Source organism: Brevibacillus sp. HD3.3A (genome assembly GCF_013284375.2).
Lineage (GTDB): Bacteria > Bacillota > Bacilli > Brevibacillales > Brevibacillaceae > Brevibacillus > Brevibacillus parabrevis.
In genome coordinates this window covers 830,686-888,356 of the sequence record NZ_CP085874.1, presented here as the reverse complement: position 1 = coordinate 888,356, position 57,671 = coordinate 830,686, and the positions used below count along the sequence as shown (strand labels likewise).

At 51.5% G+C, this 57,671-nt stretch carries 52 protein-coding genes and 1 pseudogene (2 of these 53 only partly in view); 14 read left to right on the top strand and 39 right to left on the bottom strand.

Annotated elements, in window-relative coordinates; genetic code table 11:
• The 6 genes from HP435_RS04500 to HP435_RS04475 form a co-directional block, all read right to left on the bottom strand.
• Positions 1 to 640 carry the 5' portion of a LysR family transcriptional regulator gene (locus tag HP435_RS04500; protein ID WP_122966265.1) on the bottom strand. It extends 245 nt beyond the left edge of the window, so only the first 640 of its 885 coding nucleotides appear in the window; it begins with the start codon at positions 638 to 640; its stop codon lies off the left edge, out of view.
• Between the two features lie 115 nt (positions 641 to 755).
• Positions 756 to 1,892 (bottom strand): Ig-like domain-containing protein, encoded by a 1,137-nt coding sequence (locus HP435_RS04495; protein WP_229049823.1) that lies wholly within the window; start codon positions 1,890 to 1,892, stop codon positions 756 to 758.
• 93 nt (positions 1,893 to 1,985) lie between these two features.
• The gene (locus HP435_RS04490) at positions 1,986 to 3,170 is read right to left on the bottom strand and encodes an ROK family transcriptional regulator (RefSeq protein WP_173598672.1); all 1,185 of its coding nucleotides are present in this window, start codon (positions 3,168 to 3,170) and stop codon (positions 1,986 to 1,988) included.
• Positions 3,171 to 3,304: 134 nt separating this feature from the next.
• Positions 3,305 to 4,219 (bottom strand): homoserine O-acetyltransferase MetA, encoded by a 915-nt coding sequence (metA, locus tag HP435_RS04485; RefSeq protein ID WP_063230562.1) that lies wholly within the window; start codon positions 4,217 to 4,219, stop codon positions 3,305 to 3,307.
• Between the two features lie 302 nt (positions 4,220 to 4,521).
• Complete coding sequence (locus HP435_RS04480; protein WP_173597130.1) at positions 4,522 to 5,781, bottom strand: Glu/Leu/Phe/Val family dehydrogenase; 1,260 nt, start codon at positions 5,779 to 5,781, stop codon at positions 4,522 to 4,524.
• Between the two features lie 180 nt (positions 5,782 to 5,961).
• Positions 5,962 to 7,410, bottom strand: coding sequence for a nicotinate phosphoribosyltransferase (locus HP435_RS04475; RefSeq protein WP_122966268.1), 1,449 nt, complete (start codon positions 7,408 to 7,410; stop codon positions 5,962 to 5,964).
• A 144-nt stretch (positions 7,411 to 7,554) separates the two neighbouring features.
• On the opposite strand from HP435_RS04475, the gene HP435_RS04470 reads away from it, so the two are divergent.
• Both HP435_RS04470 and rluF read left to right on the top strand, forming a co-directional pair.
• Positions 7,555 to 8,226: an MOSC domain-containing protein gene (locus HP435_RS04470; protein WP_122966269.1), complete on the top strand. Its 672-nt coding sequence runs from the start codon at positions 7,555 to 7,557 to the stop codon at positions 8,224 to 8,226.
• Entirely contained in the window at positions 8,216 to 8,905 is a 690-nt protein-coding gene (rluF, locus tag HP435_RS04465; protein ID WP_173598673.1) for a 23S rRNA pseudouridine(2604) synthase RluF, read from the top strand. Before HP435_RS04470 ends, rluF begins: the two co-directional genes overlap by 11 nt.
• A gap of 69 nt (positions 8,906 to 8,974) precedes the next feature.
• Here the strand turns inward: rluF and HP435_RS04460 are convergent, their stop codons facing one another.
• Positions 8,975 to 10,408 carry an aminotransferase-like domain-containing protein gene (locus tag HP435_RS04460; RefSeq protein ID WP_122966271.1) on the bottom strand — a complete coding sequence of 478 codons (1,434 nt, stop codon included), beginning with the start codon at positions 10,406 to 10,408 and terminating at the stop codon, positions 8,975 to 8,977.
• Positions 10,409 to 10,521: 113 nt separating this feature from the next.
• Here HP435_RS04460 and HP435_RS04455 point away from each other — a divergent pair, with 113 nt between their 5' ends.
• Positions 10,522 to 11,451 (top strand): DMT family transporter, encoded by a 930-nt coding sequence (locus tag HP435_RS04455; protein WP_173598674.1) that lies wholly within the window; start codon positions 10,522 to 10,524, stop codon positions 11,449 to 11,451.
• A gap of 26 nt (positions 11,452 to 11,477) precedes the next feature.
• On the opposite strand, the gene HP435_RS04450 is transcribed toward HP435_RS04455, so the two are convergent.
• The 3 genes from HP435_RS04450 to HP435_RS04440 form a co-directional block, all read right to left on the bottom strand.
• Entirely contained in the window at positions 11,478 to 12,467 is a 990-nt protein-coding gene (locus HP435_RS04450) for a DUF4367 domain-containing protein (protein ID WP_229049822.1), read from the bottom strand.
• Positions 12,445 to 13,017, bottom strand: coding sequence for an RNA polymerase sigma factor (locus HP435_RS04445; protein ID WP_122966273.1), 573 nt, complete (start codon positions 13,015 to 13,017; stop codon positions 12,445 to 12,447). Before HP435_RS04445 ends, HP435_RS04450 begins: the two co-directional genes overlap by 23 nt.
• 193 nt (positions 13,018 to 13,210) lie before the next feature.
• Positions 13,211 to 13,537: a DUF1904 family protein gene (locus HP435_RS04440; RefSeq protein ID WP_063230574.1), complete on the bottom strand. Its 327-nt coding sequence runs from the start codon at positions 13,535 to 13,537 to the stop codon at positions 13,211 to 13,213.
• A gap of 283 nt (positions 13,538 to 13,820) precedes the next feature.
• Between HP435_RS04440 and HP435_RS04435 the strand changes: the two genes are divergently transcribed.
• Positions 13,821 to 14,651 (top strand): undecaprenyl-diphosphate phosphatase, encoded by an 831-nt coding sequence (locus tag HP435_RS04435; RefSeq protein WP_122966275.1) that lies wholly within the window; start codon positions 13,821 to 13,823, stop codon positions 14,649 to 14,651.
• Between the two features lie 102 nt (positions 14,652 to 14,753).
• On the opposite strand, the gene HP435_RS04430 is transcribed toward HP435_RS04435, so the two are convergent.
• On the bottom strand, positions 14,754 to 16,808 hold the full coding sequence (locus HP435_RS04430) for an ABC transporter ATP-binding protein (protein WP_173598675.1): 2,055 nt from the start codon (positions 16,806 to 16,808) through the stop codon (positions 14,754 to 14,756).
• 4 nt (positions 16,809 to 16,812) lie between these two features.
• On the bottom strand, positions 16,813 to 18,564 hold the full coding sequence (locus HP435_RS04425) for an ABC transporter ATP-binding protein (RefSeq protein ID WP_173598676.1): 1,752 nt from the start codon (positions 18,562 to 18,564) through the stop codon (positions 16,813 to 16,815).
• Between the two features lie 454 nt (positions 18,565 to 19,018).
• Between HP435_RS04425 and HP435_RS04420 the strand changes: the two genes are divergently transcribed.
• Positions 19,019 to 20,377 carry a TrkH family potassium uptake protein gene (locus HP435_RS04420; protein WP_122966278.1) on the top strand — a complete coding sequence of 453 codons (1,359 nt, stop codon included), beginning with the start codon at positions 19,019 to 19,021 and terminating at the stop codon, positions 20,375 to 20,377.
• A 66-nt stretch (positions 20,378 to 20,443) separates the two neighbouring features.
• Here HP435_RS04420 and HP435_RS04415 read toward each other — a convergent pair whose 3' ends face one another.
• The 4 genes from HP435_RS04415 to HP435_RS04400 all read right to left on the bottom strand — a co-directional run bounded on the left by HP435_RS04415 (position 20,444) and on the right by HP435_RS04400 (position 23,024).
• A complete protein-coding gene (locus tag HP435_RS04415; protein WP_122966279.1) occupies positions 20,444 to 20,767 on the bottom strand; it encodes a YciI family protein in 324 nt (107 codons plus the stop codon).
• Positions 20,768 to 20,771: 4 nt separating this feature from the next.
• Positions 20,772 to 21,230: a DUF6884 domain-containing protein gene (locus HP435_RS04410; protein ID WP_173597132.1), complete on the bottom strand. Its 459-nt coding sequence runs from the start codon at positions 21,228 to 21,230 to the stop codon at positions 20,772 to 20,774.
• Between the two features lie 169 nt (positions 21,231 to 21,399).
• The gene (locus HP435_RS04405; protein WP_122966281.1) at positions 21,400 to 21,906 is read right to left on the bottom strand and encodes a GNAT family N-acetyltransferase; all 507 of its coding nucleotides are present in this window, start codon (positions 21,904 to 21,906) and stop codon (positions 21,400 to 21,402) included.
• A 140-nt stretch (positions 21,907 to 22,046) separates the two neighbouring features.
• A complete protein-coding gene (locus HP435_RS04400; protein ID WP_122966282.1) occupies positions 22,047 to 23,024 on the bottom strand; it encodes a LacI family DNA-binding transcriptional regulator in 978 nt (325 codons plus the stop codon).
• A gap of 196 nt (positions 23,025 to 23,220) precedes the next feature.
• Between HP435_RS04400 and HP435_RS04395 the strand changes: the two genes are divergently transcribed.
• On the top strand, positions 23,221 to 23,865 hold the full coding sequence (locus HP435_RS04395; RefSeq protein WP_122966283.1) for a YczE/YyaS/YitT family protein: 645 nt from the start codon (positions 23,221 to 23,223) through the stop codon (positions 23,863 to 23,865).
• Positions 23,866 to 24,078: 213 nt separating this feature from the next.
• Here the strand turns inward: HP435_RS04395 and HP435_RS04390 are convergent, their stop codons facing one another.
• The 11 genes from HP435_RS04390 to HP435_RS04340 form a co-directional block, all read right to left on the bottom strand.
• The gene (locus tag HP435_RS04390; protein ID WP_229049821.1) at positions 24,079 to 24,252 is read right to left on the bottom strand and encodes a hypothetical protein; all 174 of its coding nucleotides are present in this window, start codon (positions 24,250 to 24,252) and stop codon (positions 24,079 to 24,081) included.
• Positions 24,253 to 24,405: 153 nt separating this feature from the next.
• The gene (locus HP435_RS04385; protein ID WP_122966285.1) at positions 24,406 to 24,816 is read right to left on the bottom strand and encodes a hypothetical protein; all 411 of its coding nucleotides are present in this window, start codon (positions 24,814 to 24,816) and stop codon (positions 24,406 to 24,408) included.
• Between the two features lie 4 nt (positions 24,817 to 24,820).
• On the bottom strand, positions 24,821 to 25,507 hold the full coding sequence (locus tag HP435_RS04380) for an ABC transporter ATP-binding protein (RefSeq protein WP_122966286.1): 687 nt from the start codon (positions 25,505 to 25,507) through the stop codon (positions 24,821 to 24,823).
• Positions 25,508 to 26,791 (bottom strand): ABC transporter permease, encoded by a 1,284-nt coding sequence (locus HP435_RS04375; protein WP_173598677.1) that lies wholly within the window; start codon positions 26,789 to 26,791, stop codon positions 25,508 to 25,510. It abuts the gene before it with no gap.
• 11 nt (positions 26,792 to 26,802) lie between these two features.
• Positions 26,803 to 27,921, bottom strand: a complete 1,119-nt coding sequence (locus HP435_RS04370; protein ID WP_173598678.1) for an ABC transporter permease — start codon at positions 27,919 to 27,921, stop codon at positions 26,803 to 26,805.
• Positions 27,922 to 28,043: 122 nt separating this feature from the next.
• Positions 28,044 to 28,430, bottom strand: a complete 387-nt coding sequence (locus HP435_RS04365; protein ID WP_026558213.1) for a hypothetical protein — start codon at positions 28,428 to 28,430, stop codon at positions 28,044 to 28,046.
• Between the two features lie 291 nt (positions 28,431 to 28,721).
• Entirely contained in the window at positions 28,722 to 30,125 is a 1,404-nt protein-coding gene (locus HP435_RS04360; RefSeq protein WP_122966289.1) for a M20 family metallopeptidase, read from the bottom strand.
• 60 nt (positions 30,126 to 30,185) lie between these two features.
• Positions 30,186 to 31,445 carry an amidohydrolase gene (locus tag HP435_RS04355; RefSeq protein WP_122966290.1) on the bottom strand — a complete coding sequence of 420 codons (1,260 nt, stop codon included), beginning with the start codon at positions 31,443 to 31,445 and terminating at the stop codon, positions 30,186 to 30,188.
• Between the two features lie 32 nt (positions 31,446 to 31,477).
• Complete coding sequence (locus HP435_RS04350) at positions 31,478 to 33,025, bottom strand: AbgT family transporter (protein WP_173597139.1); 1,548 nt, start codon at positions 33,023 to 33,025, stop codon at positions 31,478 to 31,480.
• Between the two features lie 503 nt (positions 33,026 to 33,528).
• A complete protein-coding gene (locus HP435_RS04345) occupies positions 33,529 to 35,115 on the bottom strand; it encodes a M4 family metallopeptidase (protein ID WP_122966292.1) in 1,587 nt (528 codons plus the stop codon).
• A gap of 238 nt (positions 35,116 to 35,353) precedes the next feature.
• Positions 35,354 to 36,658 carry a hypothetical protein gene (locus tag HP435_RS04340; protein ID WP_122966293.1) on the bottom strand — a complete coding sequence of 435 codons (1,305 nt, stop codon included), beginning with the start codon at positions 36,656 to 36,658 and terminating at the stop codon, positions 35,354 to 35,356.
• 289 nt (positions 36,659 to 36,947) lie between these two features.
• Here HP435_RS04340 and HP435_RS04335 point away from each other — a divergent pair, with 289 nt between their 5' ends.
• Positions 36,948 to 38,594, top strand: coding sequence for a peptide ABC transporter substrate-binding protein (locus tag HP435_RS04335; RefSeq protein ID WP_122966294.1), 1,647 nt, complete (start codon positions 36,948 to 36,950; stop codon positions 38,592 to 38,594).
• Between the two features lie 148 nt (positions 38,595 to 38,742).
• On the opposite strand, the pseudogene HP435_RS04330 reads toward HP435_RS04335, so the two are convergent.
• A pseudogene (locus HP435_RS04330) lies at positions 38,743 to 38,877 on the bottom strand (alpha/beta hydrolase); the annotation flags it as partial.
• A 145-nt stretch (positions 38,878 to 39,022) separates the two neighbouring features.
• Between HP435_RS04330 and HP435_RS04325 the strand changes: the two are divergent.
• Positions 39,023 to 39,610: a TetR/AcrR family transcriptional regulator gene (locus tag HP435_RS04325; protein WP_122966295.1), complete on the top strand. Its 588-nt coding sequence runs from the start codon at positions 39,023 to 39,025 to the stop codon at positions 39,608 to 39,610.
• A gap of 66 nt (positions 39,611 to 39,676) precedes the next feature.
• Here HP435_RS04325 and HP435_RS04320 read toward each other — a convergent pair whose 3' ends face one another.
• The 3 genes from HP435_RS04320 to HP435_RS04310 all read right to left on the bottom strand — a co-directional run bounded on the left by HP435_RS04320 (position 39,677) and on the right by HP435_RS04310 (position 42,508).
• Complete coding sequence (locus tag HP435_RS04320; RefSeq protein WP_173597142.1) at positions 39,677 to 41,068, bottom strand: L-cystine transporter; 1,392 nt, start codon at positions 41,066 to 41,068, stop codon at positions 39,677 to 39,679.
• A 201-nt stretch (positions 41,069 to 41,269) separates the two neighbouring features.
• The gene (locus tag HP435_RS04315; protein WP_122966297.1) at positions 41,270 to 41,518 is read right to left on the bottom strand and encodes a hypothetical protein; all 249 of its coding nucleotides are present in this window, start codon (positions 41,516 to 41,518) and stop codon (positions 41,270 to 41,272) included.
• A gap of 192 nt (positions 41,519 to 41,710) precedes the next feature.
• Positions 41,711 to 42,508 carry a carbon-nitrogen hydrolase family protein gene (locus tag HP435_RS04310; protein ID WP_173598679.1) on the bottom strand — a complete coding sequence of 266 codons (798 nt, stop codon included), beginning with the start codon at positions 42,506 to 42,508 and terminating at the stop codon, positions 41,711 to 41,713.
• Between the two features lie 155 nt (positions 42,509 to 42,663).
• On the opposite strand from HP435_RS04310, the gene HP435_RS04305 reads away from it, so the two are divergent.
• The 5 genes from HP435_RS04305 to HP435_RS04285 all read left to right on the top strand — a co-directional run bounded on the left by HP435_RS04305 (position 42,664) and on the right by HP435_RS04285 (position 49,204).
• Positions 42,664 to 44,166 (top strand): sensor histidine kinase, encoded by a 1,503-nt coding sequence (locus tag HP435_RS04305; RefSeq protein ID WP_173597143.1) that lies wholly within the window; start codon positions 42,664 to 42,666, stop codon positions 44,164 to 44,166.
• On the top strand, positions 44,141 to 44,836 hold the full coding sequence (locus HP435_RS04300) for a response regulator transcription factor (protein WP_122966300.1): 696 nt from the start codon (positions 44,141 to 44,143) through the stop codon (positions 44,834 to 44,836). Before HP435_RS04305 ends, HP435_RS04300 begins: the two co-directional genes overlap by 26 nt.
• Before the next feature lie 147 nt (positions 44,837 to 44,983).
• Complete coding sequence (locus HP435_RS04295) at positions 44,984 to 46,465, top strand: S-layer homology domain-containing protein (RefSeq protein ID WP_173598680.1); 1,482 nt, start codon at positions 44,984 to 44,986, stop codon at positions 46,463 to 46,465.
• A gap of 49 nt (positions 46,466 to 46,514) precedes the next feature.
• Positions 46,515 to 47,231: an ankyrin repeat domain-containing protein gene (locus HP435_RS04290; RefSeq protein ID WP_370641102.1), complete on the top strand. Its 717-nt coding sequence runs from the start codon at positions 46,515 to 46,517 to the stop codon at positions 47,229 to 47,231.
• Positions 47,232 to 47,455: 224 nt separating this feature from the next.
• Positions 47,456 to 49,204: a hypothetical protein gene (locus HP435_RS04285; RefSeq protein ID WP_122966302.1), complete on the top strand. Its 1,749-nt coding sequence runs from the start codon at positions 47,456 to 47,458 to the stop codon at positions 49,202 to 49,204.
• Between the two features lie 93 nt (positions 49,205 to 49,297).
• Here the strand turns inward: HP435_RS04285 and HP435_RS04280 are convergent, their stop codons facing one another.
• The 4 genes from HP435_RS04280 to speD all read right to left on the bottom strand — a co-directional run bounded on the left by HP435_RS04280 (position 49,298) and on the right by speD (position 53,791).
• Positions 49,298 to 50,119 carry an alpha/beta hydrolase gene (locus HP435_RS04280; protein ID WP_122966303.1) on the bottom strand — a complete coding sequence of 274 codons (822 nt, stop codon included), beginning with the start codon at positions 50,117 to 50,119 and terminating at the stop codon, positions 49,298 to 49,300.
• Entirely contained in the window at positions 50,116 to 51,063 is a 948-nt protein-coding gene (locus tag HP435_RS04275; RefSeq protein ID WP_173598681.1) for an ABC transporter substrate-binding protein, read from the bottom strand. Before HP435_RS04275 ends, HP435_RS04280 begins: the two co-directional genes overlap by 4 nt.
• 94 nt (positions 51,064 to 51,157) lie before the next feature.
• Positions 51,158 to 52,807 carry an AraC family transcriptional regulator gene (locus HP435_RS04270; protein WP_173598682.1) on the bottom strand — a complete coding sequence of 550 codons (1,650 nt, stop codon included), beginning with the start codon at positions 52,805 to 52,807 and terminating at the stop codon, positions 51,158 to 51,160.
• A gap of 132 nt (positions 52,808 to 52,939) precedes the next feature.
• Complete coding sequence (gene speD / locus HP435_RS04265; protein WP_370641094.1) at positions 52,940 to 53,791, bottom strand: adenosylmethionine decarboxylase; 852 nt, start codon at positions 53,789 to 53,791, stop codon at positions 52,940 to 52,942.
• Positions 53,792 to 54,009: 218 nt separating this feature from the next.
• Between speD and HP435_RS04260 the strand changes: the two genes are divergently transcribed.
• Positions 54,010 to 54,369, top strand: coding sequence for a DUF805 domain-containing protein (locus HP435_RS04260; protein ID WP_122966369.1), 360 nt, complete (start codon positions 54,010 to 54,012; stop codon positions 54,367 to 54,369).
• 54 nt (positions 54,370 to 54,423) lie between these two features.
• Here the strand turns inward: HP435_RS04260 and HP435_RS04255 are convergent, their stop codons facing one another.
• The 4 genes in view from HP435_RS04255 to HP435_RS04240 are tightly spaced (at most 52 nt apart) and all read right to left on the bottom strand, a layout consistent with a single transcriptional unit that may run on beyond the window.
• Positions 54,424 to 55,296 (bottom strand): sugar phosphate isomerase/epimerase family protein, encoded by an 873-nt coding sequence (locus tag HP435_RS04255; RefSeq protein ID WP_173598683.1) that lies wholly within the window; start codon positions 55,294 to 55,296, stop codon positions 54,424 to 54,426.
• 52 nt (positions 55,297 to 55,348) lie between these two features.
• Positions 55,349 to 56,341 carry a Gfo/Idh/MocA family protein gene (locus tag HP435_RS04250; RefSeq protein ID WP_173598684.1) on the bottom strand — a complete coding sequence of 331 codons (993 nt, stop codon included), beginning with the start codon at positions 56,339 to 56,341 and terminating at the stop codon, positions 55,349 to 55,351.
• Positions 56,338 to 57,264 carry a Gfo/Idh/MocA family protein gene (locus HP435_RS04245; protein WP_173598685.1) on the bottom strand — a complete coding sequence of 309 codons (927 nt, stop codon included), beginning with the start codon at positions 57,262 to 57,264 and terminating at the stop codon, positions 56,338 to 56,340. The genes HP435_RS04250 and HP435_RS04245 overlap by 4 nt, the downstream gene beginning before the upstream one ends.
• Before the next feature lie 29 nt (positions 57,265 to 57,293).
• Positions 57,294 to 57,671, bottom strand: the 3' portion of a protein-coding gene (locus HP435_RS04240; RefSeq protein ID WP_173598686.1) for an ROK family transcriptional regulator. 846 nt of this gene lie beyond the right edge of the window; the window shows 378 of its 1,224 coding nt (coding positions 847-1,224); the start codon falls outside the window, past its right edge — the gene reads right to left on this strand; the stop codon is at positions 57,294 to 57,296.

The following is a 57,671-nucleotide window of genomic DNA, read 5'->3' as shown; positions in this document are numbered from 1 at the left end:
CAAAGCCGCTCTTCATGCACGCCTGGCGAACCACATCATGAATGGCGTACTCCTCGGTGAACAAAATAAAGTCCTCGTCTTTCAACTGCGCCAAATTCACCTCATCCATCCCCGCCAGCCAATGCTTTTGATGAGCAATCGCGACGACGTCTTCGGACACTAATGGGACAGCGGCAAATTTCTCCGCATCTGTCGGCAAAACGGTCAGTCCGAGATCGACACTTCCCTGCTCCACCTGAACTTCCAGCAGCTTCGCACTGTACTCCTTCATTTCGATATCGATGCCCGGATATTGTTTTTTGAACAGGGCGATGACATTTGGCAGCAAAAAGGAGCCTACCGTCGGCATCATGCCCATTTTTACCCGCCCACGCTCGACATTGCGAATCTCGGCTATGGACGAGGACATGCCTTCCATCAGTTGAAGCACTTTTGTCGCATAGCCGTACACCAGCTCTCCCGCCTCGGTCAGCTCCATTTTCCGCTCCGAGCGATCCAGCAAAACGACGCCAAGCTCCTCCTCCAGCGCCTTCATCATCTTGCTGATAGATGGCTGAGAGACGTGAAGGGCATTGGCTGCTTTTGTAAAATTTCTTTGTTTGGCTACTTCCACAAAGTATTGCAGTTGTCGAATATCCATCCGCTGCCTCCACGCGATCCGTTCGTTCGATCCTTGTTTATGTACAGCTTACCACAGGTGGCGAATCCATGAAAAAAACCAGGACGCGCTTGGCGCCCTGGCTGCTTTGCCTGCTTTATTTTACAGTGACCTGAACCGTCAGCATCTTGCCGCCGTATGTAGCGACAATCGTCGTGCGGCCTGCTGCAAGAGCTGTAAGCTTGCCTCCTGCCACAGTTACCACGCGCTTGTCTGCGCTCATCCATTCCGCTTCAGCCGTCACATTGGCCTTCGTCTTGTCCGAGTAGATGGCAGCCACTTGCACATCCTTGGATTCGTTGACTTTCAGTTGAAGCTGCTTTGCGCTTAGCTCCAGTCGGGAGATAACCGCAGCCTCGACCGGAATCGCGATAGTCTTCCCGCCGTAAGTAGCGGTAATTTTGGCTTTGCCTGATCCGGTAACAGTGACCACGCCGTTTTCGACCGTTGCTACCTTCACGTTGTCAGACGCCCACTTCGCTTTGCTTGTGACGTCTGTCTTTTCTTTGTTGCTCATTACAGCCGTGAGTTTGACCGCCTGCGAGAAGCCAGGGCGTGTATACAGCTTTTTCTGATCGGCTTCCAGCGTGGAAACGATGTCTACCTCTACCGGAATGACCACGTTTTTGCCGCCGTATACTACTTTGATTTTCGTTTTGCCGGAGGAGATAGCCGTCACCAGTCCGTTGGCCACTGTCGCGATCTGTGGATCGGCGCTCGTCCATTCTGCCCCTGTCGTTATATTCGCTGTCGACTTGTCCGAATACGTAGCGGTTGCCGCGATTTGCTTGGCAGCTCCCGATTTTAACACAAGCTTTTTCTGGTCGGCAACGAGCTTCGTGATCACTTCTACTTCTGTCGTCACAGTTACGAATTTGCCGCCGTAGCTGGCTTTTACTTTTGCCGTTCCGCTGCCTGTCGCTCGCAAAAGTCCCGCTTCTACCGCCACGATGCTGCTATTGGACGTGGACCACTCCGCTTTGTGCGTCACATCTTCCGTCGTCTTGTCCGCATACTGCGCGATCACGCTCAACTGCTGTATACCGTCTTTTTTCAACCGGACCGTCTTGTCCTTGATCGTCAGCTTCGACAGTTTCTTGGTCTGATTGGCTGTTGTCTCTGCTTTTGCCATTTCTGTCGCAGGAGTTACGCCGGAAAGAATCGTTCCGACTGTCAGGGCAAACGTCAGCAAAACCTTTTGCCAGCCGCGCATGTACGTGCTTTTCTTCGCCACGGTTTTCTCTCCTTCTTCTCTATATCTATTTTCCACTATTTACTATATCGGCATATTAGAGAGGGTTGATAAATGTTTTTTGCCAAATGTGCTCTAGTCTTCGCTCCACGTTCCTGCGAGTGGCGCAAAGTGCTGCATCGCCAGAGCACCTACTCCCATGACGATCGCCGTTCCTCTCAGTTCGGATGGAATCACCCGGAATTTCCCGCGAAATGGCTCCCAGATGACTTGGTCGCTATGCTCCTCGACCAGCTCGACAATCTCGCGGTAATTTTCCACCAGGTCGCCGCTGAGAATGACCGTATCGGGATTGTACATGCAGACGATATTGTTGATCGTGATCCCGATGTACAGCGCTGTGCGGGAAACGATCTCCTTCGCCCAGCGCTCCCCGTCTCTCGCAGCGGCAAACACCTCGCGGACGTCTGCCACTTCCTTGACCCGCCGCGCTTCGAGAATCAGCGCATTTTCATCGATATACGTTTGCAGGCAGCCTCGCTTGCCGCACTCGCACAAGTTGCCGTTCGGATCAAGCGTTGTATGCCCCAGTTCGCCCGCACTGTTCGAGCCGCCGCGAAACACTTCGCCGTTGATGATCAAAGAAGAGCCGATGCCTGTCCCGATGCCGATCAGGGCTGTCTTGTTCGAGCCTTTTGCCGAGCCGTACAAATATTCGGCGAGGATTTTGACCTTCAAGTCATTGTCAATTACCGTCTTAATGCCCAGCTCTTTTTCGATCAAGCCAGCAAAAGCTACGTCCTTCCAGCCCAACGTAGAGGAAAGCTCGACGACTCCCCGCTCGTAGTTGATCACGCCTGGCACGCCGATGCCTACTCCGATTACTTTTTCCGCTGGTACGCCTTGCTGCTCAATCATCCCGCGAATTTCCTGGCAAATCAGGGCTGCCGTCTCTTCCGGCGTCCCTGCCAACGCCTTGTGTTCTACGCGGTGATGGGCGATGATCGTCTCGCTGAAGTCCATCATGCCGAAGCTGATCCGCTTTTTCTCGATGTCGACCCCAATCGTATAGATCGCGCCTGGCTCAATGTCGAGCATGATCGCCTTCCTGCCGACGCCGGACGATGTCAGCTCCGTCTCCCGAATTACGCCCTCCTCGCACAGCTCGCTGACAAAACGGCCGATCGAGGTCGCGCTCATTCTCGTAATTTTCGTGATCTCGGCCCGGGAGATCGGCCGCTGCTTTTTGATAATATCGAGAATCATCAGCTTGTTGTGCTGCTTGATAACATCCTGGTCCTGTTTCACGATTTTTTTCATCACAGAAACTCCCACCTTGCTTGTATATGAGATGCCGCTGGCTTTTCCTTGATTATTACCCTCACACTACCTGTCAGTCACTACTACGTCAACTGATAAAAAACCACCCGATTTCTCGGATGGTTGTGCGTGTGTCACTTGTTGTTCAGGTCGTACGGCGTCTCCTGGTAGACGTAATAGTTCAGCCAGTTGGAGAACATCAGATTGGCATGGGCACGCCAGGTGACGATCGGCTCCTGACTCGGATCATCTCCGGGATAGTAATTGCGCGGAACAGTGATGTCCAGCCCCTTGTTCACATCCCGCTGGTACTCGTCCTGCAACGTGGTAGGATCGTACTCGGAATGACCCGTCACGAAAATTTGTTTGCCGTCCTTCGTCGCGACAGCATACACTCCCGCTTCCCTGGACTCGGACAAAATCTCCAGCTCGGCCACCTTCTCGATGTCCTCCCGGCGGTTTTCCGTATGACGCGAATGGGGAATGTAAAAGTAATTGTCAAAGCCGCGGAACAGCTTCACATTTTTCTTGTTCAAGGTATGAGGGAAAATCCCGAACATTTTTTCCGGCAAAGGATGCTTCGGTACGCCAAAGTGGTGATAAAGTCCGGCCTGCGCTCCCCAACAAATATGCAAGGTCGAAGTCACGTTTGTCAGCTTCCAGTCGAGGATAGTCTTCATTTCCTCCCAATACGTCACTTCCGTAAAGTCGAGCTGCTCGACAGGCGCGCCTGTAATCACCATGCCGTCAAAGTATTGGTCCTTGATCTCCTCAAACGTTTTATAAAACATCGACAGATGCTCTTCCGATGTGTTTTTGGATGTATGGCTGGACATGTGCAGCAGAACGATTTCCACCTGTAGGGGAGTATTCCCCAGGAGGCGAAGCAACTGTGTTTCCGTTGTTTCCTTCACGGGCATCAGGTTCAGGATGACGATTCGCAGCGGCCGAATGTCTTGTGTAAACGCACGGCTCTCCTTCATCACAAAAATATTTTCGCGGGCCAGCACTTCCACCGCTGGAAGCTCGTCGGGCAGTTTGATTGGCATAAAGATCCCCCTTTCCATTCTTTGCAAAACAGGTAGAAAAACAATAATCCGACTAATTCGCCAAAAATACTTGGCTTCCTGCTTGAACCAGAAGCGACATGGAAAAATCGCGCGTGGGAAACACAGGAAAGCGGCACATGTAACGAGCTTATATATGTTTTAATATTGTGCAACTTTTTCGTCAAATCATTATACCTTTATTCCAGGAAAAATAGCAGGTCTTTTTCTGCAACGGGATGGAACGAAAAAACCTCCCGCCAAAAAACATGCGAGAGGCTGCTTCGGTTCCGTATGCCCACTTGTCAAATCCAGCCGCGTGCCTCCATCGCTTCCGTAATGCGCAAAAGCGAGATCATGTACGCTCCTGTGCGCAGGTCGACTTTGTACTGGTCCGCCAGCTCCGCCACCGCGCGATAAGCGTTGACCATGGCTGTTTGCAGCTTGTCGTTTACTTCCTGCTCGGACCAGTAGTAATTCATCAAGTTTTGCACCCACTCGAAGTAGGAAACCGTCACACCGCCTGCATTCGCCAAAATATCGGGAATGACCACGACTCCTTTTTCGCGCAAAATCGCATCGGCATCAGGGGTCGTTGGGCCGTTGGCCGCTTCTGCAATCCACTTGGCCCGAATCTGACTCGCATTTGCCGCTGTAATCACATTTTCCAGGGCGGCAGGAATCAAAATGTCCACTTCCAGCTCCAACAGCTGTTCATTGCTGATCACGGTAGCGCCCGGATAATCCAAAATCGTGGACGCATCTTTGCATTGTCCGACTTTCGGGATGTCCAGTCCTTTTTCGCGGTAGATGCCGCCGCGCGAATCGCTCACGGCGACGATCCGGAAGCCAAGCTCAGTCAACAGCCTTGCCGCGATCCGGCCTGCGTTTCCGTACCCTTGAATGGCTACGGTCGTCTCCTGCGGCTTGCGGCCAGAGTCTTTCAACGCCTCCAAAATCGTGAAGACGCAACCGCGAGCCGTCGCTTCGTTTCTGCCTTTTGACCCGCCCACTGCAAGCGGCTTGCCTGTAATGACGCCCGGCGAATAGGCGCCCTTCAATCGGCTGTATGTATCCATCATCCAGCCCATGATTTGCGGTGTCGTATACACATCCGGCGCAGGGATATCTGTATCCGGTCCGACGATGTCTGCGATTGCTTCCATGAAACCGCGGCTCACTCTCTCCAGCTCGCCTCGGCTCAGTTCGTGCGGATCGCAGATAACGCCGCCTTTTCCGCCTCCATAGGGCAGACCGACCACTCCACATTTGAACGACATCCACATGGAGAGCGCTTTTACTTCATCCATCGTGACGTCAGGATGAAAACGGATGCCCCCTTTGGTTGGCCCCACCGCATCGTTGTGCTGGGAACGGTACCCTTCAAAAACACGGACGCTGCCATCGTCCATTTTGACGGGAAAATGGACGGCAAGCACTCGCTTGGGTCTTTTCAAGATTTCGACGGCTTCGCGCGGCAAACGAAGCAACGCCGCGGCTGCATCGATTTGCTTCTGAACAATCTCGTATGGATTCAGACTCTCTTTTTCTACTGTCTTTTGCATGCTTGATCCTCCCCACCTATCGTGCATCACCCTGGCACAGAGCTAAAGGATGAATGGAGTCATTATATACGAAAGGACCAAATTCAGACAATTTATTTTTTGTGTTTTCACATTATTGTGTTATTTTCGTCAAAAATAAAAAAAGCCCGATGCATGTTTTGCTGCACCGGGCGGCTGCTCCTATTTTTTCAAATACGCTTTCATCAACCTCGTTTTTGTTTCCCACATGTCTTCGCTAATATGCAAACGGTAATGCTCCGGGTTGAGCATCCGCAAATATTCCGGCCAGAACAGCTTGAGCTGTTCGCGATGGTACTCGCGGATTTCTGCAAGCGTCGGCAGTTGATACACCAGCTCCCCGGCGACAAACACCGGGATGAGCAAAGCTTCTGCCCGGTAACGGGTCAATTGCTTGTTCAAATACGGATGGCTTGGATTCAACAACTGGACAGGTGCGCCTTGCGCAATCGTCGTTTCCTCCGGGAAGCACACGTAATCGGCAATCGCCTTGCCCGTGTCGGGGTCGATCAGTCTGTACATATCCTTGATGCCAGGGGTCGTCACTTTCTCCGGATTGCCGGAAATCTTGATCGTCGGCTGGAACACGCCATTGGCGTCCTCGCGCGCCACCAGCTTGTACACACCGCCGAGCGTCGGCTGATCTGCCGCCGTGATCAGCTGTGTACCTACGCCCCAGCTGTCGACTTTGGCTCCTTGCACTTTCAGGTTCATGATCGTATGTTCATCCAGATCGTTGGAGGCGACGATTTTTACATCGGTCAGCCCGGCTTTGTCCAGCATTTCCCGCGTCTTGGTGGACAGGTAAGCGAGGTCTCCGCTGTCCAGACGCACGGCTGTCAGCTTTTTGCCTTCCTGCGCCAGCTTTTTCCCGACCGATATCGCGTGCGGGACGCCGCTTTTCAGCGTATCGTATGTATCCACCAACAGCGTCACTTGGTTCGGCAGAGCGTCGGCAAAGCGCTGGAATGCTTCTTCTTCATCCTCGAAGCTTTGCACCCAGGAGTGAGCGTGTGTTCCTTTTGTCGGGATGCCGAACATTTTTCCCGCGAGCATATTGGAGGTAGCGTCAAATCCGGCCAAATACGCCGCTCTCGTTCCCCACAGGGCAGCGTCTGCTTCCTGTGCCCGTCTCGTACCAAATTCCATCAGCACGTCGTCGCCCGCCACGTTTTTGATCCGGGAAGCTTTCGTCGCGATCAGTGTCTGGTAGTTCATGTAGTTCAACAGGGCGGTTTCAACCAGCTGCGCCTCCATGACGCGTCCTTCCACGCGGATCAGCGGCTCGTTCGGGAAAACCATCGTCCCTTCTTTGACGGAGTACAGCGAGCCTTGGAAACGCAAGTTGCGCAATTCCTCCAAAAAGGCCGGGTTGTAGTTTTCTTCCTGTTCACGCAAATAGTCCAGGTCGCTTTCTTCAAAGCGCAAGTTTTTTATATAGTGTACGATTCGCTCCAGACCAGCGGAAACAGCGTAGCCATTTCCAAAAGGCAGCTTGCGGAAAAAAGCTTCAAAGACCACCTTCTGATTGTGCGTTCCGTTTACCCAGTGCGCGTACATCATGTTGATCTGATATTTATCTGTGTGCAATGCCACACCAAATGATTGCATATCGCGTAAGCCTCCTGTCAATTCCTTTCCAACATCATACCAGAACCTTCCCATGGTGCCCATCTGCCTTGGAGCCTAGAAAAAATATGATATAGTATGGAATAATGAAAAGAACCAAACGTGCGACCGGGAGTGGAAAAGAGCATGTCAGACCAAAAAATCGTTTCATTGTGTAAAGGGCTACCGAAAAATTTGAGCTACAACGGCAAGGACTTTCTCTCCGGAATCGGGAAAGACGAAGCCAGCGAGCTGGTTGTCCGCTTTGCAAAAATCGACGAAGACGACGTAGCGAATCACGCCTATCACGGCGGGCCTGATCGCGTCGTGTGCGCGTATCCTTTTGAACATTATGCCCATTGGGAAAAGAAATTCGGCCAACGCTTGACGCAATCGGCCTTCGGCGAGAATTTGACTATGTCCAACATGACAGAAGAACAGGTGTGCATCGGAGATATTTATCAAATCGGAGACACCATCCTGCAAGTGTCGCAGGGCAGATACCCTTGTGCCACCATCAACAAGCGCAACAACAACAATCTTTTGCTCAAGGCAGTCGTGGAGACGGGCTACACGGGCTACTTCTTCCGCGTTTTGCAGGAAGGCACGATCAAACCGGACTCAGCCATCACTCTATTGACTCCCCATCCCAAGCAAGTGACTGTCGCCTCCATTCACCATTTGTACTTCCACAACCAGTCGCTCTCGGAAGAAACGATTTCTACCATGCTGGAAATCGAGGAGCTGTCTTTGCCGTGGAAAAAGAAGCTCATAGAAAAACAACAGCAATTAGCGAAAGGAACTGTCCATGCGAATTAACAAGTTCATCAGTGAAACGGGCATCTGTTCGCGGCGGGAGGCCGACAAGCTGATCGCTGCCAAACGAGTGACAATCAACGGCCTCGTTGCCGAGCTGGGGAGCACCGTCTCGCCTGGCGACGATGTGCGCATCGATGGCAATCCGCTCGGCGCGAAGAAAAAGCACGTCTATATCGCCCTGAACAAGCCTGTCGGCATCACGTGCACTACAGAGCTGCACGTCAAAGGAAACATCGTCGATTTCGTCAACCACCCGGAGCGCATTTTTCCCATTGGCAGACTGGACAAAGACTCGCAGGGACTCATCCTGCTTACCAATGACGGCGACATCGTCAACAAAATTTTGCGTGCGGAAAACAACCACGAAAAAGAATACATCGTCACTGTCGACAAGCCTGTGACCGCCACATTTTTGCAAGGAATGGCAAACGGCGTGCGCATACTCGGCACGGTAACCAAGCCTTGCAAAGTCACCAAAGTAAACGAGCGCGTCTTCAATATCGTTCTCACCCAAGGCTTGAACCGACAAATCAGGCGCATGTGCCAGGCATTCGGCTATCAGGTGCGGCAGCTGCAACGCGTCCGCATCATGAACATCAGGCTGGGCAATTTGAAGATCGGGCAATGGCGCAACTTGACCAGCGAAGAGCTGAAGGAACTGAACAAAAATCTTTCCTGATTGCTGTTTGCCGAACGGCGAAAAAAACCAAAAACAGACTCCGTTGCAGGGGTCTGTTTTTTTCACGCTCTATTCCTCAGCCTGCGCCGTCAGAGAACGAACCTCGCTGACAAACCGCCTGATCCCCTCGCGCAGCTGCTGTTCATTCAGATAGGAAAAGCTGAGGCGAATCCACGAGGCAAGCTCCCTTTGCGGATCGCAAATGATGCCGGGCACAAACGTAATCGATTGCTCGATGCATTGGCCGAGCAGCTTTTCCATCGGCGTGGAATCCGGCAGCCTGATCCACAAGTTGAAGCCGCCTGTCGGACTGCTCCATTCCCAGTCTGTTGCGGCCAGCTCCTCCTCCATAATGTCTTTGCGCACTGCCAATGCCGTGCGCAGCTTCAGCAAATGCTGCTGCATCCGCTCCGAGAAGAAATAGTGCAAAAATATTTTTTGGTTCAAGAGCGGCGTCCCGCTGTCCGACAACGCTTTGGCGCTGAGCAAATACGCCATCAGCGAAGGACGGCAGGCGATCGTCCCGATGCCGAGTCCAGGAGCGACATATTTGCTAAAGCTGCGCAAATAGATGACATACCCGGACGTGTCGTAGGCAAACATCGGCAAAGGCGGCTCTTTCCCAAAGTAAAGATCGCGGCACGGATCATCCTCGATCAAGAGACACTGATACATCTCCGCCAGCTCTACCAGCCGCTTGCGCTGTGCAAGTGGAACCGTAAACCCCGTAGGATTGTGGAAAGTCGGATTGAGATAGAACAGACGCGGCTTGTGCGTCCGCATCAGTTGTTCGACCTGCTCCAGATCGTAGCCGTGCTGAGTGATCTCCACCGCCAGAATGTTCGCTCCCTGGCGCAAAAAGACGTCGATGGCCGGACTGTACGTGGGCCGCTCCAGCAAAACTACGTCTCTTGGCTTGACCAGCACACGCGCAATCAAATCAATCGCTTCCTGCGACCCGGACGTGACCATCAGCTCTTGCGGGGTCAAGTAAAAGCGAAACCGTTCCGTGTAATAGCGGCACAAAGCCTCCCGCAGTTCCTCGTCTCCTTGGGTAGTGGAATACGTGCCGAGCACTTTCGGATACAGGTCGAACACTTTTTTCACGTATTCCGAGAAGTACAGATTGGGCAGGAGATTCGGGTCAATCAGCGCTTTGGAAAACTGATAGGTCGCCTGGACCTGGTGAATTTCCGAAAGGTGGCTCCTCTGCACATAAGCAGACACAATCGGGTCATGCAGCGAGGCCGTCGCCAGCATGCCGCCCGGCTGAACGAAATAGCCGGATTTATCTTTGACGTAGACATAGCCTTTTTGCTTGAGCAGCTGATACGCCTTGAAAACCGTCAGGCGGTGCACATCCAGCTTCAGGGCCAATGCCCGCACAGAAGGGAGCTTTTCGTGTTCCTTCCAGTCTTTGCGTCTGATTCCGTCCAGCACGTAATCGTACACTTGTTCAAACAGCTTGTCGGCGTGCACGCTTGACAAACCTTCTCTTTTCATCCCGGCCAGCCCCCTCCCCTGCAATTGTAACGTCACTTTTCTTCAACTGTTCTATTCGATTTCATCTGTTCTATTCCTCTCCCTTTATGATGGGGAAAAGGAGGAATCACCATATGGTACTCGTCAATTATATCGTGATGTGCTTGATCTTCGGGACGACATTTTTAGCCATCAAAGTAGGGGTAGATGCCGGAGCGCCACCCTTTTTCTCGGCAGGCATCCGCTTTTTTCTCGCGGGACTGATCTTGTTTGCCTTCATGGTCTGGAAAAAGCAGGCCCGCGTCTCCCTTTTGTTGCGAAAAGAAATGCTGCTCACGGGATTGTGCCTGACCTTCGGCACGTTTGCCACCTTATACTGGGCAGAACAGCATATAAGCTCTGGCATCGCGGCAGTCTTGTCCGCTACCGCTCCATTGCTGGTCATGCTTTTGCAAACCCGGCTTTCGCGTCAAAAGCTGTCCGCCATCTCCTGGGCTGGCTGTCTGGCAGGCTTGGCAGGGGTCACGCTGCTGCTGTTGCCCGGTCTGACTTTTTCTTTCAGCGTGCTCTGGATCGCGGGCTGCATCGCCGTCCTGGTTGGACAGCTGTTTTATTCCGCAGGTGCGGTCTACTCCCGGCGCGTCTCCCAACAGTTCAAGGACGTCTCGCCCATTACGTTAAATGCCGCCCAGATGATGTACGGAGGTGTCCTGCTGCTTGTGATCTCCGCTTTTACCGAGCAAGTGCACACAGAGTTTCTGTTTTCGTCCCAGGCTGTGTTCTCGCTGCTTTACCTGATCTTCGTCGGCTCGATGATGGGACATTCGATCTTTTACTGGCTCGTGGCAAAAACCAATCCGCTCTTCCCATCCACTTGGCTGTATATATCGCCGCTGATTGCACTGACGCTTGGTGCCGTTCTTTACCAGGAGCCGCTTCACCTGTCTTCCTTGGCTGGAGGCTTGGCGATCATCGCCGGAATCGTCATGATTAATTTGAACGCGCTAAAGCAGCTTGTCAGCAAAAAAGCGCCGCTGGAACACGCAGAAAGCCCAACAAAGTAGCTTCACGGCCTTTGTTGGGCTTTTTTTTACTTATGCTCGTTCAATTGTTTGGCAAGCTTGATCAGCTCTTCCTTGGAAACCGTCGTGGCCTTGGCGCGAACGCTGTACTCCAGATCGCTCCCGTTTTTTATCCATACGATCCAGTGAAAATCGGGCTGGTTGTCCTCTTTGTACGTCATCAGAGCAGCTTCGTTTTTGCCAAGCATCACTTTTTCTACCCCAGTCGCATTGGAGCCAGTCTTTGCTCCAAGCTCTGCCTGGCGGACTTCGACGGTGATCCCGCCCTTTGCGCCTCTGTAGGCGACATGCACATAGTCAAACTTGTCAGAGGTCGGAATTTCCTTGACGACGTATTCTTTCTTGTTCTTGATCGCTTCTGCCTTCATCGCCGCCACATCGTACTTGTCGCTCGGCTTGTACTCGATTTCCCCTGATTCGAAGCGGAAAGCGCCGTTCAGCTCGGTCGGGAGTGCGAACCGTTTATCCGCGAGTTTTTGTTCCAGCTCCGCAAGCGCTGTGTAGGTGATCGCCTTGTAAAAGACATCTACGTTCGGATCGCGCAAGGAAATCTCTTCTACGCTTTTGTCCTTTTTCTCCTGTTTCGGCAGCCAGTAAATCGCGGCTGATGTTCCCGGCTTGAGCTGGTCAAGAATCTCGTTGATGATGTTGCTCCTGCGCTCGGCATCCGCTTCTGCTTGTGCCAATTCATTTTGCATCTCCACAGGAAGTCCTTCTGTCTTCGATGTAATCTCTGTTCCTTTCCCCGTATCCATTTCCATCACGACTTCGCCTTTTTCGTTCTTCAACTGGATGACTTCCATGCCCGCCCATACAGACGAGGCTCCCGCCAACAAGCCAATCGTCAGCAACACCCCGATTTTTTTCTTCACCTTTTTGTCCTCCTCGATTTTTTTCGCTGCGATGGCAGCCATCACTTTCTGTTTCACATCGACTTTCGGGACTGGCTTGGCGGCTAAAAGCTCGTGCAGTTGTTTATACGGATTGTCGCCCATCATTTGCCACCCCTCCCATCGCCGGAAAATAGCGCTTGCATTTTTTCAGCAGACGTTCGAATTGCTTGCGCAAAGCTGCCGGCTTTTTGTCCAGCAAGACAGCTATTTCCTCGTAATCTTTTTCCTCCAGCACCCGCAAATACAGAAGTGTCCGCTCTTCCGCCGTCAGCTTCGACCAAATACGCTCCAACGGCTCTCCCAAATAGTCGTGGTCGATTTTTTCCTCGACAAAATTTCGCCCCTGCTGCTCGCCGCTGTACAAAAAGGGCAGCACGCGAGCCAGCTTTCTGCGCTTGAGCACATTGGCGCAATGGTTAAATGAGATTTTATAAATCCACGCTGAAAAAGACAGCGAGTAAGTGTATTGCTCCAGCCGCTCATAGGCGCGAAACAAAATTTCTTGTACAGCATCTTCCGCATCCTGCCGATGGCCCAGCATGTGATAGCAGTAGGCAAAGATCGGCTGTTGATAATGATCGATAATGACTTCGAATTGCTCCATCGCACCCGCTTTGATCTCCTGGAGCAAATATTCGATTTGCGCTTTCTCCACACTCCTGCCTCCCTTCCCTATGAATAACAATCGGGATCTCTTGTTTGTGACATGAATTTTTTGAGAGTAGAAAAAAAGGGCGCTTCATCCGTCTCGTACTCTCGGATGAAGCGCCCTTTTGCAACTGTGTTTGCTCTTCTCTTGTCGAATCTGTCATTTCTTTCCCGGGAAATCGACAGCGGCTGTCAGCTTCCTAAAAATGCTCGCCGTTGGCATAGTAGCTTTCTTTTTGATAAGGGACAAAAGCCATCTCGACTTCCGGAATGCCGAGCGAGAGAACATGCCGGGTCACAATCCTAGCAAACTGGTCGCGCGTTTCTTGTCCGCGCTCAAACCAGCCAATTTCGATAAACGGAAAAGACTCTACTACTTTCCCGCCAAAAACGCCTGTCGTCTGCAAGCATTCGATTGTAAAATTGTCGGTACCGCACTGGCATAAAGCGGCAAGCTCCTCTGTCAGCGGCTCGCTGATCGTCGCCATTTGCTCGGCTTGTATGCCGCGAACGATGAGATGTGGCATGCTTGAACCTCCTGTTGGTCAAAAAGCGATTTCTTCTATCATACCGTTCGGCAAGGAAAATGAGTAGTCTGTCCCGAGTTTTTACAAAGCGGCAACAAACCTTTTCAAAAACGAAATGAAACGTTTACGATTTGTCCCAAAATGTTAATCAAGGCTCTTTGCACAAAGAATGTTGCTATTGACATCGCTGTTACATTATCGCCACAATAAGATAGGCATCTTGACCATGTCTATAAGAGCATAAACATAAAGCACGCCAATCAGAAAGGTGAGTACAGTACATATGGATTTTTGGAATATTTTCGTAGCCTTCGTGCTCGGGCTTGTCGAAGGCTTGACTGAATTTGCTCCTGTATCTTCTACCGGGCATATGATTATCGTGGACGATACGTTGCTTCACTCCAAAGAACTGTTTTCTTCGGAAGTAGCGAACACCTTTAAAGTCGTCATCCAGCTCGGCTCGATTTTGGCGGCTGTGATCGTGTTCAAAGACCGTTTTCTCAGTTTGCTCGGATTGAAAAAAATGTCGCCAGATGGCAACGGCCCCGGGCACAAGCTCCGTCTCTCGCAAGTCATTGTGGGGCTGCTGCCGGCAGCTGTACTCGGACTGATTTTTGAAGACTATATCGACGAATACCTCTTTTCGATCAATACCGTGCTGATCGGGCTTGTCGCAGGTGCCCTCTTGATGATCGCAGCCGACTGGTTCAGACCGGGACGTCCGAAAGTAACCACTGTTGACCAAATGACGTACAAGCAAGCGTTCTTCATCGGACTGTTTCAATGCATCGCGCTCTGGCCCGGCTTCTCCCGCTCCGGATCGACGATTTCCGGCGGCGTGCTTCTCGGTCTCAGCCACAGAGCCGCATCCGACTTTACTTTCATCATGGCGGTTCCCGTCATGGCTGGCGCCAGCTTTTTGTCGCTGTTGAAGCACTGGCAATACATCACTGCCGACTCCTTGCCATTTTTCATCGTCGGATTCATCAGCGCCTTCTTGTTTGCCTTGCTTGCGATCCGCTTCTTCCTGAAGCTGATCAACCGGATCAAACTCGTGCCGTTTGCCCTGTATCGCATCGCACTGGCTGCTGTCATCTACTTCTTTATCATGTAGAGGTCGCCATCCAAATAAAAAAGCTGCCTTTGGCCGTTGAAGCGCCCCCTGAAAGCTGGACACAACAGGGGGGGCTTCCGGCAAGGCAGCTTTTTCTTTTCCTCAAGCTGGCGAACTGTCCAAACGCGCAGCGTTGGCAACCAGCGGCTGCGTTTCCTTTTGACCGTGCTGCAATTGATACATCTGATAATACTTGCCGCGTTTCTCCATCAATTCATCGTGCCTGCCCCGCTCGACAATTCTGCCCCGATCCAGCACAAGAATCTGATCGGCGTTTTTGATCGTGGACAATCGGTGCGCGATGATAAAGGTCGTGCGTCCTTTTTTCAGCACTTCCAGGGCGTTTTGAATGATGCCTTCTGTCTCCGTGTCAATGCTCGCCGTCGCTTCATCCAGGACGAGAATCGCCGGGTCGAACGCCAACGCTCTGGCAAAAGAAATCAGCTGACGCTGCCCCAGCGAGAGCGTGCTCCCTTTTTCAATGACTGGCTCATCAAAACCGCGCGGCAATGTGCGCAGCAGTTGATCTGCTCCGACGTCCCGGAGCGCTTTCTCCACTTTTTCCGCAGTAATGTCCGGATCATCGAGACTTACGTTGGAGCGGATTGTCCCGGTAAACAAAAACGGGTCCTGCAACACGATCGCCATATGCTGGCGAATTTGCTGCTTGGGCAAATCGAGGACGTTGCGCCCGTCGATCGAGATCGTTCCGCGGCTGGCGTCATAGAAGCGGAACAGCAAGTTGATGATCGAGCTTTTCCCCGATCCTGTGTGGCCGACCAGTGCCACCGTTTCGCCCGGCCATGCCTCGAACGAGATGTTTTTCAGCACGTACTGGTCATCCTGGTAGGCAAAGGAGACGTCGTCGAACCGGACGCTGCCCTCATAGCACGGGATTGTGCCTGTATCGACCTCGATCCCTTTCTCATCCAGCAGCTCGAAAACCCGCTGTGCCGCAACCAGCGACTGCTCGAAGTTCGCCAGTTGATTCACGATTTGAGTAATCGGCTGGAACAGGCGATTGAGGTAATCGACGAATGCGTAGAGGACGCCGAGCGAAAACAGCGTGCCCACGCCAAGAGACGCTCCGCCGAAGTACCAGATAAACAGCACAAACGCCGCATTGCGCACCAGTTGCACCAGGTTAAAGGAAGCCGTAGCGTTGAGGCGCAACATTTTGTTTTGATACGAAAACAGCTCCTCGTTCAATTCGCCAAATTCTTGCATCGTCTTTTTTTCTCTGCGAAACGCCTGAATGATCGGCATCCCTTGAATCGATTCGTTGATCATGCCGTTAATGTCGCTGATCCTCGCCCGGATCACATGGTTGAAGGCAGAGGCTCGTTTGCGATAATACACAATCCATACGGCCATAATCGGCAAAATCAGCAAACAGACGAGGGCGAGCCTGACATCGAGCAAAAACAGCGCCACGAATATTCCGATCAAGTAAATGCCGCTGGTGAAAAAGGACGCGAGCACGTTGGCAAACAGCTCGCGAATCGCTTCCGTGTCATTCGTCACACGCGCCACGATTTTTCCCGCAGGCAAATTGTCAAAATACGTAATCGGCAGCCGCTGGATATGGGCAAATACATCGACTCGCAGCTTGCGGATGACCAGATTGGCCGATTTTTGCAGCAAGATTTTTTGCCCGTAATGGAACAGACCCGCGACCACCAGCAAACCGAGGTAAGCAGCGGCCAAAACGAGCAGACCGCTCGTCTCCGGTCGAAAGAATCCGAACAGCTCCTGATTGCTGAGCGGCAGCACCGGATAGACCGCTTGCCGGGAACCGCTCTGAATCGTCAGCTTTCCATCCGCTATCGTGCGCTGGCCGTCAAAGGCAAGCGGCTGTTCGAGAAAGTAGTAGTCCCGCCCTACTTGCAACACCCGCACTTCCTGCCCTGTGCGCTCTCCTTCTGCCAGGTGATCTTGCCGTGTATACCATTTCTCCCGGTACAAAACGGAATCGGAGCGCTGCTCTGTCTCATACCAAGGAAACTCGATCCCCAAAATATGCGTGTCGATCATTTTTTTCGCCAAAAACGGCCCTGTCAGCTCTGCGCCTACGGCAACTGACAGCATCAAAAGTGCAAGCAAAATCGTCCTTTTAAACAGCAATGCATAGTGCAACAACCTTTTTCCCGTACTCATCCGTTCACCCGCCTTCTGTCAACTGCGCTTCGATTTGCTGCTTCTCAAACTGCTCTTTATACCAACCGCCCCAGGCCAAAAGCTGCTCATGCGTCCCTTCTTCGACGACTTTTCCCTCATCCATGACGAGAATCCAGTCGGCATGGGCAACAGCGGACAGGCGATGCGTGGCAATCAAGGTGGTCTTGCCTGCCCTCTCGCGGCGAATGTTGGCGATCATCTCGGCTTCTGTCTTGCCGTCTACGGCTGACATCGCATCATCGAGAATCAAAATCTCCGGGTCGGTCATCAACGCCCGCGCGATGGACACCCGCTGCTTTTGACCGCCGGACAGTGCCACGCCTTTTTCGCCTACCAGCGTGTCGAGTCCCTCCGGCAAAAACTGAACGTCTTTCGCGAACGCTGCCAGCTTCAGTGCTTCTTGCAGTTGCTCTTCGGTAGCGTCCTGCTTGCCGAACATCACATTTTCCCGCACGGACCTGGAAAACAAGATCTGCTCCTGCGGCACGTAGCCGATCCAGCTTTTGATATTGTCCAGCTCAATCTGCGCCAGCGGAATTTGGTTGATGGTGATTGCGCCTTGCCCCAGCGGAAATTCCCGGAGCAGCTGCCGGAGCAGCGTCGATTTGCCACTTCCGGTTCGCCCGACAATGCCGAGTGTCTGGGAACGGTTCAGAGTAAACGAAATGTTCTTCAACTGATCTTGCACCGTTCCCGGATAGCGAAAGCTCACTTGCTCAAAACGAATCGCCTCCGGTTTGGCAAGCCTTGCCGGCTGTTCGTGATCGGTCACATCGGCTTCGTACGCCAATGTCTCGTTCACGCGATCCAGCGAGGCGCTCCCCCGCTGCAAGACGTTGATCAGCTCGCCAATCGCAAACATCGGCCAAATCAACATCCCCAGGTACACGTTGAACGAAACCAGCTCTCCCAGTGTCAGCTCCTGCCGGAAAACGAGATAGCCGCCGTAGATCAGCCCGATCATGTAGCTGATGCCAACCAGTATTTTCACAGTCGGCTCAATCAGCGAGTCGACTTTGGCGACCTCCATATTTTTTTGAAACACTTCCCGCGTTTTGTTCGAAAAGCGCTCCTGATCCGCCGTCTCCTGCACATAGGCCCGAACGACCCTGACGCCCGCGACTGATTCCAGCACCCGGTCATTCAGCTCGCCAAAAGAGTCTTGCGCCTTGGAAAAGCGCTCGTGAATTTTTTTGCCGTACTGATTGATCGCATACGCCATGATCGGCAAGGGCAAAATGGCAGCCAGCGTCAGCTTCCAGCTAATAAAAATGCCCATCGTCAAAATAATTACACCCGTGAAGCTGGCCGAATCAACCAAGGTGAGAATGCCGAAGCCCGTCGTCATCGAGACGGCCTTCAGATCGTTCGTCGCCCGTGCCATCAGGTCGCCTGTGCGATTGCGCTGATAAAAAGTCGGGGTCATGCGCAAAAAATGGGTCATCAGCTTGGAACGAAGCGTTCGCTCGGCCAGAAAAGCCCCGCCGAACAGCTTGCAAATCCACACGAAGTTGATGAGGTACGTCACGATAGCAAGAACGATATAAAACAGCAGGATGCTCCACAACCGCTCCCCCGTCAACGTGCCCAGCTGCATTTCGTCGATCGCCACTCCGATAATTTTTGGCGGAATAATTTCCAGGATGCCACCCAAAATCAGCAGCAGAATCGCTGCTGTGTAGCGTTTCCAATGCTCCTTGAAAAACCAGTCCAGCTTTGTTAAAACCGAAAACATCTGCCGCTCTCTCCTCTCGTCTCAACCGGGTTTTCTCCTTTTGGAGGCGAAAAAAGGCATATCGCCACAAGGGGCAACATGCCTTTTTATCCGACCAAAAAGAATCAAATAAAAAAGCGCAGGCTACAAAGACAGTAACCTGCGCCATTTGATGGAGTTAGGGAAAAACTACATAGCTTGCATCAAAGGAGGGGTTACGTCATGTATGCAGTTGTTCATTTCATTCATTACACTGCGTTTCATGACAGACCCACCTTTCTTAACATTTTTCGATTTCCAATTAATACATTCTGAACTTTATCACCGATTTGCCTGAATTGTCAACAAATATTTTTGGATGGATAAAACCGTCTCCTCCGCAAAAATCATGAAAATGTCAACAACGGGCATTTTTGCTCGCAATCTTTTTTTGGTATGATTACCTTCATGAAGTTTATTCAGGAGGCCATTTATTTTGTTATCTTCCAATCAAAAACGCCGTTTGACTTCCGTACAAATCATCGTGTTTTCCTATGTCGCGCTGATTCTGGTCTCGTCGTTGCTGCTCTGCTTGCCGTTTTTCCATAACCCCGGAATCTCGCTCTCGTACATCGATTCGCTGTTTACGGCTGCGAGCGCCATCAGCGTGACCGGGTTGACCGTGATCACGATTCACGAGGTGTTCAACCAGTGGGGCATTTTGTTTTTGACCTTGCTGTTTCAGGTCGGCGGGATCGGGATCATGACGTTGGGCACGTTTTTCTGGATGCTGCTGGGCAAGCAAATCGGTCTGGAGCAGCGTATCTGGATCGCGACGGACCACAACCGCTCCACGTTGTCCGGGCTTGTCGACCTGATGCGCAACATTCTCGTCATGGCACTGATCATCGAGTTGATCGGCACGATCCTTTTGGGGAGCCACTTTATGATCGCCGGTTATTACACCGATTGGTACGACGCGTTTTACCACGGCTACTTTGCCTCCGTCAGCGCTTTTACCAACGCGGGCTTCGATCTGCACGGCAATTCCCTGCTCGGCTTTACGCACGACTACATCGTTCAGACCATCGTCATGCTGCTGATTATTTGCGGGGCGATCGGCTTCCCGGTACTCGTCGAGCTGCGCACGTATTTTTCTTATCGCCGTGCCAAAGCACGCTTCACCTTTTCCTTGTTTACGAAAATTACTACGCTGACCTTCTTTTCCTTGATTGTCATCGGCGCTGTGCTCATCTACGTTTTTGAACGGCAGCATTTTCTCGCCGACAAATCGTGGGATGAATCGTTGTTCTACTCTTTGTTCCACTCGGTTTCCTCGCGAAGCGGCGGCTTGTCTACTACGGAAATCAGCCTGTTTTCCACGCCGACGCTCATCATGCTGTCTGCGATGATGTTCATCGGTGCCTCGCCGAGCAGCGTGGGCGGCGGGATTCGGACGACGACGTTTTTCGTGCTGATCGCAACCGTTTTCGCAAACATGCGCGGCTACAAGGACGTGAAAGTATTCGGACGGGAACTGGTCGATGAAGACATCATGCGGTCGTTCGTCGTCTTTTTCATCGCCATCGTCCTGGTGTTTATGGCCGTCATCATGCTTGTCTGGCTGGAAGACTTGCCGTTCCAGCACATTTTGTTCGAGGTCTGCTCGGCGTTTGGTACGACCGGGCTGTCTACCGGGATCACGACCCAACTGGGAGCGCCGGGCAAGCTGATTCTGATTATCATCATGATGATCGGGCGGGTCGGCATTATCAACCTGCTGCTGTTCTTAAAGCGCGATGACCGCATCGCACGCTATCACCATCCAAAAGAACGGATCATCATCGGGCAGTAAACAAATCTCGTTTCAACCAGCAAGAGCCTGGCGCGTTTTTTGGCGCACAGGCTCTTCGGCTTTTTTCTACTTTTCCCACTGGCTGTTGTACAGGGCAACCCGATACGGATACAGCTCGGCTGTCATCACTTCCTGTTTGACAGCGGGATCGTTTGCCATGACAGAAGCAGCCGCTTCCTCCGATTCAGCCAGAAAAATCGCGATGCCAAATGTCGTCTCGTCCATGTTTTGCGTGCGCCCGGCGAGGATCAGCCGATTTTCTGCGAGCAACTGTTGCAAATAGCGGAAATGCTCTCCGACAATTTCATGCTCTCTGTCCGTCCAGTTCGCAGGCTCCAGCAGCCGGGGCACGAGCTTTAGCTTGTACAAAAACTGTTGCAGTGAATCCATCCTCTCATCCCTTTCCTATTTCTTCTTTGTCAGCCACTGCCTTGTTCAGCTTTTGCAGCATGAAGCCGATGCCTTTGCAATCCGCAAGCGGAAAATGGCTCCGCTCTTCGCCAAACACGGCATGCATAATCCCGGTGAACTTTTTCCCGCCGAGCATGACGACCTCGTCCACATCGTCTAGCTGCTTGTCCTGCGCTTGCCGGATCAGCTCGTCAATCGTCACGATCTCCTCGCTCTTCGTTCCGAAAGCCACGTCGTAGTTTTCCGGGACGATATCGCTCGGCAATAAAAAACCGTGCTTGGCCGACAGGATGGCCCATTCCTGAAAAAACGTCCGGGCGTATGCCTGGCTTGCTTTGTGAAACGCGCTTTGGTAGACGTGCTGCGCCTCTGTCGCTTTCGCCTCGGGCAGCACATCCCAGATTTTTTTCGCTCCGCAGGCGATGATGCACAACCGTCTCACTGTTGATGTTCTGTCCTTTCCTCCCGCCTGGCGCTCATCCGCCGTGCAGCGTGCTTTCTTTACTTAGTATAGCAAGAAACCGCCCATGCTGCGGCTGTTGGCTATTGTATCCAAATAAAAAAAGGCTTTGCCAAAACATGCTGGCGAAGCCGTCTGTCTATGAACTTTTTTAAATGGCTTGAACGTCATCTTCCCAGCGCGGGCTTTCCGTTGCCGGATGCGCCATGGGCCAAACAGGCAGTTCCAGTACGTGACGATGCTTGCCCGGACCATAGTAATCTTGTTCGGCGCGCGCCAGGCGAAAACCGTGGGCAGACAAAGCGCGAACGGAAGAATGGTTCGTCTCGCTCACCGTAACCAGCACCGTCCGCAGCGTCGGGAAGCGCCGCAATGCTTGCAATCTGGCTTCAATCAGACGTTTGCCGATGCCTTGTCCTTGAAAATCTTTGCGAACATTGCTGAACAACAGCCAGCCTGTCGTCTGGTACATGTCGATGCCTGCACAGCTGAAACCGATCAGCTCGCCACCGCTTGTCGCTTTGAAGATCAGCTCGGGAAACAGCTCCATATATTTTTTCAGCTCATGCAAATTCATGCGATCTGGCAATGTCAGGTCGGCCAGCGTAATCATCTCGGCAAAATCTTCTTTTTTGGCGCATTCAATCCGTACTTCCATCCATTCTTCGCCCCCTGTCCAGTTGCCTTCGTCTATTCCACTCTAGCAAACGGATATAAAGCAGGGATGGATAGCGTGTGAATGAAATGTAAATTCGTGTAAGTTGATCGTCTGTGCTGTTTTTTTAAAAGGAGAGGGCATTAGGTCGTTCTTCTCTCCACGAGAATCGGGGCCAGCTCTCTTGACTCTTTTTTGCTCGACGGATGCAAAATTCTTTCGTACAGCATTTCAAAAGCGTAGTTTCCCATCAAGGTACTCGGACTGGAAACCGTCGTGATTTCCAACAGCTCGCCGACAGGCTGGTCGTCGCAGCCTACGATGGCGAGGTCAGACGGGATGCTGATCCCAAGACTGCCAGCCTCTTTCACAATCCCTGCGGCAATATGGTTGCAAGACACCAGCAGGGCAGACGGCGGCTCTTTCATTTGCTGGATATGGCGAGCGACGTCTTTTCCGTCCTGCACGATCAGACAATCTTCAAAAGCCCAGTCAGCCGATGGCTTCACATCTACTGAGCGAAGCATGTCGTGGTAAGCGCGCTTGCGATGAGCGCTGTTGAAGCTGTTTTTTCTGCCGATGCAGTAGCCGATTTTCCGATGTCCTTTGCTGATCAAATACTCCATGCCGATTTGGAAGGTCAAATAGTGGTCGATGTGGACGCTGGACACGCTGGCTGTCTGGTTGGCTTCACACGTGATGATCGGCCCGTATTCGGCGTACTCGTCAAGCAGCTCGCAAGAAGTGGACCGCGAGCACATGATCAGCCCGTCCATTTTCTTGTTTTTCAACAGGCGTAAAATGTTGTGCTCCTGTTCAGGTACATTGTTTGTTTGGCAAACCATCAGATTGTACTGATGACGGGCTGCCTCTGCGGCAATGCCTTCGATGATCGAGCTGTAGTATTGATTGTTGACGAGCGGCAGCGTGACGCCGATCACTTTCGTTTTTCCGGTCGACAAATGGACGGCATTGCTGTTTTGCACATAATTCAATTCCGCGATAATCCGCATGATTTCCGCGCGTTTTTGTTCATTGACGTACGGATGATTGTTCAGGACGCGCGACACCGTGGAGACCGATACTCCCGCCAGCCTTGCTATTTCTCGAATGTTAGCCACTCCCAATTACCCCTCTGTTCATTCGAACCGTTCTTCTCTCCATCATAACGAGAATCCCCTCCTTTGCACCAGTTGAAAAGCTTGCCGGATCGCTGTGAAAGTGCAGCCAACTTTTCCGGGCAAATTTTTTGCTTGCTCTGAAAAGCGTTCCACACCGTATTCTACTTCCAACGATCTTGAAAGGAGCCATGCCCTCGTGTTTCGCTTCAAATTTGAGTATCTGCTGTTTGTCGCAGGCTTGCTGATTCTTGCCCTCGGCATCAATATGATGACGACCATTACTTCGTTCGGTCTCAGCCCTTATGATTCCCTGTTTATTGCCCTGTTCCAAAACTTCGGAGTGTCGATTGGCTTCTGGATGTTTGTGATCAACTTTACGTTTGTATGCATCGTCTTTTTTATGGATCGGCGTTATATTACGATCGGGGCCGTCGTCGTCATGGTTTTGATTTCTGTCTTCGTAGACATGATCGGCTCGATCGATGCGCTGATGGACGGCATCCGCTCGCTCCCGCCGCTTCTGACCTTGATCCTGGGCAACCTGTGCATCGGCAGCGGCATCGGACTGTATGTGTGCACACAAGTATGCACCGCACCGCAAGAGGCTTTCGTGCTCGTCGTCTCGCAGCGAATGAAGTGGACGTTCAGACGGACAGAAATCTCGCTCGCCTGCCTGTTTTTGACGCTCAGCTTTTTGCTGGATGGACCGATTTATTACGGAACGATCGTGCTGTCGTTTACCACCGGCTACATCATCCAGGCAGCGATCAATGCCGGAAACAAGCTTCTGTCCTTCGTCAATCGCGGGAAAGAAGGGCAAGTGCAGCAAGGAATGGAGTGAGTGAACAAGTGAATGATAGAAAGACATCCAAAAAAGCCGTCAGCCAAATGACGGCTTTCTCGCGCCTGCGCAAAACTATCAATCGCGCCGGCGTGATTTTTTATTTGTGCCGCTCGCTACCTACTTGCACTGCTCAGGCAACGACCTCGTACTATCAGGCTTGTCATCAATCTATCCCTGCCCACCGAACGCTTTTTTCTTCAAAAACATGCCCTACCATGCAAATAAAAACACGTAGCTAGCGAGTACGAAAACAGCCCAGAGGGAGCCTTGCAGCAGTTCCATGACAAAATGCTCGAACTCGTCCATTTCTTCTGCCCTGCCGATGCTTTTCCACAGACTGACGACCGGAAGCAACAACGCCAAGAGCATCGCGGCAACGGACATCCGCTTGTTTTTCTTGCGCGCGAGGCAAAAGACGGCTGTCCCTGCTGGTATGAGGAAAAATAGGTAATAGATCGCCCAAAACCATCCGGGCAGGCTCTCCCAGTCATGTTGTCCCTCCTGTCTCCGTGTTTGTACACGCTTATTCTGAAAAAGCTACTCTGCACTTTCCAATGATATTATATATTTTCCATTTGTATCCTTGTTGGTATGATATTGCACTCGCCATTTTCCCTTTATAGGCGTTACCTCGAGTTTTTCAGCATAAATCTGGTCTTTGGTCACCTCTCCAGACTGAACCAATCTGTTGTTTGGATCGAACAGTTCAAAAGTAAGGCTTCCACCATCCAAATTAATCTCATGTTTGACAAGCAGTGTATCGTATTTAGTTTTGTTAACGGTAATTTCCCTAATCACCTGTTTATATTTTTCCTCATATTCATTGGACAAAAAGACACCTTCTGCTGACCGCATAAAATGTTCTTGATAAAAAAAGGAGTAGTAGCTGATTCCCACCGCCAAAGCGATAAAGACGGCAATTAAAACGATCCTCCATTTCCTTTTCATACCGTTATCTCTCCTTCTTTCGATCTTCTGTAATGACTCCATCTACAATGTTGATGATTCGTTTTGTATATCCGGCGATTTTTTCATCATGGGTAATGACAACAATACTTTTGCCTTCTTCATTCATTTGACAAAGAAGCTCCATTAACTGCGCTCCATTTTTTTGGTCCAACGCACCTGTTGGTTCATCAGCCAGGATCAGCTCTGCTTCAGCAGTCATAGCACGTGCAATGGCAACTCTTTGTTTTTGGCCTCCCGACAGCTTGGATACATTTTTATCGCTCAAGTCAGCAATCCCGAGTTTGTGCAAATAATAGTCTACTTTTTCCTTCTTTTCCTTGAGGCTCATTTTTCGTTTAAACAAGGGCAGTGCCACATTTTCATATACGCTAAAATTGTGCATTAAGGCGAAGTTTTGAAAGACAAAGCTGACCGTTTTGTTTCTGATCTGGCTTAATTCTCTATCGTTTAATTTTTGGATCAAAGTGCCATTTAGCCTGTATTCTCCTTCACTCGGTATATCCATGCAACCCATAATGTTCAAAAGGGTCGATTTACCTGAGCCAGATGGACCCATGATAGAGACAAATTCGCCTTTATCCATGCGAATAGTCACTTGTTTTAAGGCTACAGTTGCATACTCTGCTTGCCCGAATACTTTCGAAACATTATCAAGTTCGATGAATGCCATTCAGTCTCTCCCCCCTACTAACTCTCGAAGTTGGAGTTTTTTTATCCGAAGCAACGGGATGAACACGGAAGAAAGAATAACCAGGATGGATACAAGCATGACTTTACCGTATAAAGGGAAAGCAAACATCTCCAGCTTTATATTCGCTACCGATGAATCTTCGAAAGCTTCCATCACGTAATTCAGCATAACCCCGGAAACTGCTGAAACCGTTACTATCCATACAAGTTCCATGAGAATAATCATGGAAATATCCCTTTTGGTTGCACCTGCCACCATCCTGACTCCCAGTTCATGCTTTCGGGCGTGAATCGACGAAAGCGTCACCGAAACGATTCCAATGATGGAGATCACTAAAAAGAACATCCCCATGAACAGGGAGAAATTGCTGACTTGCTTCCTGTTTTCCCTGTAAGCCTGCAACTCGTCACCAACTGTTGCCAGCGTTGGATTTATGCCTAATTCTCTCCCCTTTTCTAAAATGGCCGCCGAGACTTGATTGAACATTTCTGCGGAATCCAGTTGGATGAAGGTGTTATGCATTCTCACCGCTACATCCATCGGCTCGCTTTCCCTGACAATCGGAAAAAACGGAGCAAGAAAAAAGTTGTCCAGGTTATCGACCGGATCAGCAATGTAATCATTTCCAGATAACCATTCACTCCTCTGCTCAAGAACTCCAACAACTTCGTACACGATTTTCTTTTCATGGATGATGGTCTCAAACCGATCACCAAGATTGATGACATCCCGGTAGTTATATCCGATCAAAACCGGGATAACGTCACCGTCCTTTTTGGTGAAATCCGCTTCACCCAGTGGCCTTCCGTTAATGATCTTGAATTTTGCATATGAATAGATGCCTTTATCTAAAAAAACGATCTTGCTATTTTCAATCGCATTCTCCAACCTTGTTCCGGCATACTGTTTTTTGTTTTGTTCAAGAAAAGCACGTTGGTTCGGCAAATTTTCCGGTGTGATGGAGGTCGTATCAAAGGAGCCGTACCTCTGCACTCCAGGCGTTTGTTTGATAAAATTCTCCAAGTGACTAAATCGTTCTGCAAACCATTCTGTGTCATCCACATCCGCAAAAGACAACCGCAACGTTGTATCTTTATCCATCTGCATTACCGCAAATAGCTTTTTCTCTTGATAGTGCACGACGTCCATGGAAATAAACGCATGGTTCATCACCCAAAAGGAAAGCACAAGCTGTGTCATCATCAGAAAAACAGACAGCTTTCTTTTCCACATGGATGAAATAGCAATGGAAAGGTGCTCCATTTCTCTTCTCCTTATCCCCTGATAGCCTCAACTGGCTGTATTTTTACCGCCTTGCCGGAAGGGATGGCAGTAGTGAAAAATGCTGTTGCAAAAACAAACAAAATCGCGGCAAAGATAGTGGTGGAGGTAATCTCAACCGGATAATCGAGCCATTTGGAGAGCAAGCTTCTTATCATCCATTGAATAGAAAAACCTATGACAACCGCTATCAGGTTGATGACGCACATCTCCCCAAAAAGCATGGAGACGATATCCGCATTGCTGTAGCCAAAAGCTTTCCTGATACCAATTTCGTACTTTCTTTCATGAATCCAAAAGGCTGTAAGGTTAATCGCGTTGATGATCGCCAGAGCGTAGACCATTATGGATATGTAGATTTCGCCTCCCCTGTTGGGTGCAATAATCCCCTCTGTTTCTCCGTACGGGGAGGCTGTACATGTCACTTCCGGAAATAGACGCTTGGCATTTTGTTTAATCTGTTTTTCGTCTGCGTATGTATTTGTATAAATATTGTGGATCAAGAAAGGAATCGTTTTCGTGCTTTGCAATTTGCTCAAAAGCGTTGAGGAAAGCGACGTGGCCGGAATAACAATTTTGTAATCAATCGCTTTTGTTGTTTTTCCTTTCACGCCGATTATTCCGATCACTTCGTATTCTTCGTTATCCAACAAAATGTACGGTTTTCCGTTCTTGGTGCGTACACCTTTCCCTCTCGCTTTGCCAACTAGGGCTACTTTTTCTCCATTGATGATATCCGTTATATTCAGATATCTTCCTGTTTCTAATGGAAATCTCTGAACAACCTGTTTTGTCCAATATTCAGGCGTTACTGGAGCCATGAGACCATTGTGAAACATTTTTGCTCGGTCCAGAATAACTCCAGTTTGATCTGATATCCCGTCAAAAACCTTGAACAAAGCGTGTACATCTTGTTTGTCCGGAAGCTCCAATTCTATTTTAGTAGCATTCTGGGGTGCGTAATGAACCTGTTGCTGGATGAGTAAATGCGTATTCCTCACACTCGATATACCTATTGAAATGAGTACAATGGATATGGTCAGACCCAAGATAATCAAAGCGGTTGTGACAGGATGGGCTTTAAACTGATTTTTTATCGAGCTTATCGTCATGTATAACCGTCTCCTGAGTTTTTCAGCATTGAATATGGTTTGCGGCAAGCTACCGTCGTAGCCAAACAGAAAATAAACCGGCTATTCAACCGGTTTATTTTCTGTTTGAATGTTACGGAATCCTAGTCATCGGAGAAAGTATCAACGACAAGTTCTTTTTTCCGATCAGAGCTGTCAATCGAGTGTCTACTTTTGAAATACTCAGCTCCCGCATAAGTATAGCGGCATTCAGCAAGGCTTTTATCTCGATCATATTTGCTGCCGGAAACTCCAGAGTCGTCTTTCCACATTTCAAGTCTGACTGCAACATAGTTACTATTGTTTGGATTAATGAAGTCTGTTTCGGCTTCTGCCTTATCTTCATCTAAAAGATTCCAATCGACATCCAGTTTGATATCAGCCCGCAAATCTTTATATTGAAGAGTGTCGGTTTGTGTCTCCGCATAAGCAGAATTAGCTGCCGTCAACAAAGCGAGTGTTGCAGCAATACCAAGAAATTTTTTTCCCAAGTTCCTTTCCTCCCAAACTTACTTTGTCTATATACCTTGGCCAAGGGTAATAAGGAGAAAACAACAACAAATTTAGTGGTTTTTCCTTATCGACTTTTATTATACTTATCATTTTTGTCATTTTTTTGCAGAAATATGTAAAATATAGAAATTTATATTTTATTAATTTTTTGTATTTTTTTGTAAATCGCATGCATGAGGCACGCTTCCATCTTCTTGCCTTGTTCCATGAAAAAAACCGACGACAGCCGCATTCAAGCGGTCTATCGTCGGTCTTGTCACGTAAAACCTTTACTTTTTCACCGAAGGCATAACCCCGTCAGGAATCGGGCACACATACTCTTTGCCGCCCAGACGCTCCTTCAGCTCCGCTTTTGCCTTCGCGATCAGCTCAGGGTTTTGCAGCATGTCCACCGCCGTAGCAGCCATGACCTTTCCGGCGTGCAGCATGCCTTTGTGCGCCATCGAAGTAGCTCCCAGCGCCACCCATTGCCACGAGTGCAAAGTCGAACCATTGATAAAGCAAGCAGTCGTACACTGGGCGGTCGGAGTGATCCAGCTTACATCGCCAACGTCTGTCGAGCCGTTCAGCGGAATCGTCCCGCCGTTGTACGGGTTCAGCCATGTCACCATGTCCGGGTCAGGCGTACCCGGCGACTGTCTCTCCGCTGTTGCCTTTTCCTGTTCAGACAGCGTGGCACGCATCGCTTTGGCCAGTTGCAACTCCGCCTCGTCATGCACGGGAACACCCAGCTCCTGGTAGTTTTTGTACATGACCTCTTCCAGCGTCCGGTTTTGCACCAGATTGGAGCAAGCCTTGTCAAACACGATCTCGACTTCCGTTTCGGTCATCATCGCCGCGCCTTTGGCGATTTTGCACACGCGCTCGTAAATTTCTTGCACCTGATCGACTTTTGGCGCACGAACGAGGTAGAGCACCTCTGCGTATGGCTGCACGACGTTTGGCGACAACCCGCCAGAATTGGTGATCGCATAGTGCACACGCGCATCCGTGATGATGTGTTCGCGCAAGTAGTTTACGCCGACGTTCATCAGCTCGACTGCGTCCAGCGCGCTGCGGCCCAGATGCGGACTCGCTGCCGCGTGAGCGCTTTTGCCTTTGAACTTGAAATACACCTGGTAGTTCGCCAGCGACTCGACTGCCATGATGCTGTTGTAGCCCATCGGATGCCAGCAAAGGGCGAAGTCCACGTCGTCAAACAGCCCGGCTCTCGCCATGAACGACTTCCCTGAGCCGCCCTCTTCCCCTGGGCACCCGTAGTAACGAACCGTACCTGGCAAATTGTTTTCTTCCATATACTGCTTCACGGCTACTGCGGCCGCAAGCGAAGCGGTTCCCAGCAGATTGTGTCCGCAGCCGTGTCCGTTTGCCCCCGGCACCTCCGGCTCTTCCTTGGCCTGGCCTTTTTTCTGGCTCATTCCCGACAGCGCGTCAAACTCGCCCAGGATCGCCACAACCGGAGTTCCGCTGCCGAAGCTGCCGATGAAGGCCGTCTGAATCCCGCCCACTCCGCGCTCCACCTGGAAGCCTTCTGACTCAAGCGTCTGCGCCAACAGCTCAGCCGATTGGTACTCCTGAAAGCGCGTCTCCGCGAACTCCCAGATGCGGTCGCTCACTTTGATAAAAGAATCCCGTTTACTTTCGATCATTTCTGCAATTCGTTTGGTATCCATCAAGAAACATCCTCTCCAGGTCGTAGTTGATCAAAGCATGAGAGCGATAGAGGGTTTCTTTTACGTAAGAAGCCGTCTTGCAATCCGATTCAGCAGCTCGACGCTGCGCGGCAAAATTTCTTCCTGAATATCGAATTTCGGATGATGGTGCGGAGCCGGAATGTCGGTTCCGATCGCCATGTACGTTCCTTTTCCGCCGCGATCCTGAACGCGCTTGATCATGAAGCTCGCGTCCTCGCTGCCCATCGAGTTGTACTCGCCCATTTTAAAAGAAGTAAAGCCCTCGACTTGCTTGGCTTCCTCCAAAGCCAACACAGCCATTTCCTCGTCGTAGTTGATCGGGATCGCTCCCCCCACTACTTCGATTTTGTGCTCCAGCTCATGCATGGCTGCACTGTGCGCGATAATCGTGCGAACGCGCTGTTCCACCTCGGCGTTGACCTCCTCAGACACCGAACGGGTTTCGACAATCATCTTCGCATAAGCCGGAATGATATTTGCCGCTGTTCCCCCTTCCAGCACGCCCACATTCACGCGAGTCGCCCCTGTGCTAAAACGCGGAATCGCATGAATGTTGAGCAAAGCTGTAGCCGCGCCGAGCAGCGCATTTTTCCCCTGCTCCGGCGATGCGCCCGCATGGGAAGAAACGCCGTAAAAATGAGCGAGCATTTTGGTCGTAGCCAAAAACCCGTAAGAGCCGCCGTGCACTTCGCCAAGCGGGACGTTAACCCCCAGATGGTGGCAGAAAATGTAGTCCACGTCGTCCAGCATCCCTTTTTGCACGATGGAGTACGCGCCACGGACGCCTTCCTCCGCAGGTTGGAAAATCAGCTTCAACGTCCCGGCGAAATCCCCTGCTGCCAGCGCGGATGCTACGCCAAGCCCAATCGTCGTATGCCCGTCATGGGCACATGCGTGCATGTTGCCTTCATAGCGGGAGCGGAAATCGTGCGCTTGCGGAAAATGGTCTGCATCGGTGCTCTCCAAAACTGGCAAAGCATCCATGTCGAAGCGAAAAGCCACCGTCGGCCCGGGCTTGCTGCCCTTTTTGACGCCGATCACCGCCGTGTAGCCGCCGCGCATTTTCGCAACGATCTCCGGGTTGGCGCCGTCCCGCAACGCTCTTTCGTATGCGGCTTCCAGCACTTCCTCGGACGGCAATCCCCTGCGGGAATCGCCATCCATCGCGTCTTGTCCGTAAATGACGTCATAACCCATGGAAGTCAACAACTCTACCACTTTGGAAGCGGTGCGAAACTCTGTGAAGCCCACTTCCGGATGCATATGAAAATCTCTTCGAAGGGAAACCAGATCCAACATATCAATTCCTCCTGTTCATTCTGGAGTCATCTCTACTTCATGATCGGATAAACTCCAGGGCCGATTGGCAGACCCAAGAAATACCAAACAACTAAGAGCAATGTCCACAAAATAAAGATCGCGATCGGATACGGCATGATCAAGGCGTAATAGGTGCCCAGCTTCGCATCCTTTTTATATTCCTGCAAAAAGCCGAGGAACAGCGGGATAAACGGTGAGACGATCGCAAACGGAATGACCGAAGAGTCGGCAACCCGGAACGCCACCTGCGCGAATGCCGGATGGAAGCCAAGCGCCATGAACATCGGTACAAACACCGGGGCAAGCAACGACCAGATGGCGGAACCGCTGGCGATAAACATGCAGAGAAACGCGGACAAAAACATCAAGCCGATAAACACAGGTGCTCCGCTCATGTTCATTTGCTCCAGCAAATCGGTAATCGAGAGCGCCAGGAAGCTGCCCATGTTGCTCCAGTTGAACATCGCCACGAATTGGGACAGCGGGAAAATCATGATGATGAATCCTGCCATGCCTTTGATCGGGTCAGTCAAGAGAGCCGGGATGTCATTTTGCTTTTTGATCACTCCGACTTTGATTCCGTACGTAATCGCTACGGTGAAGAAAAAGAGCAAGATGATCGGAACAATCCCTGAAATGAATGGAGAAGGTACGACTGTTCCCAGCTTCGGATCACGCAAGAGCGCATTTTCCGGCACGACCAGCACAGCCATGACGGCAATGAACGCCAGCGCTGCGATACCAGCGGCACGCAAGCCTTTCTTTTGGATATCGGACAAATCTTCCAGTTTTCTTTCGTTTTTGCCTTCGCTTTTGTAAACACCCAGACGCGGCTCCACAAATTTGTCCGTGATAAAACCAATCGCCGCGGAAAGCAGCAGGACGGACGCGGACATGAAGAACCAGTTGTCGAGCACGCTCACAGTGATGTTCGGATCGACCGACTTGGAAATTTCCGAGCTGATCCCGGACAGCAACACATCTGTCGTCACGATCAGGATATTGGCGGAAAAGCCTGATCCAACACCTGCAATCGCGGCGAGCAACCCTGCCACCGGATGACGTCCGACAGCCAAAAAGATCAACGCGCCAAGCGGCGGCATAATCACGAACGCAGCGTCAGAAGACACGTGGCTGAAAAACGCGATGAAAGCAACGAGATAGCTGGCATAGCGCGCACTGACGCGCAGCGACATTTTGCGAATGACTGCTTCCAGCAGACCGACCTTCTCTGCCAGCCCTACGCCAAGCATCAGCGTCAAGATCGAACCGAGCGGCAAGAACCCGGAGAAGTTTTTAATGATGTTGGGCAAAAGCCACTGCAAGCCTTCCTGGCTGAGCAGATTTTTTACCTGGACTTGCTCATTTTTGATCGGGTCGATTGCTGTGACGTGGAAAATAGACAAAACAGCAGTGATGATCATCAAAGCAGCAATCAAATAAAGGAACAGCATGAACGGGTTCGGCAGCTTGTTTCCCACTCGCTCTACCCATTTCACCAGGCCGATTCCTTGCGAATATTGCTCATTCCGATCGATTTGTACGTTGTTTGCACTCATTGAGCATTCCCCCTAGGCCGTTTCTTTCTGTTGGTAACCATCATTCTCGTTTGTTTCGTTGGCGAAACAACGACGTTCTGAATGAGTGATCAGTCTGGATGCTGGCATTAAAGTGAAAGCCCTTTCATTTTAATCTCAACGCAATCCATTCATTCAAAAACGCAGTAAAGCTTGTCGTCGTGCCGATACTCCTTTCCTGGTCTTTGTTTCAGTCACCATTCACAATATGCGAATACAAAAAGACAATTTCGTTTAATTGAATTATATAACCTGAGTAACTTTTTTTCAATAGAGTTGTTTGACTTCTTGAAAAATAGAAAAGCTTCCATGATTTATCCGGGACTCCAGACCTGACTACATCAGTGCTTTAGACCTAAGTTATTTTCCCTTCCAACGGCACTTCCCACTGGTTTTTTGCCATAAGAAAATGATTTCGTCTGCTTTTTTACATACAAAAAAGCAACCACCCGTTGAGTGGTTGCCTCTTTGCCATGCCTTATTGTTTAGTTCACGCCTACCGCGCTATACGCTGCATTCACAGCAGCTACTTGCGGAGAATTTGCACCGAACAAGTCAGTGGCCGAATGAACAGCAGCTTGGCGCATCGCAGAGAAGTTGGAGTACGGCGTCAGGTAATGAGTCAGCGCGTGGTAGTAGATTTTCGCTGTGTCTTGGCGACCGATCCCGTTCACGGTTACCCCGTGATGCGTGCCCCCTTCTGCCAGCAAATACGCAGCTTTGTTGTTGATTCCGCTGTTGATATGAACGCCGCCGTTATCCTGGGAGCCGGTATAGCGGTTGCTGTAGTGATCCGGGTCGCCATACTCTGTTGGGTCTTCCAGGGAACGCAGCGCATCTCCATTTGTTCCTGGGGTGTAGATGTCTTCTCCCATCAGCCAATCGTCGTCGTCGATCATCGCACCGAAAATATCGGAGAGGGACTCGTTCAAAGCTCCCGATTCGTATTGGTACACCAGCCCCGCTGTCTTTTCGGTTACAGCGTGGGTCAATTCGTGAGCGACTACATCCAGACCTCCGGACAACGATATGAATGTGCTGCCGTCGCCATCTCCATACACCATTTGCGAGCCATTCCAGAATGCATTGTTGTAATTGTTGCCGTAGTGGACAGTAGAGCGGATCAAGGCGCCTTTGTTGTCATAGCTGTTGCGATTGTGGACGTCTTTGTAGTAGTCGTACACTTGCTGCGCATAGGCGTGCGCATCGACTGCCGCTCCGTCCGTCCAATTGTTGTCGCTGTCTGACATAAGCGTGCCAGGAAGCGTGGAGCGGTTTTTGGCAGTATACGTCTCGATACCTTTTCCGCGCGTCGTGTCTTTCATCACATATTTGCCGCTTTGCAGCGAAGTCTCGAACTGCTTGCTGTCGCCGAGCACGCCTGTTCCGATTCCTGTTGCGTGGTCGATCGTATTGTACTTGTTGATCACGTCTCCGCTATGCGCATCGATGAAATACATCCAACGACCTGGTTCCGGGTCCAGGAAGCTCAGCTCAACCGCATACGCCAGGTAAGCTTCGTTTTCATGTACGTAAATATACAGCTCTGCCTCCGGATCATTTACGAAGTCCGGCTTTTCGCCCACTTCGTCTTCCACATCACTGATCGCTTTCTTCAACGCTTTTTGTGCGTTAAGCTTCGGTTTCTTTGTCAGATCATCATTGTTATCGAGATTGGGAATGAACTGCCCCAGGTAAGACGTGACAGAGCCATCAGCGTCTATGTGAACGGTTTGCTGGAAACCGTAAATCGGAATCCCGTTATAGACCTCCTGCAAACGGTAGTGCTTTGTGTCCGTTTCCTTGTTGCGAACCTCATTCACAATTTGAAAATGATCGGCGACATCTCCTTGAATCTGGAATTGATCTTTGTAATTTTCGAGGTAGGACCAGACGATATCGTCGCCTTTTTCTCCATCCGGTTCCCACTTCTCCCCGATGTACTGCGGTGTTTCCCACTCCTTGCTGTAGTCGATGTCTTTGGATTTGGCCAGCGCCGGAACCGATGCGAAGCCAGACACGCCCACGGCAATACTAAGAGTCAAGCTGGTTGCAACATAAGACTTTTTCATTCTAAAAAACTCCCCCAATCAAAATATTATGAATGTATGAAACATTTTATCTTATTTGCTTTTTCTGGAAAAAATCCCTTTTTTTCTCTTTTCTTTTTTCTCGACAACTTCTTACTTGCTTCTACATGATTTGACGAAACCTCGCAGCCAAAAACGCTGCCCTCCGAACTCTCGCCACGAAATGACACTAAAGTCGCTTCCCATCGACAAAAAAAACACCCGAAATGTCGGGTGTTGTCTACTTTTTCAGCGTATATATTTTCTTCGGCCTGCCGCGCATAGCCTGTTGCTCCTCGCCTTTGTATTCCGCGAGATCCACTTCGCACAGACTGCCCATGATTCGCTGGGCATTTCGCACCGTCATGGACAAATACGCCGCGATGTCTGTTGTCGTGAATGATTTCCAGCCCATGCGCTGGACAAGCGCCCTCAGCTTGTAATACGTTTTGACGCTGACGTTGGCCTTGTTCAGTTTTTCCAAAAGCTCGCGGTCGTTCGAACGGTAGGCGTACTCCAGCTCCTCCGCTTCGCCCACCGATTCCATCATCACGCCGTTATCCTGCACGACCACAATCCCAAACTGCGGCCGTTCTTTGGCATGCTGGACCGCTTTTCGCGCATTGTTCTCCGCTGAAAAGGCCGTGTCTCCGAAGCCTACGCCGACTGCCACGGGCACATCCGCTTCCAGCGAAAGCTGCTCTACCGTATGCCGAAGCATCTCAATTTCCCGCTGGATCGCGCCGCGCGAACTGAAAATTTGATAGCGCCCGTTGCCGTTTGCCATCAGGGAGCCATCGAGCCGTTCGCAAAGCAGCAGCAAGATTTCCCTGATTTTCAGCTCCAGATGCTGGAGATGGAACCGCGTCTTCGCCCGCTCGGCAATTTTGTCAAACTGCTCCAGCTCAATGATTTCCACGCCGATTTGGGTATGCTTGAAATACGAACTTTTCGCTTTTTCGATGACGATCTTCATCGCCTGGCGAATTTCCATCTTCGTCATCAACACGCGATAGACCGGGATGCCTGCATCGCGCAAAGCCCGTTCGACGGAAAACAAGGTCGTGAAAGCTCCCTGCGTCTTCCCTTCCCGCCACAGCGAGAGGTGGAACTGCGTAATGGCCTCCGGGTCGTAATGCTCGTCGTAGGTCATGACGTGCATTTCTTCCGCGGGAATATCCAGCTCCGACATGGCCTCGCGCAAATACGTCCCTTCCGAATCGATCATATCGACGGAGACACGCTTCACAACCTCGTCATGGTCGATCGACATCTGAATGAAGCAACGGTACAGATTGGAGCCGGTTGGCGGGCAGTAGACGATATTCGCATCCGGGCTCAGCACATTTTTGGCGATCGTAAAAGGAATCGGGCCAGAGAAAAACCATCCGTTAAACTCCGGATTATGCTCCTGCACAATCTGGCTAACTTCTCTCGCATCTTCATAGGTAAAAGGAACAAACTCGATTTCGTGCTCAAACTCATTGGCAACAGCCAGTATCCGCTCTACTGAAGGGGGCGGACCCACCACACCGATTTTATACATAAGGGCGTTTACTCCTACCTGGTTTGATAGCTGCTAAAATGATTAATTACCTCATTCTTATCATTTGCCGTGTGCTTTGTCTACTGCTGTCATCATTCTGCCCGCTAAATTAGTTAACTGCCTCATTGCTTGCACGAACATGAGTGTCTTCTACTATTAGCAGCAAATACTTTGTTAATCAGCTAAACGAAAAAATTTTTTACCGGGAAATATAAAAATTACCTTTGCTAAAAAAAACGCCAACAAATATTCTGAATATATGTTTCTATCATTTTCAAGGGGGATTTACATGAAAAAGGGCATTGCGCTTGCAACCTGTCTTACCTTGCTTTTCGGGGTAATCACAGGCTGTTCCAACTCTTCGACGCCTTCCCAGCCTGCGGGCCAAACCTCGCAACCCTCCGCCACACCGACTGAGGCTACAAAGACAGAGCCGATGGTGCTGCGGTGGAGCATCAACAGCGAGCCGCCTTCCATGGACCCTGGCATCGCCGTCGACGCCGACTCTTTCGACATGATTTACGCCGCTTTTGAAGGCTTGACCAGCTACGACCTGAACGGACAGCTGACCAATGCTACGGCGGAGAGCTTTACCAATACACCGGACTATATGAACTACACCTTCAAGATTCGCAAGGACGCCAAATGGAGCAACGGCGATCCGGTCACTGCCCACGATTTCGTGTACGCGATCAAACGCAATCTCGATCCCAAGACGGCATCCGAGTACGCCTATCAGCTTTACTACATTAAAGGAGGAGAGGAATACAATACGGGTAAAGGAAAAGCCGACGACGTAGGTGTAAAAGCGATCGACGATTACACCGTTGAGTTCAACCTGAAATCGCCTACTCCATTTTTCCGTGAGTTGACCTTCTTCCCGACGCTCTTCCCGCTCCATCAAAAAACAGTCGAGAGCAGCCCGAACTGGGCGGCAGAAGCGAAGACGATCGTGGGCAACGGCCCATTCATCATGGATACATGGGAACACAAAAGCAAAATCGTCTTCACCAAAAACCCGAACTACTGGGACAAATCAAACGTGAAGCTGGATCGCCTGGAAATCTCCATGATCGAAGACAACAATACAGCTTTCTCCATGTTTGAAAATGGCGATATCGACTGGGGCGGCTATCCTGCTTCCACGCTGCCGACAGACGCGATCCCTTCCCTGAAGGACGCGGGCAAGCTGATGGTCGCTGACAACCCTGGCACACAGTCTGTCGTCTTCAATACGACCAAGCCGCCTTTCAACAACAAAAAAATCAGACAAGCCTTCGCTTACGCCATCAACCGTCAGGAAATCATCGACAACATCCTGCAAACCGGCGTTCCTGCCGCCTACGGATGGGTGCCGACCTCGATGGGCCTGAAACCGGACGGCTACTTCAAAGAAGACAACGAAAAAGCGAAGCAGCTTCTGGCCGAAGGAATGAAAGAGCTTGGCCTGACAGCCTTCCCGACCGTGACTTACACGTACGACACTACCGACACGAACAAGAAAGTGGCAGAAGCTTTGCAAGACCAGTGGAAAAAAGTGCTCGGCGTAAACGTCAAGCTGTACAACGCAGAGTTGAAAGTATACCGGGACATGCGCTCGCAAGCCAACTTCGACCTGATCCGCTTCCAATGGGGCGCCGATTTCAACGATCCGATCAACTTCCTGGAGATGTTCCGCGACAAAACAGGCGGCAACAACCATCCAGACTGGGAAAACGCCAAGTTCAAGGAGCTGATCGACAAGAGCTACAACGAGCCTGACCTCGACAAGCGCAAGCGAATTTTGCTGGACGCCGAAACGATTTTGATGGACGAAATGCCGCTCGCTCCGCTCAACTTCCGGGGAAGCCCGTATGTGAAGAACGACAAGGTGAAAGATTTCATCATCTTCCCGCTCGGCGGGGCGTACTTCAAGTACACATCCGTCATTAAGTAAGCATGACGCAACATGAGCAACAGGCTGTATCAGTCCTTCGCAGACGGTACAGCCTGTTGCTTTTTTTCGGCACTCTTCCTTACAAAAACTTTTTCATTTCATCAAATGCCAGGTGACAAGCACCAGCCTGACAATGCTGCTCGCCGCCCGTTTCTGCATCTGTCAGTCTTGGCACGATCGTTTGCAAATCGCTGCTGGCCCGTTCATCTTCCTCATAGTAGTCCTGGATAAAACGATTGATTTGCAAATTGAACTGTTCGTTGTCCAAGTACATGTTAAACATGGTATCCCTCCTCTGATCGGTTACAAAGCCCAGCGTATCGGGATTGCCTTGAACGAACCATAAGCAACAATACTTCATTCGTACGAAATCGGACGATCTGCCCCCTGATGGTTCAAAAAGCGACTTTTGAAAGGAGATTGACTGGATGAAGGAAGATGTTCGCGTCTATAAAACCAAAAAAAGCATGGCAAGAGCGCTCGTCAGTCTGCTGCAGGAAAAAGATTTCAGTCAAATTACGATCAAGGATATTTGTACCCGCTCCCTCAGCAGCCAGTCCACTTTTTACAGCCACTACACGGATAAGTACGACCTGCTGGAAAAAATGGTCAAGCACCAGGCCGACTTTTTTCAAAAAGAAATGGCGCAGCGCTTCGTGTCCATCCAGCATGGCAACATGGCAAAAGTGATTGAACTGATCATCGATCTGACCGCGGCGAATAAAACGGAAATGGCCACGCTGTTAAACGTGCATGTTCCCTCCGCTGATTTGAGCAAAGAAGTTGAGCTGATCTTGTACAACGCCTGCTATGCTTACTTGGACAAGGCACTGTCTTCACCAACTGTCTCGGTTGACTATCTGGCCAAGCTCTACGTGGCAAATGCCATGGTGCTTTTAAACTGGACGCTGCAAAATGAAAAAGACATGGGCGCGATTCAATTGGCCAGTACCATGCAACAGTACATTTTTGAATGGGTGCAAAACGGTCATCCGAGTGTCGGGACACATTCATGAGACATTGTGCATTCAGAAAAACCCGGATGCAATCTGCCGCAGAGGCAGTGCAACCGGGTTTCTTTTTTATACAGTCACAGACGATTGTTGCTCTGTGCCGTTGTATACTTTTGTATCCAGCTCTTTGGTCGCCCTGCTCGTCAAAAGACCTGCTGTCATGCTTCCGCTCACGTTGAGCGCTGTGCGTCCCATGTCGATCAAAGGCTCGACAGAAATGAGCAAGCCCACAATCGCTACAGGCAGGTTCAGCGTAGACAGAACAAGCAGTGCGGCAAAAGTAGCTCCGCCCCCTACTCCGGCAACCCCGAAGGAGCTGAGAGCCACGACCACGATCAAGGTCAGGATGAAAGAAGGCGTCAGCGGATCGATACCCGCGATAGGCGCAACCATGATCGCCAGCATGGCTGGGTATGTTCCTGCGCAGCCGTTTTGCCCGATCGACAGACCGAACGAGCCGGCAAAGTTGGCGATTCCTTCAGGTACGCCCAGGTCTTGCGTTTGCGTTTTCACGTTCAGCGGCAATGCCCCTGCACTCGTGCGGGACGTAAAGGCAAAGGTCAGGACAGGGAACGCTTTTTTCACGTAAGTGACCGGATTCAGCCCGGCGAACGCCAGCATCAGCAAGTGCACGATAAACATGAGAATCAGCGCCGCGTACGAAGCGATGACGAATTTTCCAAGCTGCCAGATGGCATTGTAGTCGCTCGTCGCAGTCACCCGCGTCATGATCGCCAGCACACCGTATGGGGTCAGGCGCAAAATCAGCGTCACGACGCGCATGATGATCGCGTGAATCGCATCGACGATTTTGGAGAACAGTTCGGCCTGCTCCGGATTTTTCTTTTTCACACCCAAATAGGCGATGCCGATAATCGCGGCGAAAATAACGACGGCAATCGTCGAAGTCGCTCTGTCACCTGTCAAGTCCAGAAACGGATTGGCCGGGAGCAGCTCCAAAATTTTCGCGGGCAACGTCATGTTCTGGATGTCGCCAAGGCGTTGCTCTACTTGCTCGATGCGGGCGGATTCTGCATCTCCTTGCTGGAACTGCGCTCCGTCCAGATTGAAGGCAAAAGTGGAGGCAATCCCGATCGCTGCGGCAATCGCGGTCGTTCCCACCAGCAGCCCGATGATCAGCGAGCTGATTTTGCCGATGTTGTTGGACAATTTCATTTTCGTAAACGCAGCCAGGATCGAGATGAACACCAGCGGCATGACGATCATTTGCAGCAGCTTCACGTAGCCTTTTCCTACGATATTGAACCAGTCAATCGAGTCTTTCAAAATGTCCGATTTGACTCCGTAAACAAATTGCAGCACAAGACCGAAGACAATCCCGAGTCCCAGACCGACAAATACCCTTTTGGAAAAAGAAATATGTTTCTTTTGCAAAGCGTACAAACCGCCAATGAATAAAAGCATAAGGACAATGTTGACAATCGTAAGTATCGTTGACATGTTTTCCCCTCCTGTTGCATCAAATACTCTCTCTGTCATAAGTATCGGCCTAGATATAGTTATATTACCAACAATTCCTACTGGTCAAGTGAGATTTTTGCGAAAATAGCCCAAATGTACACTTTCGTTCGTGCCGCTGATTTTGATTGTACCCACGAAAAAAAGGAACCGCCACAGGGACGATTCCTTCCTGCTTTTATGCTACTTCGCCTGTTTGCTGAGCAAGTTCCACAGCCAGGTGAGGACGACCGCCCCGATGACCCCGGCAATGACGTTGAAGCCAGCCCACAGCCACAGCCAATCTCCCAACACCAAATCCCCAAGCCAGCTGCCCAGAAGCGCAGCGATGAGCGAAGCCCACCAGCTTGTTCCTGCCGCTTTACCTGTCATGATACTGTTCATTGCCCACCAGACAACGACACCGACGACAGCCCATACGAACCAGAACATTCGCACACACTTCCTTTCGCATGATGGTAACGCTTGCATAAGGGCTCTAAAAATGAAGAATATCTACTATAATCCTATGAAGGAAAAACGAAAATGTGCCTGACCACTTTTCTTTTCCCAAACAAAAAAACAATCAGCCCCCACGTTGCCCTGTGGTGCGACTGACTGTTCTTTTACAGAAATCCCATGTATTTAATTGGTGTACAGCTCTGCGCGGCGGTTTGCTACACTCGGCAGCTTTCCTCGCACGCGTTGAATCCGATCCATATCCAATTCTGTGATCAACAAAGTTTCTTCTTCTCCGGCGCTGGCGATGACCACTCCCATCGGATCGACGAACATGCTGCGTCCCGCGAAGATGTTGCCTACCTGGTCGGCTGCGCATATGAACATCGTGTTTTCGATCGCCCGCGCACGCACCAGCGTCTCCCAATGATCCTCTTTCATCGCACCCGCTACCCAGCCAGCCGGCACAAACAAAATATCGGCTCCCTGCAAGGCAAACTGGCGGGCGATCTCCGGAAAGCGCACCTCGTAGCATACCATCAGCCCGATTTTGCCAAACTCCGTCTCCACCACCTGATACGGATTGTCGCCCGGCGCGATAAAATCGGATTCGATATAGGAAAATGCATCGTACAGATGCGTCTTGCGATACGCGTGAATCAGCTCGCCCTCGCGATTGAGGAAGACTGTCGTGTTGTAAGCGCGATTTTCGTCGCCCTCGATCGATTCGAACACACCGCACACGACGTAAATCCCGTGCTGTCTCGCTGCTGCTGAAAGCCCCGAAACGAACGGTCCGTCCAGCTTCTCCGCCACCTCGGCTGGCGTCACACCCGACTTGGGCGTCGCTGGAGCGCTGTACATCTCAGGCAAAATGACAAAGTCAGCCCCCGCCTTTTTGGCCTTCTCGATATACGCTTGTGCTTTTTGCAGATTGACCGCTTTGTCCATCGTCGCGGTAAGCTGTGCTATGGCTACTTTCATCGGTATCGTATCCCCCTGTCTCATCCCGTTCTTCTACTGCTAGTATAACGGATATTCGCCCAGTTCCAAGCAATAATGCTTTACCGACTGTCTTCCTTGTATATAATGGACTTGTCATCTTTTGTACACCCCAGCCACCAGGAGAGGTGAGTCTTATGTCCATCCGCGTCAAGCTGCTGCTCTCCTACACGGGGATGCTGGTCATCAGTTTGCTCATGTTTTTTCTCGCAGCCAGCCTGTTTACGATTGCAGCGACAGGCGACATTCACAGCTTTCGCGATTTTTATAAAGTGCACTATCAGCTCAACCCGCTCACCGAACAAGAAGAGTCGATTTTTCTCGAACTGAAATACTTCGCCAAAAACGAGCCGGATAAGCTGCTCGACAAGTCGTTGCTGCAAGACTACGACTTCAAGCTCAAAACGGTACGCGCTGGCCTGTATGTGCGCAGGGAGAGCAACCAAGTGTTCGAATCGCTCACGTTCAACCAGCCGGAGCTGGAAAAAAGCCTGCCTCCCTACGACCTGAACAACAGCCAGATTCGCAACACGTTCAACATCGGGGAGCGCTTTTACGCCTACGCCAAGTTCGATTTTCTCTACTCGGACGGGGCAAAAGGCAGCGTGTTCGTCATTCGCGAGCGCAGTCCGTTCAGCGAAGTAACCCGCAGGCTGCTGCCGATTCTCGTCTGTCTGCTGCTCGGAGTGCTCATCGTCGCCAACGTGCTGCTGTACCGCTGGATTACCCGCAGCGTCGTCAAGCCGCTGGACAGACTGCGCCACTCTGCGGAGAACATCAAGGAAGGCAACCTCGACTTCGCCCTCCCGGAGAGCAGCAAGGACGAAATCGGTCAGTTGAACGAAGCGTTCGAGAACATGCGCAGACGGTTGCAAGAGTCCGTACAGCTTCGCTTGCAGGATGAGGAGAGCCGCAAAGAGCTGATCTCCAACATCTCGCACGACCTGCGAACGCCGATTACAAACATCAAAGGCTACATCGAGGGCATTCGGGACGGCGTCGCAGATACACCGGAAAAAATGGATAAGTACGTCAACATCATTTACGCCAAAGCAGTCGATCTCGACAAGCTCGTAGACGAGCTGTTCCTCTACTCCAAGCTCGATCTGAAACAGGTGCCGTTTACGTTTGAGCCTGTTGATATTACCAGCTTCCTGGACGACTGCATCGACGAGCTGCACTACGACCTGGAGGAGAAAGGCATCCGCCTGCAATGGGAACAACGCCCGCAGGAAAGCGTCGCGGTTATCGCCGATCTGGAAAAAATCAAGCGAACCGTGCTCAACATCATCGAAAACGCCCAGAAGTTCATGGACAAACCGGATAAACACATTCTCGTTTCGGTAATGGCTGACCCGAACTGGGCGACCGTTGAAATCAAAGACAACGGAATCGGCATTCCCGAAGAAGCCATTCCTCACCTTTTCGAACGGTTTTACCGAGCCGAGCAATCGCGCAATTCCTCGACGGGCGGCAGCGGCCTCGGTCTTTCCATCGCGCGCCAGATCATCGAAGGACACGGCGGCGAGATTTGGGTGAAAAGCAAGCAAGGCAGCGGCACGAGCCTGTTTTTCAGCTTGCCGCGAATGAATCAGCAAGGAGGAGCCGACACATATGACGACGCGCATCCTCATCATTGAAGATGAGACGACAATCGCCCAGTTGGAACGCGATTATTTTGAACTGAACGGGTTTCAGGTCGACTTGTGCCACACCGGAAACGAAGGCTTGCAGCTCGCCTTGCACGACGACTACAGCCTGATTATCGTCGATTTGCAGTTGCCCGGCATGGACGGCTTCGAACTGTGCAGCCGAATCAGACAGGCGAAAGAAGTGCCGATTTTGATCGTCTCTGCCAAAAAAGAAGAAATCGATAAAATCCGCGCTTTCAACCTTGGAGCCGACGATTACATCACCAAGCCATTCAGTCCAAGCGAGCTGGTGGCCCGCGCCAAAGCTCACCTGACGCGCTACGAACGGCTGACATCCCACAAGGAGCCTGCAGCCAAGTCCGAGATTCACATCCGCGGGCTGGTCATCGACAAAGCATCGCGCCGGGTGTTCGTGCGCAACGAAGAAGTCATTTTTACTACACGAGAGTTTAATTTGCTTGAATTTTTGACTACACATCCGAACCGGGTGTTCAGCAAAAACGAGCTGTTTGAACGCATATGGGGGATGGATTCCAGCGGAGATATCGCAACCGTCACCGTGCATATTCGCAAGCTGCGGGAAAAAATCGAGGTCGATCCGTCCAATCCGCAATATATCGAAACCGTCTGGGGTGCCGGGTACCGTTTTACCGTCTGAGCATTTCAGGCGGTTTTTTTATCTTTTTTTAAGAACCTTTTTAGAAACTGTTAATCTCGCGTTTCTCGGGAGTTTAGACCCCTCGTCTATCATACAGGTAAGCCAAACAGAAACACCTAACCTGATCTTGACCGAGGAGGACTATACATGAAAAAGGTATCCAATAAACTGGCAGCTGTGCTGCTCGCTACTACTCTCGGAGCGACATCCCTTCCCTTCGCCGCTTTGCATGCACAGGCAGCAGCCGCTCCGCTCAGCGCCGGGGAAATCCAGCAAGCCGTCAGCAAAATGACCCAGCTTCGCGTCATGCAAGGCTATCAAGATCGCTCGATGGGCATCCACCAGCAAGTCACCCGCGCCGAGCTGGCGAAAATGATCGCACTCACATTCGGCTTGCAAGGCAAGGCAGAGCAAACCGTCAGCTTTTCCGATGTGAACCCGGGCGCATGGTATTACAACTACGCTGCCGCACTGGTTGGCAAAGAAATCATGCAGGCGAAAGATGGACGTTTTGACCCACAAGGAACGGTGACAAGCGCCGAACTGGTCCAGATCGTCTCCAAGGCGCTCGGACGCGATACGAAATCCGTTCAACATTGGGCAGAACGCCTCTCCTCCGCCAACGGAAGCGTCACCCGCGGCGAAGTTGCCTTCCTTTTGCAAACCGCTCACAAAGCGATCCCTTCCGCCAATGCGAAAGTGACCAGCGCACGCGCGCTGAATGCCATCACCCTGATCGTCACCTTTGACGCGCCACTGACGGCGCAGGATGAAGTATTCGCAAAAGCCAAGGAAGACTTTGCTTTCAACGACGGTCTGACCTTGACCAACATGCCGCGTCTGAAAACTGGCTCTGTCGCAACCTATATCGTGCCGACTTCCGTACAAAAGCCTGGGACAGTTTACACGTTGACCTACAAAGGGAACAAGGCAGGAACTTTTGCTGGCAACGCAACGAAGCTTGACATGACCCAGGCAAGACAGGTGACAAACGACACATTTGAAGTCGAAGCACTGAAAGCAAACGGGGTCGTCGACTACGGATACATCATCTCCGCTTACAGTGCAGGACGTGGCGCAAACGCCTTTGTGCTTGACGACAGCAACAGCGCAGACGGCAAAACGTATCAAGTCATTTCGTCCATGCAGGCAAGACAAGTGACGATTACCCCTGCTGGCGGCGAGCCGATTATCGCGAAATACGTGCCATTCACACAATCGACTGACGGAGTCCAGGAGCCAAAATTCCGTCTGCCGGAAGGTCAAGTATTGAAACCGGGCGTCACGTACACCGTCACATCTGACTGGGCCAATATCGCCAACCCGACTTTTGTCGCCCAGGAAGTCGCTCCGCTTGCGTTGAGCGAAGCAGAAGCGCTCAGTGACACATCGATTTCCGTTACCTTGACTGCCGATCCAAAAGACGAGCTGTTCTCCGGCCGCAGTGTAGAACTGACTTCGGCAGATGGCGAAAAGCTGCTCGCCACCTACAAATATTCCAGCCGCAAAGGGGCAACAGGCGTGTTTGACCTTCAGCAAGATGGTAAACTGAAAGCAGACACAACCTATACGGTAACACCTGTCGGCGATTGGGCTGGCAAATCCCAGGCCAAGCTGACAGTCGAATAAGCCGCTGGATATGCTGGCAATGAAAACGAAAGAAAGGGGCGGGTTCGCCATGCTGCAAGCAAGCTTTTTGACTATCGCCCTGTTCCTGTCAGGCTGTGCGGCCAACATGGACACCCTGCTTGCGAGCGGCGAGCAGCAAGCGACCCAGGTGGTGAAAGAAGAAATGGACAAGCGAAACCAGGCACTGCTTGCAGCAGTCAAGCAAGGAGACAAGGAAACGATCCAAAAGCTGCTTGCTGACGGAGCTGACATCAATGCAACAGATGAGCGCGGCCGCACTTCAGCCATGATCGCCGTGCACACGGATCAACTGGAAGTATTCAACCTGCTGGTGGAACATGGCGCCAACATCAACATTCGCGATGACCGCTCCGACAATCCGCTGCTGTATGCCGGGGCAGAAGGCAAGCTGGACTTCGTGCGGGCAAGCATTGCCGCAGGGGCCGATACGACGATCACCAACCGCTTTGGCGGCACCGCCCTCATCCCTGCGGCTGATCGCGGTCATGTAGAAATCGTCCGCGAGCTTTTAACCACCTCTGACGTCAACATCGACCACGTCAACAACCTCGGGTGGACGGCCTTGCTGGAAGCAGTCATCCTCGGAGATGGCGGCAAAAAGCATCAGGAAATCGTCCAGCTTTTGATCGAGCACGGCGCGAACGTGAATCTGGCGGATTCCGACGGGGTCACCCCTCTGTCGCACGCGAAAAAACGCGGCTTCCGCGAGATGGTCGACATGCTCGCAAAAGCGGGCGGAAAGTAAGCGACCTCCTCTGCGCTTCATCCAGCCAAAAAGGACAGGAACGTCAGTCACGCTGGCGCTCCCGTCCTTTTTTTCTTGCTGCTTCCCTAGTCCAAAAGACTTGCTTTCTCCCAAAACTTTTTCCCCACTCGCGCGTCTTATACTAATAATATCCAATATTCAAGTGCCCCTGGCCTTGCATTCCCTACATATGATTGAATCTTTCGAATAGGAGTCGGCGTAACATGAATACTCTCGCAAACGTATCCATGCTGGAAACAGACAAGCCCATTCGCAAAGCGTCACCAGACATCGATCCTCACATCGAAATGTACAAGCTTTTCCTCACTTCCAAAGAGGCCATCGAAATCCATATCAGCAATGTGACGCACCCGTCCTCCGGTATTGAAGTGTACGATATGCACGGAACGAAACTGTGCGAAGTCCGCTACACGCCGGGAGGCAGCCTCATCCTGCCTTTTTTTCCTCCGGAAGACGGCTTTTATTACATTAAGCTGACCATTGGGCCAGACCCTGACCCGCAGCATTCCTGCCAGCTTCACGTGGACAAGTACGTCCGCCTGTGCGGAACTATGGAAGATGATCGCGAATTTACTGCCGCTGGCGGGCCGTACATGATTGGTCCGACAGACGTTACGATTCCCGCAGGCGTCTGCGTCAGCTTCGAAGCTGGCGCCTCCATCAATGTCCGCTGCCAGCACAAAATCATCGTCGAGGATTACGGCTCCATCGCGTTCAACGGACAAAAAGATACGCCTGTCGTCATCATCGGAGCCATCGACAACGGCACGGCTCATCACTGGGGCCAGCTCGTCTTGTCTTCCCAAGCCAAGAGCAGCTTCACGCATATTCTTGTGCAGTACGACAACGATGAAGACGGCGTCGATTTTCTCGCCTCCTCTTCGCCGTTTGTCGCCCGTTCCACCTCGATCGAGCAGTTTCAGGCAGACATCGCCAAAACCAGCTACCTGGAAAGAGCCATCGTCGTTCCCCCGTCCTCCCGGCTCGCTTTCATCAAAACCTGGTTTCAGCAGTCCAGCCCTTACCGCTTCCATTTGCTTGGCGATCTGCTGCCTTTCGAGCTGTACTTCGGGATTGACGTCACGACTTTTGCCCACTGGGAAACGGAGACGAAGCGGGTCAACGAGCACCGCTCCCAGGCCGGAGACGTGAATTACTGGGACTTCGTCAATGGCAACTTTACGGCTGACCTGCTGGAAGCGACACATCTTTTTTCCAACAACCAGCAAAGCTCGGAGCCGCGCATCCAGCGGCTGATCGACTTCTTGCTGCTTGCCCAAAGCTGGCGACAAAAGCACGGCTATTTCAAATGGTACGACTTGATCGACCCGTTCAGCGAGCACGATCAGGATTTTTTCAAGACGTTCGAGGAAATGTCGTCCTCGTTCTGGTTGGCGCACAACACGTCGATCATTTACTGGGATACGATTGCCCGCGACTTGGGAATCTGGCAAAAAGAAGACTTTTTTGAACAGCAGTTCATCAATTCCGTCATCGTGCGCCTGCATTTCGCAGCCGATTTGCCGTTCTCGCTCACCGGGTACGGGAACAACATTCCGCCTGTCGGCTTTCTCGGCATCTCCATTCATTACGGGCCGTTCCGTTACCCAGAGCAATATCCGGCTCCCGGGCCGGAATTTGATGTGAACTACGGCCAGCTTTCGACAGCGGAGTATTTGAAGTTCATGCTGGAATCGTTGCTCAAAGGCCAGACCAATCCTGTCTATACGTGGTGGATTCCTACTCAGGCAGACAGAGACTTGTTCCACATCCTCAACGAAAAAGGCATATCGCTCGAATCCCCTCCCGAAGACTGGGATCGGGAATTTATCCAGCCCGCCCAGAAGACGCTGGACGAGATCCGGGCGCATTATCTCGGTCATTTCCAACTGGAGCATGTGCGAAGCTCCACGGCATACGTGCAAGCCCAGCAAGTGTTGGCTACCTCCTGAAACGGAGTGGGCAGCAAAACAAAAAAGATGAGCAGACATACAGGCGGTGCAGCACCTGTTGTCACGCTCATCTTTTCTTATTGCCCATGCTTGTTACACGCTTTGCAAAAACCAGCGCACAGCACGACTGATCAGTACAGGCAAAACAGAGATATGGTTTTCCCGGGCAAACTGTTCAAAAGACACGTTCAGCCCGCAATCGCCAAACACTCCCAGTCGCTCGGCCACACCTCGCGCATGCTCGTTGATTCGCGTCGGGTGAGTCTCTTCCTCTTCGCCAACTCCGATGAACAATTGTTTTGGCTGGCCGCCGCGCTGCAAGCGGGAGACAAACTCCTGCTCCTCCGCCAAAATCAGCCGCTTGTACCAATCAATCGATGGACTTCCGGCTATGTAGGCGAAAAATGCATCCGGGCGCGTGTACAAAGTATGCAGGGCGAACAATCCTCCCAGCGAATGACCGAATATGGCCTGGCGCTCGCGATTGATTGCGACCATGCTCTCCACCACGGGCCGAACCTCTTCCAATACGAAGCGCAAAAAGTCGTCCGCTCCGCCCTGCCGCGGCCACTCTCCCCCTCGGGAAAAAGGCGGAAGCTCGTCAATCGGCATAGGCAAGGAGTAATCGGTAAACCGTGCAGTGGCAAAAGGAATCTCCTCGTCGTAACCGAGCCCTACGACGACGGCTGGACTGCCTTGGCCATTCCGGCTTCTGCCTTGCAGACGAACCGCCTCCACTACCGTTCCGATCACCGAATTGGCATCCAGCACATACATGACCGGAAACCCTGCTTCTGGCGCCTCTCCTGGCGGCACTGCCAAATAGATGCGATATGCCTGCCCGCTGCCAGTCGCTGTCATCGTCAACTGCTTCGTCCAGGGAATGCCCGCTGTTTTCCACTCCAGCTCACTCATTGGTTCAACGTCTGCTCAAGCGTATCGAGCAGAAGCTCCTTGCCGATCGGCATGTAAGCCTGGTTGTAGTACGGATTTGCTGGCAGGTAGTAAATTTTCCCGTTTTTGTATGCTTTCAGCCCTTGCCATACAGCGGAATCTTTGTAAGCTTGCTCGCCGCCTTCCGGGTGCAGGAGCACGATGCGGTCCGGGTTGATCGTCGTGATGCCTTCCAGCGTCAGGAGCACCATCGTCTTTTCCTTCGTGTCAGGCGACGTCGCTGGCTTCGGCAGTCCCAGATCATCGTAAAGCACCGAGCCTGCCCCTTCGCTCCCCAACAAATACGGCCCTTTTTTGTGCGCCAGGAAGATGGAGAACGACTCATTACCTGATTTCGCCTTGATTTGCTCGCCGATTTTTTTCGCTTTGGCATCGTAGTCAGCCAGCCATTTTTGGACGTCCTGTTCTTGTCCGAGAATCGTGCCGACCTCTGTAAACCGCTCCCGCCACTGCTCCAGGCTGTTTTTCAGCACGACGACAGGCGCGATTTTTTTCAACTGCTCGTAAATTTTTTCCTGTCTGGCATTCATGATGATCAAATCAGGCTCAGCCGACATCACTGCCTCGATATTGATCGTGTCCATCATGTAAAAACCGACGATCTTGGAATCTTTCAGCTTGTCCCGCACATAGAGCGACGGCTTCTCATGGTCGTATGAATCCGTGTTGGCAGTAGCGACAGGCGTATGCCCCAAAATCAGCAATTCCTCGGAAGCGCCGGAAATATCCGCAATCCGTTTGGGATGAGCCGGAATCTCCACTTCCCCTTTTGCATCCTGGACTTTTCTGGTCTGGCTCGCTTCCGCTTGCGCAGGCTCCTCTTTTGGCGCTGCTGCCTGGCCGCATCCGACAACTGTCGTGGCGAGCAAGATGAGCATAAATGTATGCATAAGTGCCCGTTTCATTTGTATCCTCCCTGCAATTCATCGTTGATAATGATTTTCACTAGGAGGATTATAAACGGTTTGCTCCACGCCCGACCATAGACAATCCTGCCATCTAATTTGGATGATACTGCGCGAACAGCCGCAAGCTCTCCTCCATGATCCGTTCATGGCCGATCGCGGAATATTCCAGCCACGGATCAGGCGTCACCTCGTATACGTGCCTGTTTTGCACGGCTTTCAAGGAAAACCATTGCTCTGTTTTTTGCAGCTCGCTCCAAAAATCCCGCGATGGCTGATCCTTTTTCACGATCACGATCAAGCGGTCGGCATGATAGTGACATAATTCATCCAAGGTGATTTGCTCGTAGGCAAAAAGCGACTCCACTTGGGCAACAGGCCGAAGCTGCAAATCGCTGTACAGTACCGACCCGGTGCGCTGGCTGCCGCATGCATACAGCGTAGACTGGTTCACGTAGAGCATAAGCAGGGAGTCGTCGCCAATCGCCCGCCGGAGCGTCTCCCGTGCGGCTGCCGATTTTTTGTCGTAAGCCAAAAGCCACTGCTCGGCCTCCTTGTCCCTGCCGAGATACTCGCCGATCATTTGCAAGTGCACGCGCCAGTCTTTTTCCTTCCACGGAATAAACAGGGCATTCGCCATATGTCCCAGCTCTTGCTTCACAGTCTGATCGAGATAGTCGCTCGTAATGATCAGGTCAGGGCTGAAATGGCGAATCGCCTCGCGATTAACCGCCCAGTTTTCTGCCACAAACGGATCGCGCAAATGAACGGGGATATCGATGGCGTACTTTTGCCGATAGTACGCGGACCACTTGGGATCAAGCGGCGCGGCGCCGGGAATCGTCTGCAAAGCCAAAAGCTGTCCGGTAATCGCCGTATGGTACGTCGCGACTCTGTGCCGCCTGCTTTTCATGTAGACAGTGGGCGCCACTCCTTGCTGCTGCTTGAATTTCCGGCTGAAATAATACTCGTCGCTGAAGCCGACCTGTTTGGCGATTTCCCGTACCCGCTCCCTGCCTTCGCCCATCAACTGCTTTGCCTTGTTGATCCGCAACTGGTTCACGTAATCCATCGCGCTTTTTCCGTAAGTCTTTTTAAAAAGATGCATGTAATAGTAAGGGCTTAAACCAGCCATGGCGGCCAATTTCCCAATCGTCCAGCTTTCCTGGTAGTGGTTGTCCAAATACAGCCGCGTCTGCTCCAATGTCTCCAGCGAATCCTCTACGGGTGCGCTGTCTGCACGGACTGCCAGCTCGTACATAAGCTCCTGAAACCACGCCTGCGCCCGAAAGCGACTCCGCTCGTCCGCCTGCTGCCACGCATCCTCCATCGCACGACAGCGGGTGAACATGGATGACGGAGCTGTGCATGCCATGCGACCAGCCAACGGCCAGATCGCACGCCGCAGCGTGATCGTCTCATCGTCTTCGCCCTCCTGCTCGCGATACGCATCAAAAGCGAACACATGCAGGCTTAACTGCCGGAAAGATTCTATATAGAAAGAACACCGCTGCCCCGGGAGAAGCACCCACACGTCTCCTTCCTTGACGGGCTGACATTCGTCGTCTGTCTCCATCGAGCCTTTGCCTTCCAGGACGACGATCAGTCGGTGCTTGTTGTCCAGTTCTTGACCCGCGTGAGGGACATCCTGTTTGATTCTGATCTCTTCACAATGCCGCAGCTTCATCCACAAGCCTTGAAATGACTCGCCCCTGCTGTTCCCGTTGCTTCGCTTGCTCTGCATAGCTGGCTGCCACCGTCCTTTAGCTCTTATGCTCCCATTATGTTTGATAATGATTATCACCGTCAATGCAAGAAAAAAGCCCTCACTGCTCAGCGAGGGCTTCCTGCAAAAGACTTGCTAAAAAATACAGCCTTAGTGGCGAATAATATTTTTTCCGTAGTAAATCTCGTCCATCTCCAATTGCAGCCGCTCGGTTATTTCCAGCTGTTCTGCTGGCGTCAGCTTGTCTTTCGTATAGCCGAACAAGTAGTTGTTGAGATCGAACTGCCTGCGTTTGCATTTTGTATGGAAAATATTGTCCTGATAAACGTTGACATCGATCATGTGGAACAGTTCTTTGATTTCCTCGGGAATATAATTTTGAATCGAGCTGATGTCGTGATCGATGAACAGCTTGTAGCCGTGAATGTCCCGAGTAAAGCCGCGCACCCGATAATCGATCGTCATCAAATCCGTATCAAAAGAACGAATCAAGTAATTGAGCGCCTTCAATGGTGAAATCTCGCCACAGGTGGAGACGTCGATGTCTGCGCGAAATGTGCTGATTTCTTCATCTGGATGGTATTCCGGATAAGTATGGACGGTGATATGGCTTTTATCCAGCTGCAACACAACGTTCTCAGGCAACGGGCCTGGCGATTCCTCGTACGATTCCGTCGGCACCTCCACCACAGGGCCTTCGGAAACCAAAAACGTCACGCTCGCCCCTTGCGGCACATAATCTTGCTGCGCCACATTCAAGACGTGCGCGCCAATGATTTCCGAAACATTTTTCAAGATGCTGGTCAGTCGCTCGGCATTGTACTGTTCATCTATGTACTCGATATACGCTTCCCGCTCGGCCTTCGTTTTCGTATAGCAGATGTCGTACATGTTGAAGCTGAGCGATTTCGTCAAATTGTTGAAGCCGTGCAGCGTAATATGCTGATCGTTCGTTTGTTCCAAGTGTCGTGTCCTCCCCTGCGATGAGCGAATTTCCGCCATGATTTCCTTTTTTCAGCTTGCCCATTCCTTCCCATAAAAATCATCGGATGCAGCACGATATGCTGTTCATAAATAAGGAACGTTACTTTCTGCCTAACCTCACCTGATACCATCGAACCAATTGGAAAAATTTTGACTAACTCCCTATCTTTCGCCTGGAAAATGATGCTAAAATAATGATGTGTGTAAAAATTTTCAAAGAAATGGAGAAAAAGGCCATGGATTGGTATCTTAAAGTTTTAAAGAATTATGTAGGCTTCAGTGGGCGCGCAAGACGCACAGAGTATTGGATGTTTACCTTGTTCAGTGTAATCATTTCTTTGGTACTCATGCTCATCGAATACCTCGTCGGCTTGCCGCAATCTTTGTCTTCGCTGTACTCACTGGCTGTTTTGCTCCCTAGTTTGGGAGTAAGCGTTCGTCGCCTGCACGATGTTGGCAAAAGTGGCTGGTGGCTCCTTCTCGGGTTGATTCCGCTTATCGGAGCCATTATTTTGCTCGTATTCTTCTGCCAAGACAGTGAATCCGACAACAATTACGGTCCAAACCCGAAAGCAGAAGGAAGAGCATTGGTTTAATGCAAAAAGCCTCTCCTCAACTTGCGGGAGAGGCCCTTCTTTTTCCTCTGCTGATCACGCTTCTTCCCAGAACCGCCGCAGATTGTCCATGCCAATCCGCGAGCCTTCGCGACAATCCTCCATGCCCTCGAACTCCACTGTGATGTAACCGTCGTAGCCAGACTGCTTCACCAGCTTGACCACCTCGCGAATATTGATATCCCCTTGACCGACGATGGCACCGCGCAAGAAATTGCCGTTGACCGTCTTGAACCACTTGCCTGCCCCCGGGTCCTGGTAGTACGGACGGAAGTAAAAGTCTTTGAAATGCACCAGTGACGCATACGGAAGATTTTTCTTCACGCCCACCAATGAAGCTTCGTCGACGCACATGAAGTTGCCGACATCAAGTGTCGTCTTGAAATTCGGACGGTTGACCGCCTGCACGACGCGTTGTACGCGATCGCTTGCCTGTACGAGCCACCCGTGATTTTCAATCGTCGTCGTAATTCCGAATTGCGCCGCATAATCAGCGATTTGCCGGCTGCCTTCAACCATCGCGTCCAGATGGCTTTCAAAATAGGCAATCGTCGTCTGCTCAACAGGTACGGTAAACGTGGAGACATCGTGGCGCATGTGGCGAATCCCCATGCGATCCAGCAAATCTACGTGCGTTTTCAAACGCGCGACCTCTGCTTCAAACGCTTCCTGGCTGTCGTGAATGAAGTTGGCTGGCATCGAATAGTTGGACAGCTCGATCCCCAGTGCTTTCGCCTTGTCTCGTACGGCATCCGCCAGCTCGTAATTGTCCACCAGCGTAAATCCGTACGGCACGATCTCCATATGCTCGCCGCCGTTGTCGGCAATCCATTGCACAACATCCAGCACATCCATTTCCCCAGCGCGAATCGCAGTCAACAAACTGTACGTGCTCAATCCGATTTTCATTTGTTCTCCACCTCATCATTTTTGGTATGTGCTCTCATTTTTGAAAAGTAAGCTAGGCAAGCAATGCTCGGTCGATGAAAACGGTTTGCTGCAATCGGTTGGATTCGTAAGCGGCTTTGACCACTTCCAAAGTCCGCAGCCCATCCAGCCCTGAAATGGATGGCGTCCGTTTTTCCTTGACCGCTTGTACAAAATCGGCAATCAGCCGCGCGTCCATATCCACAGCCCACGGAAGCTGATTCAGCTTTCCTGCCTGGTCGTTGTAGTGGAGCAAGTGCTGACGGAAGACGTCTACTTCGACCGTTCCTTGCGTGCCCACGATCCGCATCGTCACATCGCCCCACGTGGGGAATGTTTTGGGACGCGACCAGCTTGGATCGATCCCGACGATCACGCCGGACTCCAATACCAGTGAAACCATGCCACAGTCTTCTACCGCCAACTGATGGAACCGCGTATCCAGCTCGGCGTAGACGCTTTTCACCTCATCCGCAAGCATCCAGCGTACGAGATCCATCAGGTGGACGATATGGTCGGTTGCCGCCCCGCCGCCTGACTGCTCTTCTTCCACAAACCAGCCGCCCGGCATCTGCCCGTGATTCGTGCTGTTGATAGCGAGAATTTCCCCGAGCGCTCCCGATTGCACCAGCTCTTTTACACGCTCGATCGCGGGCGAAAAGCGAACCGGATACGCCACTTGCAGAATCACCGCTTCCGCTGCGCACACCCGAATCATTTCCTCGGCATCCGGGACGGTCGTTGCGATCGGCTTCTCGCATAACACATGCTTTTTAGCTTTGGCGCAGGCGAGCACGTGCGCTTTGTGTCTCGCGTTTTCCGAGCAGACTACGACTGCTTCGATCGGAGACTGCAAAAACGCGGTCAGATCGCGGTAATATTTTGCTCCATAAGCAGCGGCCATCGCTTCACCGCGAACGGGATCGTCGTCCCAAATCGCATGCAGCTCCGCATCTGGATGATTTCGCAGGTGTGCGGCATAGCTTTGCGCGTGCATATGAGCAAAGCTCAATATTCCTACCTTCATTGGGCAACCTCTCCTTTTGCCAGACTGACAGGCTTTCCGGCCTTCGCTGACTCGCTGGCTGCCTGAGCGATTTCTTTTGCCAGCAACCAATCGCGTACGGTCATGCCAGCAGCCGCTTCGCCTAAAAGGTGTCGGACGAGCTGCTCCCGCTGCTTCTGTAAAGGATCAATCCCGGCGTGACTTCCTTGTTCCGTCTGACCTGCAACCGCCTGTCGGTCCGCGCCACCCCTGCTCCAGCGGATCGGCAAACTGTCGCGGCTGTCGTGCAGCAGCATCCCTGCGTCACCCGTCAGCTCGAAAAACGTGTGCTCGGACGACTCAGCCTGAGACAGCTCCACCTGTGCGATCGCACCATCACGCATCCTCAGGATGATTAGCGCATACTGGAGCAGCTTCCCTGTTGCCACCTCGCGCGCCACCTTGTTTGCCTGCACGCGCTCCACCTCGCCGAACGTCCAGCGCAGCCAGTCAAACTCGCGCATGCCCAGACTGGAAAAGATGCAGCCATCCGCGCTTGCATGGGTTCCTCGCCGCAGCCGCAATACGCCTGGCTTGCCAATTGCCCCGCTTACAACCTGTTCACGCGCCTGCGCGTACTCCGGCGAAAAACGCAAAGAGTCCGTCAAGTACATCACGCAGCCATTTTGCTCGCACAAGTCTGCTGCCGCCACAAGCTGCTGATCGGACATCCCGGCGTGCTCGTCCAGGAGTATGTTTACGCCTGACTGAGCGGCATGCGTGACCCATGTTCCTTCCACTGTTCCGGCAAATTCCACAAGCTCCACTTTTTCCTCCGCCAATAAACAACGCAGCTCCTGCAAGCTTTGCGCATGGCCAGCCACCTCTACTCCGTGAATTTGCGACCAGCTTGCCTGCCGCTCTTTCGCAGAGTCATCGGCACCGGCCACTGCTACCTTCACCATGACGCCAGACCTCCTTTTCCCCTGATCCGCTAAAGCGAAAATTGGAACACATCCTGCAACAAAATGGCGGCTGCCCCTACGACCTCGACATCCTCTCCAAGCGAATTTGGCCGGATTTCCAACTCTTCTGTCAATATGCCGTGGGCGTACTCGCACACGTATTCGCGCACCTTTTCGATCAACAGCCCGTTTTCAAAAGCGATCTCGCCGCCCAAAATGATGACCTCCGGATTGAACAAATGAATCAGGTTCACCATGCCAGCAGCCAAATAAGATGCCGTTTCCTCCAGGATGCTGACAGCGAGCGCGTCTTTTTCAGCCAATGCTTGCCGGAACATTTTCGCGTTGATTTCGTTGAGATCATCGTGGGCCAGCGCCATGATGCTGCTCGCTTTCCCTTTGGCGAG

Bases quoted from the DNA above. Each gene is read 5' to 3' on its own strand.
- HP435_RS04425 (WP_173598676.1), bottom strand. From the start codon at position 18,564: ATGTTTTCGGTTTTAACAAAGCTGGACTGGTTTTTCAAGGAGCATTGG.
- HP435_RS04260 (WP_122966369.1), top strand. From the start codon at position 54,010: ATGGATTGGTATCTTAAAGTTTTAAAGAATTATGTAGGCTTCAGTGGG.
- HP435_RS04285 (WP_122966302.1), top strand. From the start codon at position 47,456: ATGAATACTCTCGCAAACGTATCCATGCTGGAAACAGACAAGCCCATT.
- HP435_RS04355 (WP_122966290.1), bottom strand. From the start codon at position 31,445: ATGTTGGATCTGGTTTCCCTTCGAAGAGATTTTCATATGCATCCGGAA.
- HP435_RS04295 (WP_173598680.1), top strand. From the start codon at position 44,984: ATGAAAAAGGTATCCAATAAACTGGCAGCTGTGCTGCTCGCTACTACT.
- speD (WP_370641094.1), bottom strand. From the start codon at position 53,791: ATGGCGGAAATTCGCTCATCGCAGGGGAGGACACGACACTTGGAACAA.
- HP435_RS04245 (WP_173598685.1), bottom strand. From the start codon at position 57,264: ATGGTGAAGGTAGCAGTGGCCGGTGCCGATGACTCTGCGAAAGAGCGG.
- HP435_RS04490 (WP_173598672.1), bottom strand. From the start codon at position 3,170: ATGAAAAAAATCGTGAAACAGGACCAGGATGTTATCAAGCAGCACAAC.
- rluF (WP_173598673.1), top strand. From the start codon at position 8,216: ATGCGAATTAACAAGTTCATCAGTGAAACGGGCATCTGTTCGCGGCGG.
- HP435_RS04320 (WP_173597142.1), bottom strand. From the start codon at position 41,068: ATGTCAACGATACTTACGATTGTCAACATTGTCCTTATGCTTTTATTC.
- HP435_RS04300 (WP_122966300.1), top strand. From the start codon at position 44,141: ATGACGACGCGCATCCTCATCATTGAAGATGAGACGACAATCGCCCAG.
- HP435_RS04375 (WP_173598677.1), bottom strand. From the start codon at position 26,791: ATGGAGCACCTTTCCATTGCTATTTCATCCATGTGGAAAAGAAAGCTG.
- HP435_RS04345 (WP_122966292.1), bottom strand. From the start codon at position 35,115: ATGAAAAAGTCTTATGTTGCAACCAGCTTGACTCTTAGTATTGCCGTG.
- HP435_RS04290 (WP_370641102.1), top strand. From the start codon at position 46,515: ATGCTGCAAGCAAGCTTTTTGACTATCGCCCTGTTCCTGTCAGGCTGT.
- HP435_RS04335 (WP_122966294.1), top strand. From the start codon at position 36,948: ATGAAAAAGGGCATTGCGCTTGCAACCTGTCTTACCTTGCTTTTCGGG.
- HP435_RS04450 (WP_229049822.1), bottom strand. From the start codon at position 12,467: ATGATGGGCGACAATCCGTATAAACAACTGCACGAGCTTTTAGCCGCC.
- HP435_RS04280 (WP_122966303.1), bottom strand. From the start codon at position 50,119: ATGAGTGAGCTGGAGTGGAAAACAGCGGGCATTCCCTGGACGAAGCAG.
- HP435_RS04405 (WP_122966281.1), bottom strand. From the start codon at position 21,906: ATGGAAGTACGGATTGAATGCGCCAAAAAAGAAGATTTTGCCGAGATG.
- HP435_RS04435 (WP_122966275.1), top strand. From the start codon at position 13,821: ATGGATTTTTGGAATATTTTCGTAGCCTTCGTGCTCGGGCTTGTCGAA.
- HP435_RS04470 (WP_122966269.1), top strand. From the start codon at position 7,555: ATGTCAGACCAAAAAATCGTTTCATTGTGTAAAGGGCTACCGAAAAAT.
- HP435_RS04415 (WP_122966279.1), bottom strand. From the start codon at position 20,767: ATGGATTCACTGCAACAGTTTTTGTACAAGCTAAAGCTCGTGCCCCGG.
- HP435_RS04255 (WP_173598683.1), bottom strand. From the start codon at position 55,296: ATGAAAATCGGATTGAGCACGTACAGTTTGTTGACTGCGATTCGCGCT.
- HP435_RS04475 (WP_122966268.1), bottom strand. From the start codon at position 7,410: ATGCAATCATTTGGTGTGGCATTGCACACAGATAAATATCAGATCAAC.
- HP435_RS04340 (WP_122966293.1), bottom strand. From the start codon at position 36,658: ATGTATAAAATCGGTGTGGTGGGTCCGCCCCCTTCAGTAGAGCGGATA.
- HP435_RS04305 (WP_173597143.1), top strand. From the start codon at position 42,664: ATGTCCATCCGCGTCAAGCTGCTGCTCTCCTACACGGGGATGCTGGTC.
- HP435_RS04310 (WP_173598679.1), bottom strand. From the start codon at position 42,508: ATGAAAGTAGCCATAGCACAGCTTACCGCGACGATGGACAAAGCGGTC.
- HP435_RS04440 (WP_063230574.1), bottom strand. From the start codon at position 13,537: ATGCCACATCTCATCGTTCGCGGCATACAAGCCGAGCAAATGGCGACG.
- HP435_RS04325 (WP_122966295.1), top strand. From the start codon at position 39,023: ATGAAGGAAGATGTTCGCGTCTATAAAACCAAAAAAAGCATGGCAAGA.
- HP435_RS04390 (WP_229049821.1), bottom strand. From the start codon at position 24,252: ATGTCCGTTGCCGCGATGCTCTTGGCGTTGTTGCTTCCGGTCGTCAGT.
- metA (WP_063230562.1), bottom strand. From the start codon at position 4,219: ATGCCAATCAAACTGCCCGACGAGCTTCCAGCGGTGGAAGTGCTGGCC.
- HP435_RS04380 (WP_122966286.1), bottom strand. From the start codon at position 25,507: ATGGCATTCATCGAACTTGATAATGTTTCGAAAGTATTCGGGCAAGCA.
- HP435_RS04360 (WP_122966289.1), bottom strand. From the start codon at position 30,125: ATGGATACCAAACGAATTGCAGAAATGATCGAAAGTAAACGGGATTCT.
- HP435_RS04350 (WP_173597139.1), bottom strand. From the start codon at position 33,025: ATGAGTGCAAACAACGTACAAATCGATCGGAATGAGCAATATTCGCAA.
- HP435_RS04270 (WP_173598682.1), bottom strand. From the start codon at position 52,807: ATGCAGAGCAAGCGAAGCAACGGGAACAGCAGGGGCGAGTCATTTCAA.
- HP435_RS04250 (WP_173598684.1), bottom strand. From the start codon at position 56,341: ATGAAGGTAGGAATATTGAGCTTTGCTCATATGCACGCGCAAAGCTAT.
- HP435_RS04430 (WP_173598675.1), bottom strand. From the start codon at position 16,808: ATGAGTACGGGAAAAAGGTTGTTGCACTATGCATTGCTGTTTAAAAGG.
- HP435_RS04385 (WP_122966285.1), bottom strand. From the start codon at position 24,816: ATGAAAAGGAAATGGAGGATCGTTTTAATTGCCGTCTTTATCGCTTTG.
- HP435_RS04275 (WP_173598681.1), bottom strand. From the start codon at position 51,063: ATGAAACGGGCACTTATGCATACATTTATGCTCATCTTGCTCGCCACG.
- HP435_RS04480 (WP_173597130.1), bottom strand. From the start codon at position 5,781: ATGCAAAAGACAGTAGAAAAAGAGAGTCTGAATCCATACGAGATTGTT.
- HP435_RS04315 (WP_122966297.1), bottom strand. From the start codon at position 41,518: ATGTTCTGGTTCGTATGGGCTGTCGTCGGTGTCGTTGTCTGGTGGGCA.
- HP435_RS04460 (WP_122966271.1), bottom strand. From the start codon at position 10,408: ATGAAAAGAGAAGGTTTGTCAAGCGTGCACGCCGACAAGCTGTTTGAA.
- HP435_RS04370 (WP_173598678.1), bottom strand. From the start codon at position 27,921: ATGACGATAAGCTCGATAAAAAATCAGTTTAAAGCCCATCCTGTCACA.
- HP435_RS04455 (WP_173598674.1), top strand. From the start codon at position 10,522: ATGGTACTCGTCAATTATATCGTGATGTGCTTGATCTTCGGGACGACA.